Source organism: Burkholderia sp. DN3021, assembly GCF_049805555.1.
Lineage (GTDB): Bacteria > Pseudomonadota > Gammaproteobacteria > Burkholderiales > Burkholderiaceae > Burkholderia > Burkholderia pyrrocinia_C.
Genome location: NZ_JBNCAB010000007.1, coordinates 56351 through 112546 on the forward strand (window position 1 = coordinate 56351; position 56196 = coordinate 112546).

A 56196-nucleotide genomic window follows, 5' to 3' on the forward strand; every position below is an offset into this window, starting at 1 on the left:
TGCGAGCACAGCACGTTGTCGGCTGCCGGGCCGGCCAACTGGGCCAGCGAGTCGGTGCACACGCCGTCGCCGGACAGGATCTTCGCGCGCAGGCCGAGCTGCTTCGCCTGCTTCGCGAGCGGGCCGCCGGTGGCGTCCATGCCGCCGTACATGATCGCGTCGGGGTTCTCGCCCTTGATCTTCGTGAGAATCGCGCGGAAGTCGACCGCCTTGTCGTTGGTCGCATCGTGCGACAGCACCTTCAGGCCGAGCGCCTTCGCCTTCTTCTCGAACTCGTTCGCGAGGCCCTGGCCGTATGCGGTCGAATCGTCGATCACCGCCACGCTCTTCACGCCCTTCGACTGCGCGTAGCTTGCGAGCGCCGGGCCCTGCTGCGCGTCGGTCGCGACGACGCGGTAGGTCGTCTTGAAGCCTTGCTGCGTGTAGGTCGGGTTCGTGGCCGACGGCGAGATCTGCACGATGCCGGCATCGCTGTAGATCTTCGATGCCGGGATCGACGTGCCCGAGTTCAGGTGGCCGATGACGGCGACGACCTTGTCGTCGACGAGCTTTTGCGCGACCTGCGTCGCCTGGCGCGGGTCGGCCGCGTCATCCTGCGCGTCGAGTTGCAGCGTGACCTTCTTGCCGCCGATCGTCAGCCCTTTCGCGTTGATTTCCTCGACCGCGAGGCGCGCGCCGTTCTCGTTGTCCTTGCCGAGGTGCGAGATGCCACCCGTGGTCGGTTCGACGCTGCCGATCTTCACGACCTGATCGGCCATCGCGGTCGACGCGGCCGCGAATGCGGCGGCGGCCAGTGCAACGGTGATCAGGGGTTTGCAGCGCATGCCGACAATGCTTCGTTCCATCTGCCATCTCCGAATTGAATGTCTTTCTTCGACGTCTCGACCGGCCGGCGGCGGGCCGGGGCGATCGGACGAGTCTCCATACCCATCATGGGCTTCACTTGCATCGCGCCCGGCCGTGTGACGGGCCGCCCGGGCGAGCGGGCGGGCTATCGCCCGGCGCCATGCAATTCGTATGAATATATCCGAAGCCGATTTTGCGCGCTGCAGCGAACCGTGTGACGGGGCGGGCACGGCCCGATTCGGTGCCCGGATTTCGAAGGTTCCGGATGCCGGGAAATCGCGCGACGTGGCTGGCCAGGCTGCGGTTCGCTGTCGATGGCCTTACGGCCACATCCATTATTCGGCCGGTTGCAGGGGTGAAGCCATGGACACTGATACGCGGTCAGTCGGGAACTGTTCGGTCGATTTGTCTGCACAGTTTGGACGCTCGCCATCGCGCATCCGGGTTCATGGAAAAGTTTCATCGAGCGCGATACCTCTCATATGCAACTAACGGTCATGCCCGGCAGTGCCGACGAATTGGCGCGGGTCGACTGCCCGGACAATGCATCCGGCTTCGCAGATGTCGGGGGCTCGCCTGGACCGCCACGCTTTCGGATCGTCGGGCCGGCATTGCCATCCGGTGCAACCGCGATCCTACGAACGTCCGCGCAATGCGACGAAGACCACGCCTGCAATCGCCAGCAGGCCGCCGCATAGCGTTTCGATGCCCGGCCGCTCGCCCGTCAGCACCATCGACAGGGCTGTCGCGACCGCTGGCGTAAGATAGAGGAAGTTGGCGGCGCGCGCCGCACCGAAGTAGCCGAGTGCGAAGGTCCAGGTCGCGTAACCGAGTGCCGCGGGAAATACGCCGAGGATCAATACCGCCAGCGTCGTGTCGTGCGACGCGCCGCCGAGCGAGTGGAGCGCGCCGGGCAACCAGGGTGTGAGCAGCAGCGCGCCGGCCAGCAGCGTGTACGCGGCACAGGGCAGTGCGCCGTACACGGGAATCAGCCGCCGCTGCAATACGAAATAGCTGGCCGAACACAGGGCCGCGCCGAGAATCAGCGTGCTCCCCGAGCCGAGGACAAGCCCGCCCGGCTGCCCATGCGCGATCACCGCAATGCCGGCCAGGCTGACCAGCGAACCGAGCCATCCGCGGAGATTGAATCGTTCGCCGAGAAACACGGCGGCAAGCAGCGCCGTGAAGATCGGCAGCGTGTTCACGATGAAACTCGCCGCGCCGGCCGACACGGTTCGCTCGCCGGTATTGAGCAGTGCGTTATAGAGCGCGATGCCGAGGAAACCGCAGGCCAGGAAGCGCAACGCGTCGCGTTTCGCGGGCCTCGTAGGCCGCCGCCACGCAAGCCACGCGATCACGAGCAACGCGGCGGCGGCAAAGCGCGCCGCTGCGAGTTGCAGGGGCGCCAGGCCGTGCAGGCCGATCCGGATGAACGGGAATGCGGAGGCCCACGACACGATCGTGAAAGCGACCGCGCCTGCCGCGACCAGCGGTTGTCGCGCGCCGCGCGACGACGGTGAGGAAAGGGTATTCATGCGGCAATGGTGCGATGTTGCGAGATGTTAAGCTAGCGCACAGATCAACATCCGGATATGACCATGGCTCACAGCTCGGTTCGGCGGCGAGCCGATAGTCCGGCGCGTGTGCGTCAGGTTGCGGATGCACTGCCGGTTGCAGCGTCGGCGCCTGGCCCGCGGCCGCCGCTTGCCAGCCTGGAGACCGTCTGCACGGTGGCACGTCAGGGTTCGTTCCTGGCGGCCGCCGATGTTTCCGGCGTGACGCACGGCGCGATCAGCCGGCGGGTGGCCGCCGTGGAAAACTGGCTGGGCATGGCGCTGTTCGAACGTCATGCGCGTGGCGTGCGCCTGACGCCGGACGGGCAGCGCTTCGTCGGCCGGATCGAACAGGCGTTCGCGATCATCGACAGCGCGGCCGACCAGTGGCGCTCGCCGCGTACGCCGCGACTGGTCAGGATGAGCGTGGTGCCGGCATTCGCGCAGCTCTGGCTGTTCGAGCGGCAGCATGCGCTCGAGAGCGAGGCCCCCGCGTTGCGGATCGAACTCGGCATCGAGCTTCGCAACGTGGATATCGCCGGCGGCGAAGCGGATCTGTCGATCCGGTATGGGCGCGGCAACTGGCGTCAGCTCGAAACCCGCGCGTTCATGCCGGAGCGGCTTTATCCGGTCGCGCATCCGCGGCTCGCGGCGCAACTGGCGAAGGCGCGCCGCCGGCACGGCGATGCCGCGCTGCTCGAGATGCCGCTGCTGCACGATTCCGATGTGACCGGATGGCGCACCTGGTTCGACGCGCTGGGCATTCCGTTCAAGCCGCGTGCGCAGGATCGCCGCTTCGAGGATTACAACCTGGTGCTGGCGGCAGCCGAAGCAGGGCTCGGCGTGGCGCTGGCGCGGACGCCGCTCGCGGACGCGTATCTGAAGCGCAGCGAGCTCGTTCGGGTGAGCCGCCACGAGGTCGATTCGCTGCTCACGTACCACTTCGTGCATGCGAAGGGGGAGAGTCGGCCGGAGGTGCTCGCGTTGATGGAGCGGATGCGGGCGGCGTTGGCGGAGCAGGGTTAGGTGGTGGGGGCGAGGGGGCCTGCTTCGGCGGCGCGCTCGGGGCCCGTGCCTGGATACATGGAGATGGGCCGCGGGATCGTCGACAACGCGACCGCGGAAACGATGAGGTTGGAGAGATGAACGCAAATCGAGAAATTGTGCAGCCGTTCGGATGCACGGGAGGTACACGATGAACAGACCAGACAAGTCGTCGAAAGCGCGTGCGGCGCTTGATCAGTTGTTCTCGGGCCTTGCGCCCGCGGACGCGAAGAGTGCGTCACGTCCGGGCAATCCGTTCGAAGCGGCGGGAGACGAGGTGTCCACCGACGCCGACGGCCGGGTTGAAGTGACGCTGTCGACCAGAATCCAGTTGCGCGGCTATCCGGGCGCGGACGCGTTCATGAAGCGCATGGCCGAAGCGTGGGGCCTCGAGTGGGGGACGTATGACAGCGTTCAGGCCATCGCGAAGCTGCCTGCCGGATGGCGCTCGCGCCGGCTTCCGGAAGTCACGCAGATCGTCGACGGACACGATGTGCTGCGCGCGGAGAGCAGCCTGCAGGGCGGCGAGATGTCGTATCTGAAAGTGAACCCGCGGTACTACATCGACGCACGCAAGGGGTTCGGCTGGGGAAAGTCGTCGAAGGCGTCCGACGATCCGGATCTCGACGGTCCCGACTGGAACTGCTTCGTGATCGATCGGGAAAAGTCCATCGAAGTGCACGAATTGACGACCTCGTCGTTGAAAGCCGATATGGACAATGCCCGCGCGACATTGCTGAAATGGCTTGACGAACACTATCCCAAACATCGCGATCCGTTTGCGTACTGGACGGACTGCGAAGGGGCGTCCTGACTTTGCGTGGCAGCCCGGTTCGGTATCGCGGGCACACGCTGCGCGATCGGAATCGGAGCGAACGGCGCGCACGCCGCTTCGATGCATCGGCCGGTCGCGATGGGGGCGCCAATTGAAACAAACCAGTCCGGTCCCGGTTCTCTGGGCAGCGTTTGGCGCGGCTGTCGGGTCGACCGTCATCGAGCTGCTGCTCTGGTCGATCGCCGGCGATGACGCCGTTCGGAACCTGTTTCGCGACGCGCGCCTCACGGCAGCGATCGTGATGGGGCGCAGCGCGCTCGGGCCGTCCGCCGGCTTCGATCCGCTGGTCATGGGTGTCGCGACACTCGTGCATGCCGCTCTGTCGCTTGCGTACGCGGCCGTGCTGGCAAAGGTGGTCCGGAACATGTCGCTCGGGGCCGCGCTTCTCGCCGGCGGCGCGTTCGGGCTCATCCTGTACGGCGTCAACCTGCACGCCTTCACGGCGATTTTCCCGTGGTTCATCCCGGTTCGCGGAGCGATCACGCTGGTGGCCCATCTGGTATTCGGGGTTACGGCAGCGGCTATCTACCACGTCGTCAAACGCCCGGTTTGACGGTGACCGCCGCAACGATTGCCGACGGCTCCCGCTTCCGTCATTCGCATCCCGACCCCTGGAATAACCGGGCGTGCAGCTTCGTTTAGCCGTCAGGAGACCCGATACGAAGCGGTGGCCCGTTGCCGCCGCGCGATGAATCTTGCGCAAGCAATCCAGCGTGCCGGGCGCCGCCCGTGACGCCGGCGGTCAAGTGGTCGGGGCAACAATGCAGGAGCCGATCATGTGCAACATGTTTCGATTCGGGATAGGCATCGTCTGTCTTGGCCTTTCCGCGCCCGTCCTTGCGCAAATGGACGACGAATTACCGGACTACGGCACAAACTGCCGCGCGGTCGTCGCGCAAGCGAACATCGACGGCACGGAACAGCAAATCGTGGGGCGGGCGTGCCTGCAAAGCGATGGCACATGGCGGATCGTGCAAAGTGACGATGGCAGCGTGCTGTGGTACCCGGCGGCGGCCTATCCGTATCCCGACCCGTGGTATTGGGGGCCGCCGCTTTTCATCGGCGCGGGCGTGAGCTTCGTCTTCGTCGATCGGTTCCGTCATTTCCACCACTTCGATCACTTCAATCAGATGGATCATCGCCGCTTCGGCGTGCCGATGGGCGCAGGCTTTCACCGTGGCCCGTTCCTCGGCGGCGGCGGGCATGGGTTCGGCGGCATGCATCGGTTCGGTGGCATGAGCGGGGCTGGCGGAATGCGGCGCCATTAGGCCTGCGTTTCGACGTACGGCAACCGCGTTGCCCGGTTCAAACGCTAAGTTTAGCTGAACGTTTTGCACGGAAGCGCGAACAGAGTAAACGGCGCAGGCGCGCACCATGGTGCGCGCCTGTCTGGCTGTCGCGATCAGAACTTGTGGCGAATCCCGACGATCGCGAGTTCCTGCGTATCGGTGCCGGAGTTCACGCCGTACGAGCCGACCGACGCGGCGGCCTTCACGGTCGCGCCGCTCGCGTTGAGCGTGTTGCCGCTCGCCTTCTGATAGCCGAACAGCGCGTACAGGTCGGTGCGCTTCGACAGCGCGTAGTCCGCGCCGAGGTTGACCTGGTTGTAGTGCGCGGAAGCCGGGCCCGTCAGCGACGTGTAGTTGTAGCCGACGCCCGCGCGCAGCGCCGGCGAGAACTGCCAGTTGAAGAACGCCGAGCCGTTGTTGAACTTCGCGTTCTGGCTGAACGCCGACAGCGTGTCCGCGCCGTACTGCGTGTTCGAATACGCGAGGCCGAAGGTCGCCGGCCCGGCCACGTACTGGCCGGCCACGCGCACGATCCGGATCGACTTCGCGCTCGAAAAGCCCTGGTTGATCACGGTATTGAACAGCGTGTCCGAGCTGCTCGACCACGTGCGCACGCCGTTGGCGACCGTCGAGCCGCCGTTCGCGTAGAAGAAGCCGGCGCCGAGCGACAGCGGGCCGTTCGCGTAGCTCGCGCCGAAGCTGTACGTGCGGCCGTTGCCGGTGGCGCCCGCGACGCCGCCGAAGCCGTACAGCGCCGCGAACTGGAAGCCCGAGATCAGCGGGCTCGTGTATTTCACCGAGTTGCTGACGCGCAGGCTGTTGTCGTAGTTGTCGAGATCGCCCGGCGTCGCGAATACGCCGCCGAAGTAGTTGTCCTGCGTGAGGCCCTGCACGAGATCGACGACCGGATCGTACTGGCGGCCGAGCGTCACGGTGCCGTACGTGCTGCTCGCGAGCCCGACGACGGCCTTGCGGCCGAATTCGCGCTGGCCCTGGCCGAGCGCGCCGGTGCCGATGTTGAAGCCGTTCTCGAGCTGGAACAGCGCGGACAGCCCGCTGCCGAGATCCTCGATGCCGCGCAGCCCCCAGCGGCTGCCCGACAGGTTGCCGCTGCTGAACTTGACGAGGCTCGACGCGTTGCCGCCGCTCGCGTTCTGCGCGTTGTGCACGTATGCGATGCCCGCGTCGGCGATGCCGTACAGCGTGACGCTGCTTTGCGCATGCGCGCCGGCGGCGCAGAGCGCGGCCGGCAGCGCGAGCAGTGCGAATGAGCGGATTCGTTTCATGGTCGGATTCCCCCGTTGGTCGATGTGTCTGACGAGTCGATGAACGATACGGACAGCGCATCGTCGAGGGAACCAACAAATTGTCGAATCGTTATGAGGCGGCGCGACGCTCCGGTTGCCGCCGTATGGTTGTGCTGGCAACCGATGCGGCAGGGGCACGCCGTTTCAGGCGTCTGCGCTATTGGGCACGACGCCTGGCGTTTCGACACGGCGCCTACTGCTCCGCCCCCTCCGCTTCCGCCGTTTCGCCGAGGAACCCGCCGCTCTGGTGCGCCCACAGCGCCGCATAGATGCCGCCCGCCTGCAGCAGTTGCTGGTGCGTGCCTTCCTCGACGATGCGTCCTTCGTCGAGCACGATCAGCCGGTCCATCGCCGCGATCGTCGACAGCCGGTGCGCGATCGCGATCACCGTCTTGCCGCTCATCAGCGTGTCGAGGCTGCGCTGGATCGCGACTTCGACCTCGGAATCGAGCGCGCTGGTCGCTTCGTCGAGCACGAGGATCGGCGCGTCCTTGAGCATCACGCGCGCGATCGCGACACGCTGCCGCTGGCCGCCCGACAGCTTCACGCCGCGCTCGCCGACCTCGACGTCGTAGCCGCTGCGCCCGTGGCGATCGCGCAGCCGGTCGATGAACTCGGACGCCTCCGCGCGCGCGGCCGCGTCCTGCATTTCGCGCTCGGTTGCATCGGGTCGACCGTACAGCAGGTTCTCGCGCATCGTCCGGTGCAGCAGCGACGTATCCTGCGTGACCATCCCGATCGCGCTGCGCAGGCTGTCCTGCGTGACGTGCGCGATGTCCTGCCCGTCGATCCGGATCGTGCCGCCGCCCACGTCGTAGAAGCGCAGCAGCAGGTTCACGAGCGTCGACTTGCCGGCGCCCGAGCGACCGATCAGGCCGATCCGCTCGCCCGGCCGGATCGTCAGGTTCAGCCCGTCGAACACCGCGCGGTCGTTGTCCTCGTGCGCGAACTGCACGTTGTCGAACACGATCCCGCCGCGCTGCACCGCGAGCGGCTTCGCATCGGGCGCGTCGACCACGCTGCGCACCTTCGTCAGCGTGTTGATGCCGTCCTGGATCGTGCCGACGTTCTCGAACAGCTCGGTCATCTCCCACATGATCCAGTGCGAATAGCTCGACAGGCGCAGCGCCATCGCGATCACGGCCGCGACGACGCCCGCGCTCGCTTCGCCATGCATCCACAGATACAGCGCGAGGCCGGTCGAGCCGACCAGCAGCAGCGTCGACAGCAGGTGGTTGACGATCTCGAACGCGCTGACGAGCCGCATCTGCGCGTCGCCGGTCGCCTTGAACGCTTCCATCGCACGGCGTGCGTGGTCGGCTTCGCGCCGCGTATGCGAGAACAGCTTCACGGTCGTGATGTTCGAATATGCGTCGGTGATGCGGCCCGTCATCAGCGCGCGCGCGTCGGCCTGCCGGCTGCCGACGGCGCCGAGTCGCGGCACAAAAAACGCGCATGCCGCGCCATAGCCGAGCGCCCACAGCGCGAGCGGAATCATCAGCCGCCAGTCGAAGCTCGCTGCAAGCGCGAGGATGCCGATCAGGTAAGCAGCGACGCCGATCACGACGTCGACCGACATGAACAGCGCATCGCGCACGGCGAGCGCGGTCTGCATGATCTTGGTCGTCACGCGGCCGGCGAATTCGTTCGCATAGAACGACAGGCTCTGGTCGAGCATCAGCCGGTGAAACAGCCAGCGCAGCCGCATCGGGAAGTTGATCGCAAGCACCTGGTGCTTGACCATCGTATGCAGCGCGATCAGCAGCGCGCTGCCGACGAGGATCGCCGCGAAGCCGGCGAGCGTGCCGAAGTGGCGGCCGCCGAACTCCCCCGGCGTCGCCGCCGACGACAGCCAGTCGACCACGCGCCCCATCATCGCGAACAGTGCGGCTTCGTACGCGGCCAGCGCGGCCGACGTCAGCGCGATCAGCAGAATCCAGCCGCGTGCGCCTTTCGTGCACGCCCAGACGAACGAAAAGAATCCCTTCGGCGGCGTGACGGGATCTTCGAGCGGGAAAGTCGGCAGGCGCCGTTCAAACCACGAGTACATCGACTGTTCTCCTTATTCGGTCCGACGCAGCGGGCGGGCCGGTGATGCAGGTGCCGGGCGCGACGCGATGTCGGGGTGCTGGCGCGCACATCCGACCGACGATTGCGTCGTGGTCGCGTCGCCCGGCTGCGAGTGTCGCATCGATTCGATCGGGCTGCAGGCCGGTTGTAAGCAGCAGCGGCCGTGCGGGGCGGCGCGCGCCTGTACCGCAGGGCTTTCGGGACTTTTCATCCCGCCCCAAAAAAAGTCCTTGACTGTCTATCTATGAGTAGATAAAGTTCGATCCATGGAAACGAAACCGACCGTCCGCGAACAGATTCTCGACCACGCGATCACGCTGATGATGCTGCGCGGTTACAACGGCTTCAGCTATCGAGACCTGTCCGACCTGGTGGGCGTGAAGACGTCGAGCATCCACTATTACTTCCCGTCGAAGGACGATCTCGTGCTGGAAGCGGTAGCGGCCTACAGCGACGAAGTCCTCGCGGCCATGCGGGCGATCGATCCGGCGTTGCCGGCCGACGTGAAGCTGAGCCTGTACACGAAGCTGTTCGGCCGGACGCTCGGCGACGGCAACCAGATCTGCCTGTGCGGGATGCTCGCGGCCGACATCGAATCGTTGCCGGAGAACGTGCGGCAGGCCGTGCAGGCATTTTTCAAGGCCAACGAGAACTGGCTTGCGGAATTGCTGGCGCAGGGCGCGAAGGAAGGCACGTTGCAGTTCAGCGGCAAGCCCGAAACGGCGGCGCGCGCGTTGTACGCGGCGTTCCAGGGCAGCGTGCTGGCCAGCCGGCTGTTTCACACACGGGCGCGTCTCGAGGATGTCGAGGCCGTCTGGAAGACCCGGCCCTGACGGACGGGGCAAGCAGTCAGGCGGTTCGCCGCCTTTTGTCGGGTTTGGTTATCTATCTTTTAGTAGATAGATTTTTTGGAGCAGATGGAGTGACCATCTGCATTTTTTGGGGCGTTTATCTATCTATGAGTAGATAAACAAGCGTGACGCCGGCGGCAAGGCCTTCGGCGCCCGGTCCCGGGTTGGAAGGCTGTTTCACTCACTGATTGAAAAGGAGTCTGTCATGTCGATCGAAAAAGTGCTGTACCGCGCCCATGCAAAAGCCACCGGCGGCCGCGACGGCCGTGCCACGGTGCCCGAAAGCGGCCTGGACCTGAAGCTGACCACGCCGCGCGAACTCGGCGGCGCGGGCGGCGCAGGCGCGAATCCCGAGCAACTGTTCGCGGCCGGCTATAGCGCGTGCTTCATCGGCGCGATGAAGTTCGTCGCGGCCCGCGACAAGATCGCGATCCCCGCGGATGCCGCCATCGAAGGCAGCGTCGGCATCGGCGCGATCCCGAACGGCTTCGGCATCGAAGTCGAACTGAAGATTTCGCTGCCGGGCCTCGATCGCGACACCGCGCAGACGTTGATCGACCGTGCACACGTCGTCTGCCCGTACTCGAACGCGACGCGCGGCAACATCGACGTCACGCTCACGCTCGTCTGATCGCACGTACTACGAACCATTGATCGCCATTCACCGGTTAAGCCAAGGAGTTTCATCATGAAGATCGTCAAGCCGCTGCTGATCGCCGCCGCCGTCGCGGCCGCGTTGTCCACCGCGTCCGCCGCATTCGCCGCCGGCGCCGAAGCCGTCCGGCCCGATGCGGCGACGAGCGGGTTCCTCGCCGCGCTGAACGGCCAGAAGGGCCCCGGCCTCGAAACGTTGAGCCCCGCGAAGGCACGCCAGGTGCTGGTCGACGCGCAGAACGGCCCGAAGGTCGACCTGTCGGGCATCGACGTGTCGAACCGCACGATCGAGCAGGACGGCTTGGCGGTGCCGATCACGATCGTTCGCCCGCAAGGCGCGACGGGCACGCTGCCGGTGTTCATGTTCTTCCACGGCGGCGGCTGGATTCTCGGCGACTTCCCGACGCATGAACGCCTCGTGCGCGATCTCGTCGTGCAGTCGGGCGCCGTCGCGGTGTTCGTGAATTACACGCCGTCGCCGGAAGCGCATTACCCGGTCGCGATCAACCAGGCGTATGCGGCGACGAAGTGGGTGGCCGCGCACGGCGCGGAGATCGGCGTCGACGGCGGCCGCCTCGCGGTGGTCGGCAACAGCGTCGGCGGGAACATGGCGGCCGTGGTGTCGCTGATGGCGAAGGACAAGGGCGGCCCCGCGATCCGCTTCCAGGGCCTGATGTGGCCTGTCACGGACCACGACTTCAATACGGGCTCGTACAACGCGTATCAGCAGGGCCACTTCCTGACGCGGCCGATGATGAAGTGGTTCTGGGACGCCTACACGAAGAACGAAGCGCAACGCAACGACATCTACGCGTCGCCGCTGCGTGCGAGCACCGCGCAGTTGAAGGGCCTGCCGCCCGCGCTGATCCAGGTCGCGCAGTTCGACGTGCTGCGCGACGAAGGCGAAGCATACGGCCGCAAGCTCGACGCGGCCGGTGTCGACGCGACGACCACGCGCTACGACGGCACGATTCATGATTTCGGTCTGCTGAACGCGCTGGCGGCGGATGCGCCGACGAAGGCCGCGACGAAGGCGCTGGCGAATGAAATCGCGACTCGGCTGAAGTAACGTGGCGGGTGGCATTCGAATTCGAAAGAATGCATTCGAATGCGAAACACGAAGCGGCGGGCTCATGCCCGCCGTTTTTGCATACGGACGACAGGTGCGGTGAAAGACGACGCCACTCGCGTCCGGACCGTCGCGCGATCGCTCCTTCGTCTCGCCCGGTTCCGCCCGCTCTCTTGGCTGATCCGACCGGATTGAAACGGCCGAACCGGGATCGCGCGATCGTGCGATTGCGCCGTCGCGACCGCTCGCAGGCATTGTTGGTACGATCGCGCATATCGTTCACGCCGGCGCCGCAAGCCGCCGGCCCGGCGGCCGCGCGGACTCGCGGCCACCTTCTGGAGAAGCGGTTCATGCTGCAGGCGTTCGCGGTCTTGCTGGTCTTCCAGTGTCTAGGGGAAGGCGTGTCCCATCTGTTCGCCCTGCCGGTGCCGGGCCCGGTGATCGGCATGCTGCTGCTGTTCGGCTTCGTGATGCTGCGTCCGCAGGTGGCCGACGCGATCGAGCCGACCGCGCTCGAGCTGCTGCGCCACCTGTCGCTGCTGTTCGTGCCGGCCGGCGTCGGCATCATGGTGTCGGCCGACCGCGTGCGCGGCGATGCGGTGGCGGTCGTCGTCGCGCTGGCGGTGAGCACCACGCTCGCGATCGCCGTGACGGCGCTCGTCACGCGTGCGCTGCTGCGGCGCCAGCGCCGCGCGGACGGCACCGCGGAGCGCACGCAATGACGGCCTTCCCGAAACTCGGCGCGATCTGGGTCTATCTCGCGGCGACCCCGCTGCTGGGCCTGACCATCACGTTGATCGCATATCTGTTCGCGCAGGCCGTTTATGCACGGGCGCGCTTCAACCCGCTCGCGAACCCCGTGCTGATCGCGGTCGCGCTGATCGTCGTGCTGCTGACGATCACGCATACGCCGTATCCGACCTATTTCGAAGGCGCGCAGTTCGTCCATTTCCTGCTCGGCCCCGCGACCGTCGCGCTCGCGCTGCCGCTGTACCGGCAGTGGTCGAAGCTGCGGCGCAGCGCGCTGCCGCTGCTCGTCGGCCTGCTCGCGGGCTCGCTGACCGCGATCGTGTCGGCGGTCGGCATCGCCGCGCTGTTCGGCGCATCGCACCAGACGATCGCGTCGCTCGCGCCGAAATCGGCGACGACGCCGATCGCGATGGCCGTCGCCGCGGAGATCGGCGGCATTCCGTCGCTGACCGCCGTGCTCGTGATCTCGACCGGGATCTTCGGCGCCGTGTGCGCACGCGGGATCCTCAACGCGCTGCGGATCGACGAGCCGGCCGTGCGCGGCTTCGCGCTCGGCGTCGCGTCGCACGGGATCGGCACCGCGCGCGCGTTCCAGGTCAGCGAGGAGGCCGGCGCGTTCGCCGGGCTCGGAATGGGGCTGAACGGCGTGCTGACGGCGTTCGTCGTGCCGATCCTGCTGCCGGTGCTGTCGCGCTGGGTCTGAGCGCAGGGTGCCCCGGGTTATCGGTTTCCCTGATGGGCGCGGACGGCATGGCGACACGACGGCGTGCCCGGTGCGCATGTATCGCTGTCGTTATCAGGAAAATTCAGGAACGCACACGGACATTTGCACAGCGATCGGCTAACGTTGCATCGGCGCCGTTGTCGCAAGCCGTCGCGTGCGCGCTGATATTCGACCCACAACCAATGATCGACAAGGAGATCCGGCCATGAAGAAGTCTCGCGTGGTTTCGGTGGCAGTAGCAGTAACGGCGTCGTTCGGTCTGCTGTTGACCGCCGCGCCGGCGGCATACGCGCAGGATCCGGCGTCCGCGCCGACGCAGAAGCAGCTCGACAAGGCGCAGAAGAAGGCGGCGCGCAAGGCGGCACGGGCACGCCACGCGTCGGACCTGAAGGCGATCGGCACCGGCAGCGGTTACCGGCTGACCAACGACCAGAGCAATTATCCGCAGAACGCCGTGCAGAAGGCGCCCGCGACGAAGGCGGCGCCCGCCGCGCCGGCTTCGGGGCAGTAATGGCCGGCAAACACGCATGAACGGACGGCGCCGGGTTGCCCCGGCGCCGTCCGTTCGTGTGCGGTTTTCCGGGAATGCCGGACCGTGTGCGGCCGGCGGATTCCCGGATGGCGCGGCGCGTTACGACGCGAGCTTGCTCGCGAGTTCCGCGACGTGCTTGCCCTGGTAGCGCGCGATTTCGAGTTCGTTCGCGCTCGGCTGGCGGCTGCCGTCCGCGCCTGCGAGCGTCGTCGCGCCGTACGGCGTGCCGCCGGTGATTTCGTTCATGTTGACGAGCCCGCTGCACGCATACGGCACGCCCACGATCACCATCCCCTGGTGCAGCAGCGTGGTGTGGAACGACGTGATCGTCGTTTCCTGGCCGCCGTGCTGCGTGCCGGTCGACGCGAACACGCTGCCGATCTTGCCGACGAGTGCGCCCTTCATCCACAGGCCGCCGGTCTGGTCGAGGAACGTGCGCATCTGGCCGGCCATGTTGCCGAAGCGGGTCGGCGTGCCGAAGATGATCGCGTCGTAATCGGGGAGTTCGTCCACCGTGGCGACCGGTGCGGCCTGGTCGACCTTCACGCCGATCGCCCTGGCTTGATCGACGGGGATCGTTTCCGGCACGCGCTTGAGCGCGACTTCGACGCCGGGCACCGATTTCGCGCCTTCCGCGACGTGTTTCGCCATCGTTTCGACGTGCCCGTAGGACGAGTAGTAAAGAACGAGTACCTTGGCCATGATGCGAATCTCCGATTAAAAAGGCCCCGCGTCCGGCGGGGCCTGGTTTCCCGAGCGGGCGTTATGCCCACTCGGCCGTCACTTCGACCGGGCGCAGGTCGAACACCAGCACTTCGGCATCGTTGCCGTCGGCGAGCGTCAGCGCCTGTTCGCCGCGGATGCGCGCGCCGTCGCCTTCGCCGAGCGTCATGCCGTTGACCGTCACGCTGCCGCGTGCAACGTGCACGTAAGCGAAGCGGTCCGGTGCCAGTTCCAGCGTCGCGCGCTCATCGCCGTCGAACAGGCCCGCGTAGATCCGCGTGTCCTGCCGGATCTTCAGCGAACCGGCGTCGCCGTTCGGCGACACGACCAGCGTGAGCTTGCCGCGCTTGTCGTCGGCCGCGACGTTCGTCTGCTGATAACGCGGCTCGGCACCCTTTTCGGCCGGTCCGACCCAGATCTGCAGGAAGTGGACTGGCGTTTCCGGCGAGTGGTTGAACTCGCTGTGGCGCACGCCCGTGCCCGCGCTCATCAGTTGCACGTCGCCCGGCACGATCACCGACCCGGTGCCCATCGAGTCCTTGTGTTCCAGCGCGCCGTCGAGCACGTACGACAGGATCTCCATGTCGCGGTGCGGGTGCGTGCCGAAGCCGCGGCCCGGTGCGACGCGGTCGTCGTTGATCACGAGCAGGTCGGAGAAGCCGACTTGCTTCGGATCGTAGTAATTCGCGAACGAAAACGTATGACGGGAGCTGAGCCAGCCATGCTCCGCACGGCCACGTTGGTTTGCTGCACGGATTTCGATCATGATTTCTGTCCTTGAAGTCGCCGGGCCTCGGAAGTGGGTCCGGCCGTTCGTTGAGATGAATCTTAGGTCAATCGATTTGACAAATAAATGGCTGCAGAGATAATGACTGTCGCTATGGAGTGGACAATATGGAACTCAACGACTTGCGGATCTTTGTCGCGACGGTCGACGCGGGCAGCTTCACGGCGGCGGCCGACCAGCTGATGCTGTCCAAGCAGTTCGTCAGCCGGCGCACGATGGCGCTGGAGGCGTCGCTCGGCGTGCGGCTTCTGCACCGCAACACGCGCAATCTCGCGGTGACCGAATCGGGGCAGGAGTTTTATGTACGAGCGCAGCGGATCCTTGCCGAGATCGCCGACGCCGAGCAGGCAATGTCGGTGCGCAGCACCGAGCTGCACGGTTCGCTGAAGATCAGCGCGCCGCTGTCGTTCGGGATCACGCATGTGTCGCCGCTGATCGCCGAATTCCTGTCCGCGCACCCGGCCGTGCGGCTGAATCTCGACCTGACCGACCGGCGCGTCGACCTGATCGGCGAGGGCTTCGATCTCGTGCTGCGGATCGGCTCGCTCGAGGATTCGACGTTGATCGCGCGCCCGCTCGGCGCGTGGCGGATGATCGCGTGCGCGAGCCCTGCCTATCTGAAGCGGCAGGGCACGCCCGAAACACCGGCCGATCTCGCCGGCCATACGTGCCTGCTGTACGGGCGCGAGCGGCGCGTCGGCTGGGAATTCCGCGTCGATGGCGCGGCGCGCACGTTCGACGTGCAGGGGCCGCTCGTCGCGAACAACGGCGAAGTGGTGCGCGACGCGGCGATCGCGGGGCTCGGCATCGTGCTGCTGCCGCACTTCATCGTCGGCGCGGCGCTCGACAGCGGCGCGCTGGTGCCGGTGCTCGATGCGTATGCGCCGTCGCCGATCACGCTCAATGCGGTGTTTCCGCAGCACCGCGAAGGATTCGTCACGCTGCGCACGTTCATCGGGTTTCTCGCGGAGCGGCTTGGCGAGACTGCGCCGGCGACGAAGGGCGGGGCGGGCAGGCGGCGGTAGCGGGCGATGTGCGGTGAATAGCGGCGTTATTCTCCGCAGAAATTGCGGAGAATATTGAGCCATGCGGTGAATCGGTGGGATAATCTCCGCATCATGAGCGGAGATTACACCTTCATCTGGGAGGCGGCCGACTGGCCCGCGTGGCGCTTCGACCTCCCGGCACTTGCCACCTCACTCGCCGACGTCAGCCGTGCGCAAGGCATGCTGGCCGGGCGGCTGGCGGATATCGGCCTGGCGCTGCGCGATGAGGCCAGCCTGGTCGCGCTGACGGAGGACGTCGTCAAGACCAGCGCCATCGAGGGCGAAAACCTGAGCGTCGCATCGGTCCGATCGTCGATTGCACGCCGGCTCGGGGTCGATATCGGCGCACTGGCGCCGGTCGATCGCCACGTCGAGGGCGTGGTCGACATGGTGCTGGATGCGACGACCCATTCGGCGACGCCGGTCACCGAAAGCCGTCTGTTCGGATGGCATGCAGCCCTTTTCCCGACCGGCTATTCCGGGATGTCGCGGATCGCGGTCGGCGCATGGCGTACGGATGCGAGCGGGCCGATGCAGGTCGTGTCCGGGCCGATCGGTCGACAGCGCGTGCATTTCGAAGCACCGCCCGCCGCGCGTCTTGCGAACGAGGTCGGGCGCTTTCTCGCGTGGCTCAATGCCGCGCCGGTCGAGCCTTTACTGATCCGGGCCGGCCTGGCCCATCTGTGGTTCGTCACGCTTCACCCGTTCGACGACGGCAACGGCCGTATCGCGCGAGCGCTCGGGGATCTGGTCCTGGCGCGCGCCGATCGGAGTCCGCAGCGCTTCTATAGCCTGTCGGCGCAAATCCAGCGCGAGCGTAACGCGTATTACGACGTGCTGGAGCGTACGCAGCGCGGTTCGCTCGACGTCACCGAATGGCTCGCGTGGTTTTTGAATGCGCTCGGCAGGGCCGTCGATCACGCTCACACGACGCTCGACGCGGTCCTGGTCAAGGCGCGCTTCTGGCAGCGATGTGCGGGCTTCGTGATGAACGAGCGTCAGGTCAAGGTCATGAATCGCTTGCTCGACGGCTTCGAAGGGAAGCTGACGACCACCAAGTGGGCGGCTCTCGCAAAGTGTTCGCAAGACACGGCGCTGCGCGACATCACGGAACTCGTCGAGCACGGTGTGCTGCTTCGCTCGTCGTCCGGCGGGCGGAGTACGAGTTACGAGCTGGTTCCGTTCGACGGCTGACGGCTGCTCGCACCGTAACCGGCTTCGACGTTGGATGTCGCGCAGGCGCCGCCTACCGCACCCGCGCACGAACGCGATGGCGTTGGGGTTCATCGGGATCATCGATGCTGTCGTGCAATGCAGCGTGGCCGCCGGAACGGTTGCGCCGACATCGAACGTCGATTGATCGGCGTCGCGCATTCGGGTTACGCTGCGGCGGGCGACGGCATGCGTCGCATGCCGGGCCGGGCGTTTTACCTTGAATGTCGCGTGCAGGTAGCTTCTACAGGCGCGCGACCCAGCGACGAGCCAAGCCGATGACCATCCAGAACCTATCGAACGCGCGCAGGCAAGCCGCGATTCCCGCATGTGATACGCGGCACATGCGCGTGCGATCCATCGCGGCGGCCGCGCTGCTGACGCTGTTGCCGATCGCCGCGCATGCGGCCGGATTCGACTGCGCGAAGGCCGCGTCGCCGACCGAGAAGACGATCTGCGCGGACGCCGCGCTGTCGAAGCTCGACGGCGACCTTGCAGCGGCATGGAAGAAGGCGCTCGCGAAAGGCGGGGATACGGCCGCGCTGAAGGCCGCGCAGTTGAAGTGGCTCAAGCAGCGCGACCAGTGCGGCACCGAGGCGCCGTGCCTCGGCGACCGCTATCGCGAACGGCTCGCGAGCCTGAACGGTACGCCGCTTGCGGCCGACCGCTGGCAGCAGACGTGGTACCTGACGCGCGACAACCCGTCGTCCGGTGGCGTGCTGACGTTCACCGGCACCGCACCTCGGCTGCATTTCGAACTGGGCGCCAACAACGGCGCGAATACCGGCGGGCTCGACGGCGACATCGTGCTGCACGGCGACAGCGGCACCTACCGCAAGGACACATGCCGGCTCGATTTCGACCGGAAGGGTGGGCGCATCCGCGTCACGCAACAGGGTGGGGATTTCGATTGCGGCGCCGGCGCGGGCGTCGTCTACGCGGGCGACTACGTGACCGCGTCGCAGTTCCAGGCCAAACCGCAGGCCGACCTGCTGAGCCTCAAGGTCGTGACCGACGCGACGCAGAACGCGGCCGCGCACAAGCTGCTTGGCGCCGACTACCCGACGCTCGTCGACCTGGTCAATGACAGCGCCGACGAAAAGGATCTCGACGGGCTGAATGCGCGCGTGAAGTCGTATTGGGTGCGCGGTATCGCGACGACGAACGCGGCGATCGTGATGAGCCGCGGTACCGATCTGTGGATCGGGCTGCTCGTGTTCGATGCGCAGAACAAGGTCCGGATGCGTTATTACTCGAACGCGCAGGCGTGGAAGAAAACCGTGCCGAAGACCATCCAGGCGTGGCACGACAATCTCGACAGGACGCTGCCGATCGACGTGATGCAGTGAGCGCGCGGGGCGGCCGGAGCCGCTCGACGCGTCTTCATTCTTTGCGCGATGCGCGAGCCCGCGCCGGCGGCGCGGCCGATTCCCGTATGCGCAACTCCGGCATGACGGCTCGACCGGGTCCCGTTGCGCCGTTCTCGAGCGCGTCGAGCAACGCATGCGCGGCCTGCCGCCCGATCGCATCGGTGTCGACCCACATCGTCGTCAGCGGCGGCCGGATCTCGCGCGCGAGCGCGATGTCGTCGAACCCGGTGATCGACAATTGCGCGGGCACGTCGATGCCGAGCGCCTGCGCCTCGAGCAACGCGCCGAGCGCAAGCGCGTCGTTGCCGCAGATCACGGCCGTCGGCCGCGTCGCCGCGTCGCTGTCGGCGATCGTGCGCAGGCTCGCCCGCCCGAACGCGATCGTGGCCGCGCCTTCGTGCTGATGCACGGGGCGCACCGCGAGCCCGTGCGCGGCAAGCGTGTCGTGAATGCCGCCCAGGCGAGCCTGCACACGGTCGTTGTCGGCCGACGGCTGCATGATGATCGCGAAATCGCGGTGCCCGAGGTCGAGCAGGTGCGTGGTGAGCCGCGCGAACGCCGCGCGGTTGTCGAAGCCGATGCAGCAGTGCGGGCTGTCGTCGCGATAGGCGTACGTGACGACGTACGGCACGCCGTGCATCGAAAGCAGTTCGAACAATTCCGGCGGATACGCTTCGCCGACCAGCGATACGGCTTCGACGCCGCGCGACAGCATCGCGCGCACCTGCGCCAGCGCCTGCGCGGGATCGTAGTTCGAGCAGCCGAGAAACAGCGTGATGCCGTGCTCGGCCATGACCGTCTGCATGCCCGCGACCTGCGACGCGAACACCTGGTCGTCGAGCGTCGGAATGATCGCGCCGGTGATGTGGGTGCGCGTGGACGCGAGCGCACGGCCGGCCGCATTCGGAATCCAGTTCAGTGCGCGCGCCGCGTCGCGCACGCGCTGCTGCACGTCGGCCGACACCTTGCCGGGATCGTTGTACACGCGCGAGACGGTCGCGGTCGACACGCCGGCCAGCTTCGCGACATCGCCGAGCACCGAGCGGCCGCTGCCGCGGCGCGCACGGGACGCGCCGCCGCGGGACGGGGGCGTGCTCATCGGCCGTCTCCCTGCGTGGCGGTGTTGCCGACGCCGCGCGCTGTCAAAAGCGTCATTGTTTACCCTCGATTCATGGTGGTCCCGCTTGCATCCCGATTCGATCCTGTGAGAATGTAAGCGCTATCTTGATGGTGCTCCGTATTATGTCAGACACATATTCCATCCGCATCGCGAAATTTTCATCGACGACGGCCTTCCCGGCCGTTTTGTCCACCTCAAATGTAAGCGGTTACATCGAGAAATGAACAGCGCCCGTTCACCGTATATCGCTGTCGTCGGCAGCGTGAACATCGACCTCGTCACGCGTGCGCCGCGCCTGCCGGTGCCGGGCGAGACGCTGCTCGGCACTGAATTCCAGACCGTTCACGGCGGCAAGGGGGCGAACCAGGCGGTTGCGGCCGCGCGTCTGGGGGCGTCGGTCGCGATGATCGGCTGCGTCGGCGACGACGCGTTCGGCGCGCGCCTGCACGGCGCGCTGGCGGCGGAACGGATCGACGTGACGCACCTGCATCGCATCGGCGGCACGTCGACCGGCGTTGCCGCGATCACGGTCGACGACGGCGGCGCGAACAGCATCGTCGTCGTGCCCGGCGCGAATGCGTGCCTCGGCGCCGGCCGGATCGACGCGGCGCGCGAAACGATCGCCGGGGCGGCGCTGCTGGTATGCCAGCTCGAAGTGCCGATCGCGACCGTGGCGCGCGCGATTGCCTGCGCGAGCGCGCACCACACGCCGGTGCTGCTCAATCCCGCGCCTGCGCAGCCGCTGTTCGACGCGTTGCTGGCGCGAGTCGACTACCTCGTCGTCAACGAAACCGAAGCCGAGTCGCTGACCGGCATCGCCGTCGGCGACGATGCGTCGGCCGTGCGCGCCGCCGATGCGCTGTGCGCGAAGGGCGTCGGCAACGTGCTGGTCACGCTCGGCGCGCGCGGCGTGTGCTGGCGCGGCAGCGCAGGGAACGGCCGCCATCGTGCGATGTCGGTGACGGCCGTCGATACGACCGCGGCCGGCGACACGTTCGTCGGCGGGTTCGCGGCCGCCCGCGCAGGCGGCGCGTCGATGGACGACGCGATCGGCTTCGGTCAGCGTGCGGCCGCGATCAGCGTCACGCGCTACGGCGCGCAGACCTCGATCCCGACGCGCGAGGAAGTGACACGTATGGATACCTGAATTCCGCAAGCGACGGAATGGCCGGAACCGGCCGATACCCGAGACATGGAGACAAACGTAATGAGCGAACACCAGACTGTTCCGCACGCGCCGCCGCGTATCCGGCGCGGGCAACGCATCGCGCTCGCGCTGTTGATGGCGAGCGGGATCGTCAATTATCTCGATCGCGGCACGCTGGCTGTCGCGAGCTCGGCGATCCGGGGCGATCTCGGCTTGTCGCTCGCGCAGATGGGGCTGCTGCTGTCGGCGTTCTCGTGGAGCTATGCGCTGTGCCAGTTTCCGGTCGGCGGGCTCGTCGACCGTATCGGTCCGCGCCGGCTGCTCGGCATCGGGCTGATCGTCTGGTCGTTCGCGCAGGCGGCCGGCGGCATCGTGTCCACCTTCGGCTGGTTCATCGTCGCGCGCATCGTGCTCGGCATCGGCGAGGCGCCGCAGTTCCCGTCGGCCGAGCGGGTCGTGAGCAACTGGTTTCCGCTGCGTGCGCGCGGCACGCCGACCGGGATCTTCAACGCCGCGTCGCCGCTCGGCACCGCGCTCGCGCCGTTGCTGCTGTCGATCCTCGTCGCAGCGTTCGACTGGCGCTGGGCGTTCATTGCGACGGGCGCAGCGGGTCTTGTCGTCGCCGTCGTCTGGTTTGCGCTGTACCGCGATCCGGTGCGCGCGCAACTGACGGTGGACGAGCGCAGCTATCTCGATGCCGATGCGCAGAGCGTCGTCGCGGCGCCGAAACTGACTTTCGGCGAATGGCGCAGCCTGTTCTCGCACGGCACGACCTGGGGGATGCTGATCGGTTTTTTCGGTTCCGTGTACCTGAACTGGGTCTACCTGACCTGGCTGCCCGGGTACCTGACGATGGAGCGGCACATGAGCCTGATCCGCACCGGGTTTGCCGCGTCGGTGCCGTTCCTGTGCGGGTTCGTCGGCTCGCTGGTCGCCGGCTGGCTGTCGGACGTGGTCACGCGTCGCAGCCGTTCGCCGGTCGTGAGCCGGCGCAATGCGGTGGTGGTCGCGATGCTCGGGATGGTCGCGTTCACGATCCCGGCCGCGCTCGTGCAGAGCAACGCGGTCGCGCTCGCATGCATTTCGGTCGTGATCTTTCTCGCCAACGCGGCGTCGGCCTCTTCGTGGGCGCTCGCGACGGCGGCCGCGCCGCCGAGCCGTGTCGCGTCACTCGGCGCGATCCAGAATTTCGGCGGTTTCATCGGCGGCGCGCTTGCGCCGATCCTGACGGGCATCATTGCGCAGAAGTGGTCGTTCGTGCCTGCGCTGCTGACCGCCGCGGCGATCGCGTTCGCCGGTGCGATGGCTTACCTGCTGCTGGTGCGCAAGCCGATTCCCGAGCAGGCGGCGAATGCCGCGCACGGACCATTGCCGGCCTGAGCACGCAGCTTGTACACGCATTCACTGAAGGAAGGAGAAACAGATGCAACACCAGCAGCAAGCGAACGTGACCATCGAGGGGATCGTACCGGTGATGCTGACGCCGTTCGACGATGCCGGCGCGATCGACTACGCGGGGCTCGAGCGGCTCATCGAATGGTATCTGGCGCACGGCGCGGATGCGTTGTTCGCGGTCGCGCAATCGAGCGAGATGCAGTTCCTGAGTCTTGCCGAACGTGCGGAACTGGCGCGCTTCGTGGTCGAGCGGGTGGCCGGGCGCGTGCCCGTCGTCGCATCGGGGCACGTCAGCGACGATCTCGACGCGCAGGTCGCCGAACTGTGCGCGGCGGCCGAATCGGGTGCGCAGGGCGTCGTGCTCGTGACCAACCGGCTCGATCCGCAGCGCAAGGGCAGCGCCGCGCTGCTCGACCATCTTCACAGGCTGCTCGCGCGACTGCCGTCGGATCTGCCGCTCGGCCTGTATGAGTGTCCGGCGCCTTACCGGCGGCTTCTTTCGGATGACGAACTGCGCGCGTGCATCGACACGGGCCGGTTCGTGATGCTCAAGGACGTGAGCTGCGACCTCGAGACGGTGAAGCGGCGGGTCGCGCTCGCCGCGGGATCGCCGCTGAAGATCCTGAACGCGAACGCCGCGATTGCGTGGGACGCGATGAAGGCGGGGTCCGCGGGCTTCAACGGCGTGTTCACCAACTTCCATCCGGATCTCTACCGATGGTTGCGCACACAAGGAGACGCGAACCCGGCGCTGGCCGACGAACTGTCGACGTTCCTGGTCGTGTCGGCGGTGTCGGAAGCGCTGGGCTACCCGGCGCTGGCGAAGATCTACCATCAGCGGATCGGCACCTTCGGGTCGATCAAATGCCGCGCGATCGATTACGACGTGCGCGAACGATTCTGGGCGCTCGATGCGGTGCTCGACAAGATCGTGGCCGGTACCGAGCATTTTCGCCGGCGGATCGCCGCGCAATAGCGGATGCGGCGCGCCGTGTGGTGCTGACGGCGTGCCTGTAACGTCCCGGATGGTATAAGCCCGGCGCCGTGTTCGTGCCGGGTGCGCAACGCAACGGAAACCATCGGGATTCCCGATTACATGGGTGGCGGCAATGCCGCCTGCCGCGACCACACCACCACGGTAGTCGGCCGGGACGGGCACGATGCCCGTTGTCACGAACGGCGGTGCACCGCAGACACGCCGTCCGGCCTTCATCCACCGCATCACAAAATCGAACCGCCCGCGCTCCGCGAGCGCGGCGCCGACGCGCGTCCCACTACTGCGCTGCGTACTGCTTCGGTGGCGTCCGGTGACCTGTCCGGCACGCTCCGTCACCGCACGACAAAAGCATACAAATCTGCTCAATCCGTCTATCGGTTCTTGTAATGGTTCGTAATATTATGCCTCGGAGCGTTTTTTACCGATGAACCGTTGAATCCGTATTCGCCTCCGATGCAACCAGTGACGACGACTAGCCAGCCACCGATCCTGGCGGCGCCGGTAGATGCCAGGCTGCACGCCGTGATCGACGAGGTCGTCCATCGGAGCGTGTCGGAAGCGACGACGCGTGGCGGCTACATGCGGTGCGCCGACTACGCGATCGTCGGCGCGCAGGTGCTGACGCTGCTGACCGGCAAGGCTTACCGGCCGTTCGCGGGCGGCGAAGTGATGGATTTCGGCGACGGCAACCTGTACGCGCTGTGCACGACGCGCGAGCGGCGCCGCACCGCGCGGCATCTGTCGCACCTCGCGCGGTATCACTGCTGGATCGAGGCGCGCCACGACGATGTCGGCGGCCGCGTGCGCAAGGAGATCGTCGACTTCACGCTGCGCCACGACGAGACCGTCGCGAACAATCTGGGGATGCCGTTCGCCCGCGCGTACCAGGCGTATTTCTGGGGCTGGGAGGACGAGCACGCGGTGCCGGCGGCGTTGCACGATCATCCCGTATTCGCGAAGCAGGGCCCGGTCTGGCGCTGGGCCGAGCGCGAATGCACGACGTTGCTGCGCGCATACGAGCGCGAACGGCCAGGCTATTTCGGGCGTCAGGTGTCGCGTGCGATCGATTTGTTCGCCGACCGCGTCGAGGGGCTCGGCTGACGGCTCGACCCGCTCGAACCATTGATTGCGCGGGAACCGCTGAAGCGGTCACCGCGGGGTCCGGCCGTTCATCTTTTCGCCAGCGTGCCGTTGCTGTTTGCGCCGCCGAACAACCGCGTCAGGTACTGCGAGTTCGAGTTCATCCTGGCCATCAGCGTGTTGAGTGCCGTGAACTGCGCTTGATACTGCTTGGTCAATTGCGCAGCGTAGTCGGACAGATCGGACTGCTGCTGCGTGATGCGCTTCAGATCGGCGTTCAGTGCGGTCGTGCGCACGTCGATCATTCCGTTCTTCTTCGTAAATTGCGTGATCTGCTCGGTCAGGCGCGTGCCGATCCCGTTCGTCGGGTTGAACAGGCGCGCGACCACCGTCGGGTTGGCGGACAGCGTGTCGCCGAGCTTCGCGCTGTCGACGCTCAGCGTGCCGTCCCGCTCGAGCTTGATGCCGATCGACAGCAGGTTCGCGTGCCCGCTGCCCTTCTCGGTGCCGCCGCTGTCGACGCCGCGCGCGACGCTCGATGCGAGCGCGTTGCGGATCGTGTTCAGTGTCGAATCGCCGATCAGCGCGCCTTGTGCGTTCGCGCCTTCCGTGTAGCTCGTCAGCGCGCCCATCGTCTTGACGACCGTGTTGTACAGGCTCACGAAATTCGTGATCGTCGCCGCCTGCGATTTCGTGTCGGTGCTGACCGTCAGCGTCTGCGTATCGGTCGCGCTGACCGCGGCCGCCGACAGGTTCAGCGTGATGCCCGTCAGCACACCCGACACCGCGTTGCTCGCGCTGGTCGACGCGATCCCGTTGATCGTGAACTTCGCATCCTGTGCAACCGCGCTTTGCCGCCACGCGGCCGCGCTGTTCGCCGATTCGATCTTCGACGCGCCGCCGGCCGTGTCGGCCGTCGACGTGACGCCGAGGCTCGACAGCCCGTTGTCGTTGGCCACGTTGCCGACCGCGACGCTGATCGCGTTCGCCGCGCCCGTCTTCGACGATGCGAGCACGAGGTGCGCGCCGTCGGTGCCGTTGATGACCGTCGCGCTGATCCCCGGGTTGTTCGACGCCGCGTTGATCGCGGCCGCGATGCCCGACAGCGTGTTGTTCGTGCTGCCGACCTCGACCTTGAACGACTGGCTGCCGAGCGACAGCGTCAGCGTGCCGGTGCCGAGTGCCCTGGTCCCGTTGAAACCGGCCGACGACAGCGCCTGCGCGGTCGCGATCTGCGTGACGCCGATCGTGTAGGTGCCGGCGACCGCGCCCGCACCCGCCGTCGCGGTCAGGCCCTTGCCGCTCGCGATGGCGTTGAACGTCGACTGCAGCCCGCCGTTCGTCAGCGATGTGAGGCCCGCCTGGAGCGCGCCCAGCGCCGACGACAGTGCGCCGAATGCGGAAATCCGCGTGCTGCCGGTCGCTTGCGACGCGGCAAGCGTCGCGGCACGGCCGGCCGTCTTCGCGTTCACCAGCGTCTTGACCAGCGTGCCGACGTCCATCGACGGATTGCCGGTCGAGCCGTTGATGATCGATTGCGCCGCCTGTTGCATCAGGCTGTTTGCGTTCGCGCTGTTATTCACGGGCGTGTTCGTTGGCATGGGTGGGCTCCGGTTGAAAGGCGATCCTGCGACGAACGGCTGTCGAGTCCGCTCGCAGTGATCCGGGCGGCCTCGTCGCGATTCGCCTGCATGCTGCCTCCCGCGCGACGCATGCCGGGGTTCACCGGAGGCGTCGGGGAAACGTAAGAACGAATCGGTGCGCCATCGTATATTTAAACCGGTATTAATTGGTCATTTTTTGTAATGTTTGTTGAGGAAATTGTAGATGGTGGGTGGGCAGATGGATGCGAGATGGTGGCTTGCGATTTTTTATCGTAAGCGCATGATTTAAATTGTACTTATTGGGGGATTTTTGCTGGAGTTCAAAACTTGCTGAAAGCGTGAATGTTTGATGAGGAATTTTTCGTTCATGCCGCTAAACGTCGGGCGGAGCGGCTGCGTGGAGCAGGCGCCATGCTTGGTCAGTATCGAGCCGCAAACCTTGTCAGGTAGGCGATATCACGCTACGTGAGATGTCGGGCCACGCGTACGTGAAACGTTTTCGGTTACCAATTTGTATTCCCGGTCCGTGTGTCTTTGATCTAAAAAAGATCACTAACTGACTGTAAAGACGATCGAATTGCTACGCCGAATCAATGGCGAATGAGGCATGCGTAGAACGTGTCGCAAAATAACTGTCGAGACGAGTTGTTGTGACCGGCATGTGTCAATTGGCGCAAACAATATCAATTGAATAAGGCGGCCAGGAAGAAGGGGAACAGTTTTCCTGATCTGGAAACACGAGAACGGAGCGATTTGCGCGGGGCCGAGAGTCGTTTGCGCTGCCCCGTCATCCGCTGTGTAGCGGCCTTGTTGCGTCCGATTGTCTACTTAATTGAGACAGCGAATCGCTTTATGGAGGATTGATGATTCCTGGTGAGACAGTAGACTGCACTCGTGCTTCGCCAGAACCGATCCGGAGCGCGCCAGGAACGGCGCAACCGGACGGATTCTTCGGCGGCGGGCCGTCCGGTCCGCTGTCCGATTGCGCGAGGAGTGGTCCGTTGCCGACCTGGCGTGCCGATTCGGCGCGCATCGGCGCCGGATGCATCGAACCGTCAATTCAAGGGTGATTGCTATGCGTTACGTTTCGCTGGAGTCGAAGAAGGACGAGCTGCTGCTGGCGGCTCGCGTGCTGCTGATGATCCTGTTCATGCTGTTCGGCTGGCAGAAGCTGAACGGCTTCTCGGGCACGGTCGCATACATGGCGTCGACGGGGAACCCGGCGCCGGAGCTGGCGGCCGTGATCGCGGTGGCGGTCGAACTGGCCGGCGGCCTGCTGATCGCGATCGGCTTCTATACGCGTCCGCTCGCGCTGGTGTTCGCCGCCTATACGCTCGCGACCGCGCTGATCGGCCATCGCTACTGGGCGCTGCAGGGCATGGACCAGTACATGGCGATGATCAACTTCTACAAGAACGTCAGCATCATCGGCGGGTTGCTGTTGCTCGCGCTGACCGGGCCGGGGCGGTATTCGCTCGACCGGAAGTAAAGCGGCGCGAAGTTTCAGTGCAGTGTGGCAGGCCCGGTGCGCGCAAGTGTGCCGGGCTTTGTCTTTTGGGTGGCGGGCGAATCGCCGGTGGCTCCGGAGATTGCGTGCGCCGGGTGGCGATTCCGCATGGTACGGTTCGAGGGTCGTTGGTCGTTGATCGGTTGCGCACCTTTTCCGCTATCCTCCGGACGACCGCAGCTCGAACGCCGAACGCGACCTCGCGCCTCCCTACGTCACCCGAATCGCCGCCCATGCCAAGCCCAACTTCGTCGACCGAACTCCCGACCATCCTCGTCATCGGCGCCTCCGGCCTGCTCGGCCGCGCGGTTGCCGCGTCGCTGGCCCGCGAATCGTCGCTGACGCTGCTCGCGACCATCCGGAACCCGCAAAGCGCAGGCGCAAAACTTCTCGCGCTGCCCCCGGAAAACATCGCCCGACTCGACGCGCTCGACCAGCCGGCCCTCGAACACCTGTTCGAAACCCGCAAACCGGCCGCCGTCATCCTCTGCGCAGCCGAACGCCGCCCCGACGTCTGCGAACGCGACCCGGCCGCCGCGCGCGCCATCAACGTCACAGCGCCGGCCCGCATCGGCGCGCTCGCCGCGCGATATGGCGCATGGACGCTGGGCATCTCCACCGACTACGTATTCGACGGCAAGGCGGCCCCGTACCGTGAAGACGCCACGCCGAACCCGCTGAACATCTACGGCCGCACGAAGCTGGAAGGCGAAGCTGCGCTCCTCGCCGCATCGCCGCTGTCGTGCGTGCTGCGCCTGCCGTTGCTTTACGGCCCGGTCGCCGACTGGAGCGAATCGGCCGTCACGAGCCTCGTCCCCGCGATCGTCGCTTCCGCGCGCCCGGGTGCCGACGCGGTCGGCATGGATGCATGGGCGATCCGCTATCCGACCTACACGCCGGACGTCGCGCAAGTCATCCGCGACCTGACGCTGCGTCATCTCGCGGGCGCGTCCATCACGGGTATCCGTCATTGGTCGGGCGAGGAGCCGATGACGAAGTACGACATCGCGCAGCGGATCGCGGCAGCGCTAGGCATCGACGCATCGCTCGCGCCGATCGAGCAGCCGACCGATGCGACGCCGCGCCCGTACGACTGCCATCTGGACGCGTCGCGCGTGCGCGAACTCGGGATCGATTACGCGACGCCGTTCGATATCGCGTTGCGCACGGTGCTGCGCGATGCGCCGCAGGTGCCGTAGGATCGGGCGCCATCCGAGGCCTGCGGCGCACGCCCGACGCTGGCCTGCCGATTCGCTGCAGGGCGAATCGCAAACACCGCGCAGCACCTCACCGCGCATCCAGGCGCCAAGCCATGCAACTGAAATGGCTCGAAGACTTCGTCGGATTCGCGCGCGCAGCGGCGGCGCGGGTCTGCCCGCCGGGTTTGACATCCCGCCTTCCCGGCCTTTAAAGTCCCGACGCGGGGCGGTGGGTCAAGCACACGCCCGGAACAGGCAGCCGATGTTCCAGGACTACGGGGCTACCCCGTGGATCAGATCGACACCCCGATGCGTCGCAAGGGGATCCGTTGCGCGTCGCGCAACGCAGCCCCTCGCAGTACCGGTCACGTTGACTCATCGTCCCGCCCATCTCTGGCTATGCACTCATTCCTGCGCGAAACCGTCCGCGTGATTGCCGAAGCGATGCTGGCCGGTTCGCCCGAACGCGGCGGCATCGTTGCCCGGATGGCGGCCGTGCTCGGCGATGCGCCGCCGTGGGCGCACGAAACCGCGGATGCCGCGCTCGCGCGCTTCGGCCCGAAGTGGGCCGACGCCGACATCGATGCGCTTGCGGCGGACCTGGCCGATGCGCCAGGATTCGTGCGCGCGTGGTACGGCGACGACCGCCCGGCCGTGATCCGCGTCGTGCGGCGGCCGCCGGTCCAGCGGCCGTTGCCGGCGCCGCTTGCCGGCTGCGACGTGCCGCAATGGGCGACGCCCGGCGATCTCGCCGGCTGGCTCGGCGTGAGCGTGCCGGAACTCGACTGGCTGTCCGACCACTGGCGCGTCGACGCACGCGGCGGCACGACGCCGCTGCATCACTACACGTACGTTGCGATCGACAAGCGCAGCGGCGGGTGCCGCGTGGTCGAGATCCCGAAGGGACGGCTGCGCGAAGCGCAGCGCCGCATCCTGCACGGGCTGCTCGATCGCATTGCGCCGCACGGCGCGGTACACGGCTTTCGCAAGGGGCACGGGATCGTGTCGTTTGCGGCGCCGCACGCGGATCGCGACGTCGTCGTCCGTTTCGATCTCGCGGATTTCTTCGTGTCGGTGCGCGCCGCGCGGGTCCATGCGCTGTTCGTCGCGCTCGGGTATCCGGCCGAAGTCGCGCGCACGCTCACCGGGCTGTGCACCAACCGCGTGCCGTCGGCGCGGCTGCTCGCGCCGGACCTGCGCGACCGGCTCGACTGGATCGGCCGTCAGCGCTACCGCAACCGGCATCTGCCGCAGGGCGCGCCGACGTCGCCGGCGCTGGCGAACCTGGGCGCATTCCGGTTCGACATGCGGCTCGCCGCGCTCGCGCGTTCGCTCGATGCGACCTACACGCGCTATGCCGACGATCTCGCGTTTTCGGGCGGCGGCACGCTCGCGCGCGAAGTCGAGCGGCTGCAGGTCAGGGTTGCTGCGATCGCGCTCGAGGAGGGCTTCGCGCTGCAACTGCGCAAGACCCGCGTAATGCGGCGCGGCACGCGGCAGCAACTGGCCGGCGTGGTCGTCAATCGTCATCCGAATCTGGCGCGCGATGAGTTCGATCTCCTGAAGGCCATCCTGACCAACTGCATCCGGCGCGGACCGGCGTCGCAGAATCGCGACGCACACCCGGATTTTCGCGCGCATCTTGCCGGACGCGTCGCGCATGCGGCTGCGCTGAACGCGGCGCGCGGCGCGAAGCTGCGCGCGCTGTTCGACCGGATCGCGTGGGATGCTGACGGCGTCGGCCGGTAAGGCGTCCTGGCAGGCATCGGCTTCGGCCGGCAAACGGCACGTCGTCACCCGCATCACTCAGCGGGGCCTCGCAACGTCGAACGGAACCTGAACGCATCGATGGCCGAGCGCACCGGTGCTGCCCGGCCCGATGACATCCGCGTCCTGCGACGTTATCGGGAAAGGGGGCGGGCGTAGAATCCATCGATCTCGCGGAAGCGATCGCGTTGTCACAGGACCCGATATGGAAATCAAGTGGATTGAGGACTTCATCGCCCTCTCGCAGTATCAGAGCTTCTCGCGGGCGGCGCAATTTCGGAACGTCACCCAGTCGGGGTTCAGCAGGCGCATTCAGTCGCTCGAGCAGTGGGTTGGCGCGGATCTCATCGACCGCAGCAGCTTCCCCCCGACGCTGACGCCTGCCGGACAACTGTTTCGGGAAGCAGCGGTAGACATACTGGGAAAGCTGTTTGATACGCGAGCCATCATTCGCAATGACCAACGCATGGCGGGTAAGGGCTTGCGGATTGCGGCAGGTCATACGATCGCGCTAGGCTTCTTGCCCGGCTGGTTGAAAGCGCTCACTGGCCGTTTTGGGGATGTACGTGCCCGGGTGATCCCCACCAATGTCCACGACTCGATCCTGATGCTCGTGAACGGCAACTGTGAGCTGATGTTTGCCTATCATCACCCGGAGCTTCCCCTCCATCTCGACCCGACCAGGTACGAGCATCTCGCCGTTGGCGTCGATGTACTGATGCCTGTCTGCCGGCCAAATCCGCGTGGTGCGCCCGCATTCCGGTTGCCAGGAACGGCGACCCATGCGTTGCCGTTGATTTCGTATACGGAAACCAGCTATTTCGGCCGCTGCCTCGCACTCCTGTTGAGTCGAGTCGATACGAGCCCGGCCTTGCGACTGCATTACGAGTCCGACATGGCGGAGGTTGTCAAGAAACTGGTGCTGGAAGGCGAAGGCGTCGCGTGGCTTCCGAAGAGTTCGATCGTCGCCGAGCTCGACGCGAGCGAACTGGTTCCGGCGGGGCGGGACGCATGGAATCTCGAAATCGAACTTCGCGTCTACCGCGATGCATCGAATCGCAATGAGTTTTTGGACACGCTTTGGCGCCATCTTCGTGCCGCATCGCCGGTCGCCGATTAGGGGTTATCCCGCGTTATGTGAGGTTCGCATATCCCCATGCAGGACCCGCATCGAGCTTCTTTTTATCGTCTCTATCATCCGTCCCATACACAGAAGCGTCGCCCGCTGACGACGTTTTTGCCTCCTGCCAGCGTACAGCGGTCACGTCGGATCTTGTGCGCGTTCCTCGGACTGATGGAAATGAAAAATCGCCTGACTTTATATATTGTGGCTGGCATGGTGCTCGGCGTCGTCGTCGGTTACGTGTGCCATCGGAGTGTCGCCGGTGCTGCAGAAGCCAAGATAATCGCAGGGTACTTCTCGATCATCACGGATATCTTCCTGCGCCTTGTGAAGATGATTATCGCGCCGCTCGTCTTCGCCACTCTGGTGTCCGGGCTCGCCGGCATGGAAGGAACGAGCGACGTGCGCAGAATCGGGTTCAGGTCGGTGGGATGGTTCGTGTGTGCGTCGCTTTTCTCGCTCGCGCTTGGCCTCGTCCTTGCGAATGCGCTGCAGCCCGGCGCGGGGCTGCATATGACGCAGACCAGTTCCGATGTGGCAACCGGTCTCAACACCGCGGGCCTGAATTTCAAGGACTTCGTCACGCATGCGTTTCCTTCCAGCATCATCGATGCGATGGCTCGAAATGACATCCTGCAAATCCTCGTCTTTTCTGTCCTGTTCGGCATCGTTCTGAGTGCCATCAAAAAGGACCCGCGTGTCACACCGCTGATCGCCGGCATCGATGCGCTCGTCCCTGCAATGCTGAAGCTCACCGACTTTGTGATGCGGCTCGCTCCCGTCGGTGTATTCGGCGCCCTCGCATCCGCGATCACGGTGAACGGCCTGGATGTGCTGACCACGTACGGCAAGCTCGTCGGCAGCTTCTACCTAGGCCTCGTCCTGCTGTGGGTCGCCCTCGTCGCCGTCGGTCACGTCTTTTTGGGAAAACCGATCTGGAAGTTGCTGCGAGCTGTCCGTGAACCCGCGATGCTCGCCTTTTCGACCGCGAGCAGCGAAGCCGCTTATCCGCGTCTGACCGAGAAGCTTGAGGCGTTCGGTATCGACAAGAAGGTCGTCGGTTTTACGTTGCCGCTCGGCTACGCGTTCAATCTCGACGGATCGATGATGTACCAGGCGTTTGCCGCGATTTTTATCGCGCAGGCATTCGGCATCGACATGCCGATCGGCACGCAAATCATGATGTTGCTCGTCCTGATGTTGAGCAGCAAGGGAATGGCCGGCGTCGCAAGAGGTTCCGTGGTGGTGGTCGCCGCAGTTGCACCGATGTTTCATCTGCCGCCGTCCGGCGTGGTGCTGATTCTCGCCATCGATCAGATTCTCGATATGGGGCGAACTGCCACGAACGTGATTGGCAACAGTATCTCGACGGCCGTCATTGCCAAGTGGGAGTTGAAGCGGCTCGCCGGGCAGAACGATGCAGAGAACAGCGTTGCATTGGGCCAATTGCAGGGCGAAGCGAAATGATCGGCGCAAGCGTGCTGAGCGGGAAAAAGTTCGGCGTGGTGGGCGGCCTGGGCCCACTGGCAAGCGCGGATGTCTTTTTCAAGCTCGTCAAATCGACGCCTGCATCGAGCGATGTGGAACACGTCGACGTCATTTTCGAGCAGCATCCCTTTCGAGGGGCGGCCAGTGGTGGCGAAGCGACGACTCAACGGAAGCTGTACATTTTCGACATGATCCGCGGCTTCGAGAAGCGCGGCGTGACGACCGTGGTGCTCCCGTGCTTCATCAGTCACACGTTTATCGATGAGCTGAAGGCCAACTCGCCGTTGCAGATCGTCGATATGGTGGAAGCCGTTCGCAGCCATGTTCGAAGGAAGTTTCCGGCTGCCCGGCGAATCGGCGTGTTGACCTCGGATTACTCCCGTCGAAAAGGGCTCTTTGAAAAATATTTCGCGGCGCCGGAATTCGAGGTTATTTACCCCCGCCCACGTGACGGTATCGATCTCGTCACCGAAGCTGTCTACGGCGCCGACGGCGTCAAGAGCGGCAACCTGTGTGGCCGGCCTGTCGCGCTGCTGCGCGACGCGTGCGAGGACCTCATCGAGCAAGGCGCAAATATCATTGTGCCGGGCCTGACGGAAATTGCGCTCGTGGCAGAGGAAATGGGTCCGTTTCGCGTGCCGTTGGTCGATTCGAATCTTGCGTATGCGCAGTACGTGATAGCGGGCAATTACGGCTTGCCCGAATCCATTTTCAAAGTGGGCGTAGTCGGTGGCGTCGGGCCGGCGGCGACGGTGGACTTCATGCAGAAGATCGTACGCAACACGCCGGCCAATCGCGACCAGGACCATATCAGGCTTCTGATCGAACAGAATCCCCAGATTCCCGACCGCACGGAAAACCTTGTCGGTGACGGACCCGACCCGACCATTTCGCTTTACGCGACCTGCAAGAAGCTCGAGTCGGGCGACGCGGACATCATCGCCATTCCATGTAATACCGCCCATGCATTTGTCGAACGCATTCAACCGTATCTGGGCATCCCGATCGTCAATATGCTGACCGTTACGGTTCGCCATCTCCGGGAGAGGTTTCCGCTGATTTCCTGTGTTGGCGTGCTGGCAACCTCGGGGACGATCGCAAGCGGCGTCTACGAGAAAGCCCTGGCATCGGAGGGGTTGCGGCAAATCGTGCCCGGCGCGGAATTGCAGGCCCGGGTGATGGAGGCGATCTACGGCATGGAAGGGGCGAAAGCGGGATTTACCGCCGGACGTTGCGTCGACGATATCTCCGCCGCCGTTGACGGGCTCATTGCGGAAGGCGTCGAAGTCATCGTATTGGGATGTACCGAATTGCCGCTGTTACTGCCGCAGAGCAGCTTCGTGGGAAGGACGGGCACACGCGTCAGTCTTGTCGATCCGACCGATGTTCTTGCACGGCAATGCGTCGCCCTGGCGACCGCGGCAGCGGAGCGGCCGGTTACCCGGTCAGCAGGCCGCGACCCGATCAGTCTCGCTGACTGACGCGGCATACACAACGGACGTAGGGTAGGGATGTCCGGCGGTCGTATTGGACAGCCACTGGGTCAAGCGACCTTCGCCGAACATATCGAATGGAACGTGGACCCGGCATAAAAGTAGTACTGCGTAATGAAATTGACAGGCGACGTCATCGCGGCATCTTTTAAAATGCGAGGTAGTCTTGTGCCTGGTTTTAAGCCCAGGCAAATCGTGAAAAGCATCGAAGTTCTGTCCAAGCGGCCGGGACGCGTATCTGTGCGTCTTGGGAGCAAGGAAACTGTAAGGTGGAGTTCGTAGGCGAAGCGGGTTGCCCGGGGTGATTCTTGCCCCGATTTACTGGCTTCGAGGCACCGAAATATCGCAACCTTTGTTCAATCCATATGTAAGCCCGCAGATTTTCTGATGGATGATCATATAGTCGATTGATTATAAGGAAAATATTCTTTTGGCCACCTTGTGCTTTATTTCGTGCCGTTTGGCCAAACCATGCTTTTTCGCATCAAGGACAAACCGCCGGCAGCCTTGGCCTGACGGATAGGTCATGCGTTATTTTCAGGATACTTCGTGCTTGACGGCACGACGTCGCAGAGCCGCGTCGCACATACGGCCGCGCCGAACGCGACGCGCGCTGTTCGACCGGATCGCGTGGGACGCCCGCGGCGTCGACCGGTAAGCCGCCGGGCCGGCGTTGACCTCGGCCGGCAAACGTCGCGCCGGTCAGGCTCCGGCCTGCAACTCCTGCAACGCGATGCCGAGCACTGCTATCATTCGCGCCATGCCGCGCCCGTGCCATGATGCGGCGCATAACTTGCCGCAGCCGTTCGCCGTGCATTCGCATGCGGCGTGCCGCGCGTTGCCGGCCCGTTCCGTGTCTGTTTTTGACGCGCGACGTCGTTTAGTGCGCGTCGCGCAAACCATGCCGGCTCGGGCAGACGATTCACCAATATGACAGCACCGATCGGCGGAACTTCGTGGTAGGTTCGGCCATCGGAGTTTTTTGCAAAAACATGCCCAAAGAGGATGAATACATGACCCAGGCCCTGCAGGAACTCGAAGCACAACTTCGGGACCTGAACATCAAGCTGTCGGACGCAAAGCAGAAGGAGAAGCAGGCCGCGCTCGCGGCCTTCAAGGAACAGGTCGAGCTTTTGGGAATCACGCAGCAGGAAGTGCTGAGCGCGCTCGGCTATATCGTCCAGCGAAAACGCAAGGCGCCTGCCAAGTACTACGATCCGACGACCGGCCGCTCGTGGTCGGGCCGCGGCCCGCGGCCGAAATGGCTCGACGGCAAGGATCTCGACATGCTCGTCGTCGACCGCGAGGCCAAGACCTGGTGGCCCGGGGACGATCAGGGCTGAAGCCCGCCGCGGCGCCGTCCGGTTCGCGCATGCTGGCCGGCCGGCACCACCCGGCCAGCACGATGTCGTTCGTTCGGTGTCCGGCCTGATCGCGACATCGCCGGCCTCGCCGCCGACACCGGATCGCCGCTTTCCCGTTCATTGCCCGCCGATTCCCGCTCTCCGTCCCGGAAAGCGGGCGCGCGGCGCATCCTGAATCGTCGCCGACCATGCGCGCATGACGGACGGGAGCGGGGGGGGACGCGCGCCCGCACCGCCGCGCATCGGCACGTTCGCCGGCCCGTCATGCGCGGGCACAGGCCTTAGAATGTCGCCGGACTTTCGTGGCAGGACACCATGGCAGCAAACATCAAATCCCCGGCGCTCGACGGCTCGTCGGCCCCGCGCGCGGAGCAGGTCGGCCCCTACGCGTGGAAAGCGCTGGCCGGATCGGCGATCGGCTACGCGATGGACGGCTTCGACCTGCTGATCCTCGGCTTCATGCTGCCCGCGATCACGGCGGCGCTGCAACTGACGCCCGGGCAGGGCGGCGCGCTGGTCACGTGGACGCTGATCGGCGCGGTCGCGGGCGGCATCGTGTTCGGCGCACTGAGCGACCGCTACGGGCGCGTGCGCGTGCTGACCTGGACGATCCTGCTGTTCGCGGTCTTTACCGGCCTGTGCGCGTTCGCGCGCGGCTTCTCGGATCTGCTCGTCTACCGCACCATCGCGGGCATCGGGCTGGGCGGCGAGTTCGGGATCGGCATGGCGCTCGCGGCCGAAGCATGGCCGGCGAGCAAGCGTGCACGCGTGTCGTGCTACGTCGCGCTCGGCTGGCAGGCCGGCGTGCTGCTGGCCGCGCTGCTGACGCCGTTCCTGCTGCTCCACATCGGCTGGCGCGGCATGTTCGTGGTCGGCGTGCTGCCCGCGCTGCTCGCGTGGGTCATGCGCAACGAGCTGCACGAGCCGGAAGCGTTCGTGCAGCGCGCGGCGCAGCCGAAGTCCAACGCGTTCCGCATGCTCGTCGCCAACGGCCGCACCGCGCGCACGAGCCTCGGCATCGTGATCCTGTGTTCGGTCCAGAACTTCGGCTACTACGGGATCATGATCTGGCTGCCGACCTTCCTGTCGAAGCAGATGGGCTTCTCGCTGACGAAGTCGGGGCTGTGGACGGCCGCAACCGTCGTCGGGATGATGATCGGCGTCTGGGTGTTCGGGCAACTGGCCGACCGGATCGGGCGCAAGCCGACGTTCCTGCTGTACCAGCTCGGCTCGGTCGCGACGGTCATCGCGTATGCGCGGCTGTCGGACCCGACGGCGATGCTGTGGGCCGGCGCGCTGATGGGGATGTTCGTCAACGGGATGGTCGGCGGCTACGGGACGCTGATGTCCGAAGGCTATCCGACGGCCGCACGCGCGACCGCGCAGAACGTGCTGTGGAATATCGGCCGCGCGGTCGGCGGCTTCGGGCCGGTCGCGGTCGGCGCACTGGCCGCGCACTACTCGTTCCAGACGGCCATCGCGTTGCTCGCCGGCCTCTATGTGCTCGACATGGTCGCGACGCTGTTCCTGATTCCCGAGCTCAAGGGCGTCGAGCTCGAATGAGCGCGGCGGGCGCGGGCCCGCTTGCGGTCGGAACCCGATGCGATCGCACACATCGCAACGACATCACCGGAAACCACGATGCAACCAAGGAACAAAACGATCGGCGTGATGGGCTCGGGCAAGGAACCGTGGCTCGCGTTTTCGGAACCGCTCGGCGCGTGGCTCGCGCAGGCCGGCTTCAACCTGCTGACGGGCGGCGGGCAGGGCGTGATGCTGGCGGTCGCGCGCGCGTTCGCCGGCGTGCCGGGGCGGGCCGGGCGATCGATCGGCATCCTGCCGACGCAGGCCGATCCGCTCGCGGGTTTCGTGCCGCTCGACGGCTATCCGCATCCGTTCGTCGACATCCCGATCCTCACGCCGCTGCCGCGCCGCGAGCCGGGCGCCGATCCGCGGACGATCAACCGCAACTACGTGAACGTGCTGAGCAGCGACCTGATCGTCGCGCTGCCGGGCGGGCACGGCACGGCCGAGGAGATTTCGCTCGCGCGGCGCTGGGGCAAGCCGCTCGTCTGCTTCGGGCCGGATGGCGCGTTTCGGGAGCTGGCTGCCGGCGCCGCATGCACGTCGTCGCTCGACGACGTGATCCGCTTCGTGGAAGACGCGTTTGCGCCGGAGCAGGTGCAGGTGGCGCATGCTCCGCGAAATGTTGGTGCGCTGGACGACGTCGTCGATCGACAGGCTGTCGATCCCGGTTGAACCTCAGCAGCCGGACGGCCATGGCCGGCTGAAACGCTGCTCGACCACCTCGGTTCCCCATTGCGTGCCCGCGGATTCGCCGGTCAGCGTAAAGCCGAACGACTCGTACAGATGGCGCGCGGAATCGAGGCCCTTGAACGTCCACAGGCAGGTTTCGCGAAACCGCTGCTCGTCGACGAAGCGCATGGCTTGCGTCATCAGCTGGCGCCCGATGCCCGATCCGCGCAACGCGTCGTTCACGATGAACCATCGCAGATGCGCGACGCCGGTCGCCGGGTTGCCGTCGATCGCGAGCGACGCGAGCGTCCGCCCGTCCTCCTGGCAGAGCCAGAGCGCCTTGCCTTCGGCCGGCAACGCGCCCGCGAACTCGGCAAGCTCGGTCGCCACGCGCTTTTCGAAAAAGGCGCCGAATCCCCAGTGCTCCGAATAGAAACGCGCGTGCAGGCTCGCGATATCGCCGATGCAGCCCGGCTGGTAGCCTTCGCGGATCTGCGGCGCGTCGGGTGTCGCGGCGGGCGACTTGGCGGCGTTGTCCTGCGCGAGCGCATCGGTATACAGCGCGAGCGAACGCAGCAGCGCCTGCTGGTCGGCCGGAATCATGCGGCGCAGCGCATTCGACACCTGGTCCGTCGCGAACTGGTCGATTCTTTTCCGGAGCTTTTTTCCTTCGGCGGTGAGGGTCAGCTCGGTCGCGCGCGCATCTTCGCTCGACACACGGCGCTCCACGATACCGGCGGCTTCGAGCCGCGCGAGTTGCCGGCTCGTGTTCGATTTGTCCAGGCGCAGGATGTTGCCGAGATCCCGGGCGTTGATGCCGGGCGCCATCCCGATCTCGAGGATCGCGTGAACGGCCGAAGGCGCCCAGTCGCTGTCGGCCAGCGTCGCGCGCATGAAGCCGAGCTCGCGAACCAGTTTGCGGGAGAAGTCGCGAAGCTCGAGGATGGTCGCTTCGCGAGGCTTGGCGGGAGCGTCGATGAGATCCATGGTCTGCCCGAAAAGGTTGCGTGTCGCAATCGATAATAGTTGCGGGTCGCAACTTGATCAAGGTGGATTTTCGGCGAAGCGGTGGCCCCCTTTGGTCGCCGTCGGGGGAGCGGCGTTGAAGTCGATCAAGGAGCCCGAACGAGCCGGCAGTTGTGGGCCGTGAATGGTATCGGCGCGGATGGCGGAGTGTCGTGACGTGGATGCATACTCGACGCATCTCGTCGACCTGCGGGCAGGAGTGCCGACCGATCGTCGATCCGGTCGCGCGATCGCGGGCCATCATCCGGACATGATGCATCGTCGTCGATCCAGGTCCACGGACCACGGAGATCACCATGAACAAGCTGTTGCCGATGACGATTGCGTTGCTTGCCGGATGCGGTATCAGCGCGGAAACGCTCCACGCTGCCGGCAGTATGGATGCGCCACCCTGTAGCGCGGCGCATGCGGCGGATCAGGACGGGAACGCCCCGATGTCGGGCACGTCGGTCCGCAGCTTTTCGACCGCCGGTTGCTCGGGCGCGGTGCTGCAGGGCGAACGGGCCATCGCGACGGTCGACGGCGACCGGGTCGAACTGCGGGACGGCACCGTCTATGTGAACGGCCGGTCGTACGGCGCCGTCACGCCCGCGCAGACGGTCGAATACGAGGCCGCGCACGACAGGCGCATATTGAAGGTCGACGGGAAAGTCCGCACGCCGCAGCGCTGAGTGCCGATTCCGGCCCCGTCAGCCGCGACGGGTCACGTCGTCTTCGGATCGCTGACTTTCATTCCCGCGCGCACGTCCTGCTGGATGCCGTACTGCGCGAACGGATAGCGCAGCCCGTTCCGCGACAGCGCGTCCATCCCCGCAATCGCCTGTTCCAGTGCATCCGGCGCCGGCCCCTTCAACACGCCGGCAGGCGGCGCGCCGCGCTTATTCGAGCAGCGTCAGCCGGCCGTCGCTGAGCCGCACTTCGCGCCCGACCCATGCCGCGTCGACGTCCGGCTCGGCGCGCGGCGTCTTGCCGGTCCAGCGCCGGTAAGCATGACGGAAGCTGCGCGGCTCGCTGTAGCCGAGACGTTCCGCGATCGCCGCGACCGTCAGCGTGTGGTCGTCGAGCATCCGCACCGCTTCGTCGTGACGCACTTCGTCGAGCAGCGACTGAAACGTGATGCCGTCCTTGTCGAGCCGCCTGCGCAGCGTGCGCTCAGTCAGATGCAGCGCATCCGCGAGCGACGTCATCGACTTGAAGCGCGGCAGGTCGCGCGCCATCAGTTCCTTCGCGCGATCGGCGAAGCGCGTGCCGACCGACGCGGCCCACTGACGTTCGAGCGCCTCGCACTGGTAGTGCAGCGCGTTGAAGCTGACTTCGTTCGCGAGGCGCGGCGTTTCCGTGCCGTTCACGGACGTGAACACGAGACGGTTGTTGCCCGCATTGAACGCGACCTTGCAGCCGAAGTGGCGCGTGTAGTCGGCCGCGTTGCGCGGCGTGCGGCGCGCGAGCTGCAGCTGCTCGGGCCAGACCGGCTTGCCGACGAGATCGGACACGATCAGGCGCAGGCTGGACAGGCACATGTCGACCTGAAACACCTCGAGATCGGGCTCGCCGTTGTAGCGGCCGATCGTCACGCTCATGCCTTCCGCGTGCGCATCGATACGCACATCGAAATACAGCCCCATGAACAGCGGAAACTGGCTCATGCACCGGAACGCCTGCATCACGGAGCCGCTGATCAGCATCGCGTAGCCGGCGAGGCCGAGCGTCGACACGTGCAGCCGCGCGCCGATCGACAGCCCGATCGACGGCACGCCGCTGCAGCGCAGCAGGTTGCGGAAACAGCGCTGCTCCTGGCCGCGATTCACGTGCAGGTTCGGCGACGCGACTTCGTCCGCGCCGAGCCCGGTGCCTTCGAGCAGCGCGGCGCCGTCGATGCGCCGCACGCGGCACTCGTCCAGCGCGACCGCGATCGCGTGGACGGTGGCGGGAATGTCTTCCTGGCGTCCGGCCGGACGCGCGAGGCCGAGCGACGAACGCAGGCTGCGCTCGGCCCTGCTCTGGTTTCGATGGGAGCGGCTGTCCATGGTGCGGATGCGGCGACGGGATCGCGTAGAACATAGCCGGAATGTCCGCAAAACGCCAGTGCGGCACAGCACCATTCATGACTGGCCGGCGCGACGCGCGGCGATGTGTCCGCAAATATCCCTCGATTACGTCCGCTTTTCTCATTCGTCGTCGATTTTTTGGCGCACCACACTCGTTTCCGAATCGTGCAATGCACGCGTTGCCGACGAAACGGGTGTTGACGTCATGAACGCAATCCACGTGAGGACAGCATGAACAACGACAGGCCAGGTCGGTCCGCATCGGTCGCTTCGACGAATGACCCGGAGCCGCGCGCGCATCGATGCGACGCAAACGGACGACGCAACGCGCATCCGCTCGGACTGTTCACGCTGGTGATCTTCGGCCTCGCGTACATGCTGCCGATGACGGTGTTCACGACCTACGGGATCGTCACGAGCGAGACGAACGGGCATCTGACGGCCGCGTATGCGGTCACGCTGGTCGCGATGCTGTTCACCGCGCGCAGCTACGGCCACATGGCGCGGCTGATGCCGAGCGCCGGGTCGGCCTATACGTTCGCGAGCCGCAACTTCGGCACGTCGGCCGGCTTCATGGTCGGCTGGGCGCTGCTGATGGACTACCTGTTCATCCCGATGATCAGCTACCTCGCGATCGGCATCTACATGAAGCAGCTATTCCCGGCCGTGCCGGCCAGCGTGTGGATCGTCGCGAGCATCGCGCTGGTCACCGGGCTGAACATCGTCGGCATCCGGCTCGTCAATCGCGTGAACCTGATCCTGATCGCGAGCCAGCTCGTGTTCATCGCGATCTTCGTCGTCGCGTCGGCGCGGGTTGCGAGCGGCGAAGGCCTGTCGATGGCCGTCGCGTTGCCGTCGTCGGGCGATGCGCGCGCGATCTTCGCCGGGTCCGCGATCCTGTGCCTGTCGTTTCTCGGCTTCGATGCGGTCACCACGCTGTCGGAGGAAACGCGCGAGCCGCGGCGCACGGTCCCGCGCGCGATCCTGCTCTGCACGCTCGCGAGCGGCCTGCTGTTCATGCTGATCGCATACATCGGGCAAGTGGTGTTTCCCGACTGGCACGCGTTCAAGGATCTCGATTCGGCCAGCCTCGACCTGATGCGGCGTATCGGCGGCGGCACGTTGTCGGCGCTATTCGTCGCGGTGTATGTGGCCGGCTGCTTCGCAAGCGCGATGGCCGGGCAGGCGAGCGTGACGCGCGTGCTGTTCGCGATGGGCCGCGACCGGGTGCTGCCCGAGCGCGTGTTCGGCCACCTGCATGCGCGGCTGCGCACGCCGGTGCGCGCGACGCTCGCGGTCGGCGTCGTGTCGCTGTCCGCGCTGTTCGTCACGCTCGATCTCGCGTCGACGATGATCAGCTTCGGCGCGCTCGTCGCATTCGCGATCGTGAACCTGTGCGTGATGCGCAGCTATCTGTGGTGGCCCGAGCACCGCCATGCCGCGGGCTGGATCGCGTTCGGCGCGATGCCGGCGATCGGCTTCGCGATGAACGTGTGGCTCTGGTCGGGGCTGTCGCGCCAGACGTTCTACGTCGGCATCGGCTGGCTCGCGCTCGGGCTCTGCCAGCTCGTGTGGCTGACGCGCGGCTTCACGCGCCCGGCGCCGACGCTGTCGATGAATTAACGACCGGTCGCCGGATACCGGTTTTGAAACCCTGAAGGAGGAGTGATCCATGAACGCCGTTGACGTCAATCCCGATGCGGACCTGCAGGCGCTCGGCAAGCGCCACCTGCTGATGCACTTCACGCACGCCGATGCGTATCGCGACCACGCGCTGACCGTGTTCGACCGCGGCGAAGGCTGCTGGCTCGTCGACCGCAACGGCAAGCGCTACTTCGATGCGCTGGCCGGGCTGTACTGCGTGCAGGTCGGCTACAGCCACGGCGCGGAGATCGGCGACGCGATCCGCGAGCAGATGGTGCGGCTGCCGTTCGCAACCAACTGGGGCTATGGCCACGAACCGGCGATCCGACTCGCGCACAAGCTCGCGGCGCTCGCGCCGGACGGCCTGAATCGCGTGTTCTTCACGTCGAGCGGGTCGGAGTCGAACGAGTCGGCGATCAAGCTGGTGCGCCAGTATCACCAGTCGCGCGGGGAGCCGCAGCGGCGCAAGTTCATCGCGCGGCGCGTCGCGTATCACGGCACGTCGTTCGGCGCGCTCGCGCTGAACGGAATGACGAACTTCCGCAAGCATTTCGAGCCGCTGATGTCGGGCGTGCGGCATGTGGGCAACACGAAGCGCTATGGCCGCCCGACGGGCGAGACGGAAGCTCAGTTTACGCGCCACCTGCTCGACGAGATCGAATCGCTGATCGTGCAGGAAGGGCCGGACACGGTCGCCGCGATCGTCGTCGAGCCGCTGCAGAACGCGGGCGGCAGCCTGACGCCGCCGGCCGGCTACGCGGCCGGGCTGCGCGACATCTGCGACCGGCACGGCGTGCTGCTCGTCGCGGACGAAGTCATCTGCGGGTTCGGACGGCTCGGCGAATATTTCGGGTCGGCGCGCTACGGGCTGAAGCCGGACGTCATCACGTTCGCGAAAGGCATCGCGTCGGGCTACGTGCCGCTCGGCGGCGTGATCGCGAGCGACGCGGTCGTCGACACCGTGCTCGACGGGCCGCAGCAGATGTTCCTGCACGGCGCGACGTACGGCGGCCATCCGGTCGCATGCACGGCCGCGCTCGCGAACCTCGCGATCATGGAACGCGAAGGCGTGCTTGCGAACGTCCGCGCCAACGAAGCGGTGTTCCGCCAGACGCTCGACGGCCTGCTCGAACTGCCGTGCGTCGGCGACGTGCGCGGCGACGGCTACCACTACTCGCTCGAACTCGTGACCGACAAGGCCGCGCGTCGCTGGTCGGCCGGCATCGGCGCGCAGGCGTTCGTGTCGACGCTGCTCGCGCCCGCGATCTTCGACGCGGGGCTGCTGTGCCGTGCGGGTGTCGATCATGAGGGCACGCCGATCGTGCAGTTCTCGCCGCCGCTCGTGATGTCGCGCGACGAGATCGTGTGGTTCGTCGCGCAAATCCGCGACATCCTCGTCGACGCCTATGCACGCGCGACGCGCTGAGCCGGCATCCGTCACAACAGGAGCATTCGATGCGAACGTCACAACAGTCCTATATCGGCGGCCAGTGGCTCGACCCGGCCGATGCACGGTCGATCGACGTGATCGACCCGGCCACCGCGCGGCCGTATGCGCAGCTCGGGATCGGCGGCGCGGCCGACGTCGACCGCGCGGTCGGCACGGCGAAGCAGGCGTTCGACACGTACTCGCGCTGGTCCGTGGACGAGCGCGTCGCGCTGCTGCGGCGCGTGCTAGACATTTACCGGCGCCGCTACGATGAGGTCGCGCAAACGATCAGCCAGGAGATGGGCGCACCGATCGCATTCGCGCGCGCGATGCAGGCCGCGGTCGGCACTGCGCATCTCGAACAGACGATCCGCGCGCTGCAGTCATTCCGCTTCAGCACGCAGACCGATTCGCTGCTGGTGTCGCACGAGCCGATCGGCGTGTGCGCGCTGATCACGCCGTGGAACTGGCCGATCAACCAGATCGTGTGCAAGGTCGCGCCGGCGCTCGCGGCCGGTTGCACGATGGTGCTCAAGCCGAGCGAGATCGCACCGTTCAGCGCGATCCTGTTTGCCGAAATTTTGCACGAAGCCGGCGTGCCGCCCGGCGTGTTCAACCTCGTGCACGGTTACGGGCATGAAGCGGGCGATGCGCTGTCGCGGCACCCGGATGTCGACATGGTGTCGTTCACGGGTTCGACGCGTGCGGGCGTCGAGGTCGCGAAGGCCGCCGCCGATACCGTGAAGCGCGTGCACCAGGAGCTCGGCAGCAAGAGCCCGAACCTGATCCTGCCCGACGCCGATATCGACGATGCGGTCACGCGCGGCGTGCGCAGCTGCTTCAGCAACAGCGGCCAGTCGTGCAACGCACCGACGCGCATGCTCGTGCATGCCGATCATCTGGTGCTGGCCGAGCAGGCTGCGCGCCGCGAGGCGGAACGCACCGTCGTCGGCGATCCTCGTTCGCCGGAAACGGGCATCGGGCCGGTGGTCAGCCGCACGCAGTTCGACCGCATCCAGCATTTCATCCGGCTCGGGATCGACGAAGGCGCGACGCTCGTCGCCGGCGGCCCCGGGCGGCCGGCCGGGCTCGGCGACGGCTTCTACGTGCGGCCGACGGTGTTCTCGAACGTCACGTCGGGCATGACGATCGCGACCGAGGAAATCTTCGGGCCGGTGCTGTCGATCATGACCTACCGCACGGAGGACGAGGCCGTCGCGCTCGCGAACGATTCGGTCTACGGGCTCGCGGCCTACGTGCAGTCGAAGGATCTCGAACGCGCGCGCCGGATCGCCGCACGGCTGCGGGTCGGCAACGTCCACATCAACTATCCGGCATGGAACCCGGCCGCGCCGTTCGGCGGCTACAAGCGCTCGGGCAACGGGCGCGAGTATGCGGAATTCGGCCTCGTCGAGTATCTGGAGACGAAGGGCACGACGGGGTACACGGAAGGCGGCGCGCGATAAAGTCTGCGTTTGCCGACGATCAGCCCTCTTCGGGATCCGTTGCGGCCGCATCGGATCCCGCAACGGGAGCGGCGGCCCGCCTGCGGATCTCGGAGTCGAGGATCAGACGCCCGCGCAGCTTGCCTTTCATCCGCTTCACATGCTTGGGCGCCTCGGTCATGTGCTCGACCATCAGCGCACGGACGCGCTCGGCATCGCGCTCGCGTGCGGCCTGCAGGATCGCCTTGTGGATCGACACGTTCGCTGCGCCGAAGCGCTTGTGCTCGACGAGCGGCGTATCGTTCCGGAACTCGATCAACTGCCGGATCATCTCGTTGATCAGCTCGCAGCTGAATCGCAGGAACGGGTTCGGGTTCGCGGCCGCGAGGATGTCGTGGAACGTCGTGTCCTCCTGTCGCTGGCGCAGCATGTGGCCGCGGTCGTGCACGCCCGACGCGCCGTCGCAACACGCGATGTTCGACTCCAGCGCGGCGAAGTCGCGCTCGCTCAGGTGCGGCACGGCGCCCGCCGCCAGTTCGGGTTCGAGCAGCTGCCGCACCGTATAGATGTCGTCGATCGTCACGTCCTTGAAGAACAGGTAGTTCTGCAGGAGCTGCAGCGTGCGGTCGAGCGGCACCTCGACGACCATCCCGCCGCCCGACGGCCCCGTCGTGACCTTGATGAGCCCCTGCACCTCGAGCGACTTCAGCGCCTCGCGGATCGTGCTCTTGCTGACGGCATAGAGCTGCTGCAGCTCGGCTTCGCGCGGCAGGCGGTCGCCCGGCTTCAGGTCCTTCTCGGTGATCAGCCGCTTGATCTCCTCGGCGACGAGGTCGGCCCGCTTCGGCTGCTTGATTTCGACCGCGAGGCCCGCCCTGGCTCGGTCCATGACCATCTTCACGACTCCTTTGTCTGACTGCGCGCCGCATCATCGTCGACGATCCGTTCCGGCGCAGGGTACGGAATTTTGCCTGATTGACACCAATTTTGATCAACTCTAGCATCAGGTTCATTCTATTTATCATGATAAATAGGATCAACCGGCGGCGCGCATCCTGCAGGGCGTGGGCACGGTTTGGCAGTCGGTCGCATCGCGTGTGTCCCCCTTTATCAGGAGCGTCAACTTGAATCGCCGAGAACTGTTGAAACTGGCCGCACTGTCGGCCGTGCCGGGTGCGCTCGGCAGCATGTCGTCCCGTGCCGCGTTCGCGCAGGGGTCGACCATCCAGCTTGCGTGCCCGGTGCCGATGTCGGGGCCGTTCGCCGCCAACGGCAAGTACGCCGATCTCGGCATGCAGCTCGCCGTCAAGCAATACGGCAAGGTGCTCGGCGCGCCGCTTGCCTATACGGCGCTCGATACCGAGGGCAAACCCGCGACCGCCGTGCGGCGCGTGCAGGAGATCGCGCAGCAGAAGGGCGTGCGCTTCTTCGCGGGCGGCATCCTGTCGTCCGAATCGCTGGCGATGGGCAAGGAAGTCCAGAAGGCGGACGGCGTGTTCATCACGACGGCCGGCGCGGACGAAATCACCGGCAAGGATTGCAACGCCGCGACGTTCCGCTGGTCGGTGCCGACCTTCGGCGCGATCGAGCAGACGGTGCGCCCGTTGATCCAGATGCTGCCGAAGGCGAAGCGCTGGTACACGATCACGCCGCAATACGTGTTCGGCGACGGCCTGCTGTCGGCCGCGAAAGCGATCTTCAAGGAGAAGGGCATCGAGCATGTCGGCAACAGCTACCACTCGCTCGCCGAGAAGGAGTTCAGCGGCTACCTGACGAACGCGGCGGCCGCGCAGCCGGACGTGCTGCTGATCCTGAACTTCGGCTCGCAGTCGTCGGACACGCTGCGCCAGGCCGTCAGCTTCGGGATGAAGCGCAACTGCACGATCCTGCTCGCGTGGGCATCGGGCCTCGAGCAGTTCGAGGCGCTCGGGCCCGACATCTGCGACGGCGTGTATTTCGGCGCGCAGTACTGGCACGGCATCGATTCGCCGCTGAACCGCGACCTGGTGAAGCGCACGAACGCCGTGTTCAAGGCGAACCCGAACTACAGCCTCGCGGGTTCGTACATCTGCTCGAAGATCCTGCTCGACGCGATGGTGAAGGCCGGCAGCGCCGATCCGAAGAAGGTCGTCGCGGCGATGGAGGGCATGAAGTACGACGGCCTCACGGGCCCGGAGGAAATCCGCAAGGCCGACCACCAGGTGCTGAAGAACTACTACCTGCTGAAGGGCAAGCCGAAGGGCCGGATGAAGAGCGCGGACGACTATGCCGACATCGTCAGCTCGGGCCAGTCGTTCCTGCCGGTCGACAAGACGGGCTGCAAGCTCGCGTGACGCCGTGCATGCGTCCGCGGCCATCGTGCGCCGCGGACGTCCGTTACCTTCCTTTCCGACACGGAAGCCATGAACGTCTATCTGCTGCAGATCGTCAACGGCATCGGCGTGGGCATGCTGTATTTCCTGCTCGCCGTCGGCCTGTCGATCGTATTCGGCCTGCTGCGCTTCGTGAATTTCGCTCACGGCGCGTTCTACCTGCTCGGTGCGTATCTCTGCTACCAGGCGCTGCAATGGTCGGCGAATTTCTGGGTCGCGCTCGCGGTCGTGCCGCTCGTCGTCGGCGCGTTCGCATGGGGCGTCGAAAAACTCGTGCTGCGTCATGTGTACGCGCAGCAGCATGAATTCCACATCCTGGCGACGGTCGGGCTCGCGCTCGTGCTGCAGGAGTGCGCGATCCTCGCATGGGGCCCGCTCGGCGACAACGTGCCGCCGCCCGACGCGCTGAACGGCGTCGTGATCTGGGGCGGCTTCGTCTACCCGAAATACCGGCTGTTCGTGATCGCGTTCACGGCCGTGCTCGCCGCCTTGCTGTGGTGGGTGCTCGAAGGCACGCGGCTCGGCAGCACGGTGCGCGCGGGCAGCGAATCGACGGAGATGGTCTCGCTGCTCGGCATCAACGTGACGCGCGTGTTCAGCCTCGTGTTCGCGCTCGGCGCGGCGACGGCGGCACTCGCGGGCGTGCTCGCCGCGCCGATCCGCGGCGTCGATCCGTTCATGGGCATCGAGGCGCTCGGCGTCGCGTTCGTCGTGGTCGTCGTCGGCGGGATGGGGAATTTTCTCGGCGCGCTCGTCGGCGGGCTGCTGGTCGGCATCGTGCAGAGCCTGATGAGCACGCTGTGGCCGGAAGGCGCGCGATTGATGATCTACGTCGCGATGGCGGCCGTGCTGCTGCTGCGTCCGAACGGATTGCTGGGGAGGGCCGCATGATCGAATCGTCGAAACCGCTGCCGCCGGGGGCGGCGGCCTCGCAGCGCGCGCCGGCATGGCGCGCCGCGTTGCAACGCCCGGAAGGCTGGCTCGCGGTGGCCGTGGCCTGCGTCCTGCCGCTCGTGTTGAGTTCGGGCTCGCTCGCCACCGAAGTGCTGGTGTTCGCGCTCGCCGCGCTCGGCTGCAACCTGCTGCTCGGCTACACGGGGCTGTTGTCGTTCGGGCAGGGCATCTTCTTCGGGCTCGGCAGCTATGCGGCGGGGCTCGTGCTGACGCGCGGCGTCGCGTCGGTGAGCGTTGCGCTGCTCTCTGCCGCCGCGCTCGGCGCCGTCGCGGCAGCGCTCGTCGGCTGGTTCTCGATCCGGCAGCGCGGCACCTATTTCGTGATGCTGACGCTCGCGTTCGGGCAGCTGTTCTACTTTCTCGCCTATACGACGCCGGACGTCACGGGCGGCGACAACGGGCTGCTCGACATCCCGCGCCCCGCGCTCGCCGCGTTCGGGCATCCGCTCGTTTCGCTCGACTCGCCATGGCGCTACTACGGCTTCGTCGCGGTGCTGTTCGTCGCGGTGTTCTGGCTGCTGCTGCGCGTGTCGCGCTCGGTGTTCGGCCGTACGCTGCTCGCGATCCGCGACAACGAGGCGCGCGCGGCGGCGGCCGGCTACGACGTGAAGCGCTTCAAGCTCGCGGCGTTCGTGATCTCGGGTGCGGTCACGGGCCTCGCGGGTGCGCTGCACGCGTTGATGACGGGCATCGCGCCGCTGTCGAACATCGACTATCACACGAGCGAGATGATCCTCGTGATGACGGTGATCGGCGGCACCGGCAACCTGTTCGCGTCGGTGCTCGGCGCGGCGTTCTACGTGCTGTTCGCGGACTGGCTGGCGACGCTGTGGCCGCGCTGGCTGCTGCTGCTCGGCCTCGTGCTGATCGCGGTCAGCCTGTTCATGCAGCGCGGGTTGTGGGGGCTGGGCGAACGCGTCGCGGCGTCGCTTCGGCGCACCGGACGCACGGCGGCTACGGCCAGGGAGCAGCAATGAGCGAAGCGATTCTCGAGGCGCGCGGCGTGGTCAAGCGCTACGGCAAGTTCACGGCGCTGGGCGGCGTCGACCTGCGGATCATGCCGCGCACCGTGCATTCGGTGATCGGCCCGAACGGCGCGGGCAAGACGACGCTGTTCCATACGCTGACGGGCACGCTGCCGATCACGTCGGGCTCGATCCTGTTCGACGGTCACGACGTGTCGCGCGAACCCGATCACAAACGCGTGCGGCGCGGCATCGCACGCTCGTTCCAGGTGACGAGCCTGTTTCCGAACCTGAGCGTGCGCGAGAACCTGCGGGTTGCCGCACAGGGCGTCGAATCGCGGCGCGCGCTGAATCCGTGGACGCCGCCGCGCGGTGCGCTCGCGCACGACGGCATCGTCGACGACGTGCTCGAGCGGCTCGGCCTGCAGCGCTTCGCCGACACGGCGGCCGGCGTGCTGTCGCACGGCCAGCAGCGCCGGCTCGAGGTCGGGATGGCGCTGGCGGCGCGGCCGCGCGCGATCTTTCTCGACGAACCGACGTCGGGCATGGGGATCGACGATCTCGACGACATGAAGGCGCTGATCCGTGGCCTGCGCGACGACTACACGGTCGTGCTGATCGAACACAACATGGGAATCGTGATGGACATCTCCGACACGATCACGGTGATGCAGCAGGGCCGCGTGCTGGTCGAAGGCAAGCCCGACGCGATTCGCGGCGACGAGCGCGTGCGCAGTGCGTATCTCGGCAACATGATCACGGGAGGCCGCGCATGATGCTCGACGTGAAGGAGGTCCATGCGTGCTACGGCAAGAGCCACGTCCTGCAGGGCATGACGCTGAACGTGAACGAAGGCGAGACGGTGACGCTGCTCGGCCGCAACGGCGCGGGCAAGTCGACGACGCTCAAGACGATCGCGGGCGTCGTCGCGCCGACCGGCGGCGCGGTGACGTTCGCGGGCCGGCCGATCGCCGGGCAGCCCGCGCACCGAATCGCCGCGCGCGGCCTGTGCTTCGTGCCCGAGCATCGCGGGATTTTCCGGCTGCTGTCGGTCGAGGAAAACCTGCGGCTCGGCGCGCGCCGCGATTCGCCGTGGCAGCTCGACGACATCTACCGGATCTTTCCGCGCCTGAAGGAGCGCCGCCGCAACGGCGGCGCGCAGCTGTCGGGCGGCGAGCAGCAGATGCTCGCGATCGGCCGCGCGCTGATGAACCACCCGCGGCTGCTGATGCTCGACGAGCCGGTCGAGGGGCTCGCACCGGTGATCGTCGAGGAGATCGTCGAGCAGTTGAAGCGGATCAAGGCGGCCGGCGTCGCGATCCTGCTCGTCGAACAGAACCTCGAAGTGTGCACCCGGCTTGCGGACCGCCACTTCGTGATCGAACAGGGCGTGATCGTCTACGAAGGCAGCAACGCGGCGTTCGCCGCCGATCACGAGGTGAAGGACCGTTACCTGGGCGTCGGCGTCGCGTAAGCGCCGTGCCCTTTCATTGCGAGGAATTCCATCGATGCAAGTTCAGGATTCGACACCGGGCGTCGCGGCGTCCGGCTTGCGCGTCGACGGCGCGCGGCTGTGGGACAGCCTGATGCGCCTCGCGCGGATCGGCGCGACCGACAAAGGGGGCGTGTGCCGCCTCGCGCTCACCGAACTCGATCGCGAGGCGCGCGACCTGTTCGTCGCATGGGCGAAGGAAACCGGCTGCACGGTGCGTGTCGACGCGATCGGCAACATCTTCGCGCGGCGTGCGGGCGAACGCGACGACCTGCCGCCCGTGACGACGGGCAGCCATATCGACACGCAGCCGACCGGCGGCAAGTTCGACGGCAACTATGGCGTGCTCGCGGGCCTCGAAGTGCTGCGCACACTCGACGACGTGGGCGTGCGCACGCGTGCGCCGCTCGAGGTCGCCGTCTGGACCAACGAGGAAGGCTCGCGCTTCGTGCCCGTGATGATGGGCTCCGGCGTGTTCGCGGGCGCGTTCACGCTCGACCACGCGCTCGCGCAGTGCGATCGCGACGGCGTGTCGGTGCGCGACGCGCTGGTCGCGATCGGTTATGCGGGCGATGTGGACGATGTGGACGATGGGCGCGACGCGCATCCGGTCGGTGCGTATTTCGAAGCGCATATCGAGCAGGGGCCGGTGCTGGAGGCGCACGACACGACGATCGGCGTGGTCGAGGGCGCGCTCGGGCAGCGCTGGTATGACGTCACCGTGCACGGGATGGAGGCGCACGCGGGCCCGACGCCGATGGAGCTGCGGCGCGACGCGCTGCTGGTCGCGGCCGATCTCGTGCGCGCGGTGAACGGCATCGCGCGCGCGCATCCGCCTCACGGACGCGGCACGGTCGGCTGGGTCGACGTGTACCCGAATTCGCGCAACGTGATTCCTGGCCGCGTGACGCTGACCGTCGACCTGCGCGCGGCCGACGACGCGACGCTCGCGGCGATGGATGCGCAACTGCGCGCGACGTGCGCCGACCTGCGCGCATCGGCCGGCATGCGGATCGACGTCGAGCAGGTCGTGTACTTCGCGCCGCAGCCGTTCGACGCGACGCTGGTCGAGCGGGTTCGGGCCGGCGCGAGCGCGCTCGGGCTGTCGTCGATGAACGTGATCAGCGGCGCGGGCCACGACGCCGTGTATCTCGCGCGCGTTGCGCCGACCGCGATGATCTTCGTGCCGTGCAAGGACGGGATCAGCCACAACGAGATCGAGGACGCCGATCCGGTGCATCTGGAAGCCGGCTGCAACGTGCTGCTGCAGGCGATGCTGGGCGCTGCCGGGATTGCGGAAGGTGGCGCACGATGAAGATCCTGATCGCCCGGATGAACCACGAGACCAACACGTTCTCGCCGGTGCCGACGCCGCTCGCCGCGTTCGGCCGCAACGGCCCCGACTGGGGCGACGACGCGTATCGCGCGAACCACGGGATGCGCACCGCGATGGCCGCGTTCATCGATGCGGCCGCGCGTGAAGGCGCTGAAATCGTGACGCCGGTGTCGGCGGCCGCGAACCCGAGCGGGCCCGTTGCGGCCGATGCGTATGCGGCGATCTGCGACGCGATCGTCGCGGCCGCGCCCGGCTGCGACGCGGTGATGCTCGACCTGCACGGCGCGATGGTCGCCGAGCAGAGCGCGGACGGCGAGGGCGACCTGCTCGCGCGCGTGCGCGCGGCGCTGCCCGACGCGCCGATCGCGGTCGCGCTCGATCTGCACGCGAACGTCACGCAGAAGATGATCGACCACGCGGACGTGATCGTCAGCTTCAAGACCTATCCGCATGTCGACATGTATGAGACGGGCGAGCATGCGGCGCGCGTGCTGCTCGACCGGCTTCATGGTCGCGCACGGCCGGTGCTTGCGTGGCGGCAACCGCCGCTGATGACGTCGACGCTGCGCAGCGCGAGCGCCGAAGGCGCGATGCGGCGCGCGGTGGAGGCCGCGCACGCGGCCGAGGCCGAGGTCGGTGGCGTGCTCGCCGTGTCGGTGCTTTCGGGTTTCTCGCTCGCGGACATTCCCGCGCCGTGCATCAGTGTCGTCGTGGTCGGCGACGGTGATCGCGCGGTGGCCGATGCCGTCGCCGAACGTATTGCGCGGCAGATCTGGGACGCACGCGACGAATTCGTCTACCGCAGCGCGCCGCTCGCGGAGTCGGTCGCGCAGGCCGCGGCGCTCGCGCGCGGCGCGGACCGCCCGGTGCTGATGCTCGATCACGGCGACAACTGCATGTCGGGCGGCCCGTGCGACACGATGGACCTGCTCGAAGAAGCGCTTGCGCAGGGGCTCGACGGGATCGTCAGCGGGCCGCTGTGCGACCCGCAAGCCGTCGCGGCGCTGATCGATGCGGGTGTTGGCGCGACCGTCACGGTGCCGGTCGGCAACCGGCTGCCGTCGCACGGCGGCGTGCGGCGCGAGCCGTTTCGCGCGACGGGTGTCGTGCGCGCCATTACCGACGGCGAATACGTGATCACGGGGCCGACCTATACGGGCCAGCGCGCGTACATGGGCCGCACGGCCGTGCTCGACATCGGCGCGGCGACGCTCGTCGTCACCGAGCGCACGCAGGAGCCATGGGATCTCGGCGTGTTCGAGAGCGTCGGCGTCGATCCGCGCCGTGCGCGCTTCCTGCTGCTGAAATCGCGGATGTATTGCCGGCCGGTGTTCGTGCCGATCGCGGCCGCGCTGGTCGAATGCGACAGCCGCGGCGTGACGGGCTCGGACTACGGGCTGTTTCGCTACGAGCGGCTTGCGCGGCCCGTGTATCCGCTCGACAACGTCGATCGGTGGGGGGCGGGCGCGTCACCGGCGGCCTGACGGAGCGGGGCGCGAGACGCCGGATTTGCACGCTTTCGGGCATCATGCGATGGCAGCGGCCCGTCGAGCAGCAGGGTCGTGCAATCCATTGCGTCCGCAACCGATCCGGAGAATCGACCGCCATGCATTCGAATCCTTTCCGCCTGCGCAGCGCGCGCCTGCTCGCCGCGCTGACCCTCGCCACGACGGCCGTCGCCGTGCACGCCGCCGACTGGATCGTGTCCGGCAACGACGGCAAGTACCAGCGCGTCGAGGGCCGCGACACCTTCCTCGCCTCACCTCCCGCCGACACGCTGACGCTGCTCGACGCCAGCACGTTCCCGCCGAAAGTCGCATTGCAGGTCGACGTCGAGAACGGCATTCAGGGGCCGCCGCAGGCCGTCGCGATCACGCCCGACGCGAAGCTCGCGCTCGTCGGCGCGCCGACGCGCTACGACGCGGCCGCGAAGCAGCTCCTGTTCGACACGTTCCTGCAGGTCGTGAATCTCGACGCCGCTCCGCCCGCAATCACGCGCATCGAGCTCGGCACGCATCCGCAAGGGATCGCGATCGACCGTTCGGGCCGGCTCGCGCTTGTCGCCAATGTCGACGGCAGCGTATCGATCCTGCGCATCGACGGCACGCGCGTGACGCTCGACGGCAACCTGAAGATCGGCAAGAAGCGGCTCGCAGGGATCAGCTTCACGCACGACGGCAAGCATGCGCTCGTGTCGCTGCGCGACGAGCAGGGCGTCGCGGTGCTGAACGTCGACGACGGCAAGGTGACCGACAGCGGCACGCGCCTGAGCACGGGCGTCGCGCCTTACACGATCGACGTGTCGAGCGACAACCGCTGGGCGGTCGTCAGCAACGTCGGGCTCGCGGGGCTGCCGGGCTATACGGGCACGCTCGCGGGCGACGCCGATACGGTCGCGCTGATCGACGTGTCGCGCGTGCCGTTCCGGACGGTCCAGTACCTGACGGTGCCGTCGCTGCCGGAAGGCGTCGCGATTTCGCCGAACGGGAAATGGATCGCCGTGCAGGCGATGGACGGCTCGAACCTGACGCCCGACAATCCGGGCCGCCGCAAGCTCGGCAAGGTGCTGCTGTTCGAGATCCGCGACGGGCAGGCCGTGCAGACCAGCGAGTTGCCCGGCGGCGAAGCCGCGCAGGGCATCGTGTTTACCGCCGACAACCGGCACGTGATCGTGCAGTTCAACGTCGAACGGCAACTGGCGCTCTATGCGGTGGAAGGCGGCAAGCTGCGCGATACGGGCAAGCGTATTGCGTTGACCGGTGGGCCGTCTTCGTTGAGGACGTTGCCGCGCTGACGCGTGGGGCGCCGGTTCGTTCACCTCCGTGCATTCATGCGGCGCCCGGATTTTCCAGGCGCCTGTCGATGCGCGTTACGGCCGCAGCAGATCGAACCCGCCGAATACGACGACACCGCTGAGCGCGATCATCGCAACGGAATGCTGGCCGAAGTAGAGAATCGCGGCGGCAAGCCACGTCGTGATGCAGAAGGCGCCGATGCGGGCCATCGTGTGTTCCTCGAATGCGTAATGAAGTGGGCGCCGCCCGGCGGGCCCGGCGCGCCGGGGCGCGGGGGCCACGAAGGCGGACGGAGAGGGCGACCCGCGAAGCCGCGACGGCGGCGCGGCACGCGCACGTGCCACGCCCGGAAGGGCGGGAGTCGAACCCGGCGGCGTTGCGCGACCGTGCCCGCAGGCCGTCGACGCGCGGATCCGCCCGGCAAAGCGGCAATTTTACCAGCGCCGTTTCGCTGCCAATCTGGCCCTTTCGCGACTTGAGTGCCGCGA

At 66.5% G+C, this 56196-nt stretch carries 50 protein-coding genes (1 of these 50 running past the window's edge); 38 read left to right on the top strand and 12 right to left on the bottom strand.

The genetic code is table 11. The features are described from left to right. Together ACPUER_RS06140 and ACPUER_RS06145 are read right to left on the bottom strand one after the other, a co-directional pair. On the bottom strand, nt 1-845 hold the 5' portion of the coding sequence (locus tag ACPUER_RS06140; protein ID WP_175963936.1) for a branched-chain amino acid ABC transporter substrate-binding protein. Its footprint begins 310 nt before the window's first position; the window shows 845 of its 1155 coding nt (coding positions 1-845); its start codon is at nt 843-845; its stop codon lies beyond the left edge, outside the window. A 636-nt stretch (nt 846-1481) separates the two neighbouring features. Then, nucleotides 1482-2381, bottom strand: a complete 900-nt coding sequence (locus ACPUER_RS06145; RefSeq protein ID WP_310135983.1) for a DMT family transporter — start codon at nt 2379-2381, stop codon at nt 1482-1484. Nucleotides 2382-2438: 57 nt separating this feature from the next. Here ACPUER_RS06145 and ACPUER_RS06150 point away from each other — a divergent pair, with 57 nt between their 5' ends. From ACPUER_RS06150 to ACPUER_RS06165, 4 genes are all read left to right on the top strand, one after another. Continuing rightward, nucleotides 2439-3425, top strand: coding sequence for a LysR substrate-binding domain-containing protein (locus tag ACPUER_RS06150; RefSeq protein WP_425130621.1), 987 nt, complete (start codon nt 2439-2441; stop codon nt 3423-3425). 169 nt (nt 3426-3594) lie between these two features. Further along, nucleotides 3595-4257, top strand: coding sequence for a nitroreductase (locus ACPUER_RS06155; protein ID WP_310135985.1), 663 nt, complete (start codon nt 3595-3597; stop codon nt 4255-4257). Between the two features lie 112 nt (nt 4258-4369). Next, the gene (locus tag ACPUER_RS06160) at nt 4370-4831 is read left to right on the top strand and encodes a sodium:proline symporter (protein WP_425130622.1); all 462 of its coding nucleotides are present in this window, start codon (nt 4370-4372) and stop codon (nt 4829-4831) included. 223 nt (nt 4832-5054) lie between these two features. Next, the gene (locus tag ACPUER_RS06165) at nt 5055-5546 is read left to right on the top strand and encodes a hypothetical protein (RefSeq protein WP_175963979.1); all 492 of its coding nucleotides are present in this window, start codon (nt 5055-5057) and stop codon (nt 5544-5546) included. A gap of 134 nt (nt 5547-5680) precedes the next feature. On the opposite strand, the gene ACPUER_RS06170 is transcribed toward ACPUER_RS06165, so the two are convergent. Beyond that, nucleotides 5681-6853 (bottom strand): porin, encoded by a 1173-nt coding sequence (locus tag ACPUER_RS06170; protein WP_425130623.1) that lies wholly within the window; start codon nt 6851-6853, stop codon nt 5681-5683. 214 nt (nt 6854-7067) lie between these two features. Beyond that, the gene (locus tag ACPUER_RS06175; protein ID WP_425130624.1) at nt 7068-8924 is read right to left on the bottom strand and encodes an ABC transporter ATP-binding protein; all 1857 of its coding nucleotides are present in this window, start codon (nt 8922-8924) and stop codon (nt 7068-7070) included. A gap of 286 nt (nt 8925-9210) precedes the next feature. Between ACPUER_RS06175 and ACPUER_RS06180 the strand changes: the two genes are divergently transcribed. From ACPUER_RS06180 to ACPUER_RS06205, 6 genes are all read left to right on the top strand, one after another. Continuing rightward, entirely contained in the window at nt 9211-9777 is a 567-nt protein-coding gene (locus tag ACPUER_RS06180) for a TetR/AcrR family transcriptional regulator (protein WP_425130625.1), read from the top strand. Nucleotides 9778-10000: 223 nt separating this feature from the next. Continuing rightward, the gene (locus tag ACPUER_RS06185) at nt 10001-10426 is read left to right on the top strand and encodes an organic hydroperoxide resistance protein (protein ID WP_034182523.1); all 426 of its coding nucleotides are present in this window, start codon (nt 10001-10003) and stop codon (nt 10424-10426) included. A gap of 57 nt (nt 10427-10483) precedes the next feature. Beyond that, on the top strand, nt 10484-11518 hold the full coding sequence (locus ACPUER_RS06190) for an alpha/beta hydrolase (protein ID WP_425130626.1): 1035 nt from the start codon (nt 10484-10486) through the stop codon (nt 11516-11518). Between the two features lie 350 nt (nt 11519-11868). Continuing rightward, nucleotides 11869-12240 carry a CidA/LrgA family protein gene (locus ACPUER_RS06195; RefSeq protein WP_425130627.1) on the top strand — a complete coding sequence of 124 codons (372 nt, stop codon included), beginning with the start codon at nt 11869-11871 and terminating at the stop codon, nt 12238-12240. Continuing rightward, nucleotides 12237-12971: an LrgB family protein gene (locus ACPUER_RS06200; protein ID WP_034182521.1), complete on the top strand. Its 735-nt coding sequence runs from the start codon at nt 12237-12239 to the stop codon at nt 12969-12971. The genes ACPUER_RS06195 and ACPUER_RS06200 overlap by 4 nt, the downstream gene beginning before the upstream one ends. Nucleotides 12972-13197: 226 nt before the next feature. Next, nucleotides 13198-13503, top strand: coding sequence for a hypothetical protein (locus ACPUER_RS06205; RefSeq protein ID WP_310136019.1), 306 nt, complete (start codon nt 13198-13200; stop codon nt 13501-13503). 120 nt (nt 13504-13623) lie between these two features. Here ACPUER_RS06205 and wrbA read toward each other — a convergent pair whose 3' ends face one another. Both wrbA and ACPUER_RS06215 read right to left on the bottom strand, forming a co-directional pair. Further along, complete coding sequence (gene wrbA / locus ACPUER_RS06210; RefSeq protein WP_425130628.1) at nt 13624-14226, bottom strand: NAD(P)H:quinone oxidoreductase; 603 nt, start codon at nt 14224-14226, stop codon at nt 13624-13626. A 61-nt stretch (nt 14227-14287) separates the two neighbouring features. Next, complete coding sequence (locus ACPUER_RS06215) at nt 14288-15013, bottom strand: pirin family protein (protein WP_175963925.1); 726 nt, start codon at nt 15011-15013, stop codon at nt 14288-14290. A 128-nt stretch (nt 15014-15141) separates the two neighbouring features. Between ACPUER_RS06215 and ACPUER_RS06220 the strand changes: the two genes are divergently transcribed. The 3 genes from ACPUER_RS06220 to ACPUER_RS06230 all read left to right on the top strand — a co-directional run bounded on the left by ACPUER_RS06220 (nt 15142) and on the right by ACPUER_RS06230 (nt 18641). After that, nucleotides 15142-16059, top strand: coding sequence for a LysR substrate-binding domain-containing protein (locus tag ACPUER_RS06220; RefSeq protein WP_425130629.1), 918 nt, complete (start codon nt 15142-15144; stop codon nt 16057-16059). A 93-nt stretch (nt 16060-16152) separates the two neighbouring features. Then, a complete protein-coding gene (locus ACPUER_RS06225; protein ID WP_425130674.1) occupies nt 16153-17274 on the top strand; it encodes a Fic family protein in 1122 nt (373 codons plus the stop codon). Nucleotides 17275-17570: 296 nt separating this feature from the next. After that, on the top strand, nt 17571-18641 hold the full coding sequence (locus ACPUER_RS06230) for a lysozyme inhibitor LprI family protein (protein WP_425130630.1): 1071 nt from the start codon (nt 17571-17573) through the stop codon (nt 18639-18641). Between the two features lie 34 nt (nt 18642-18675). On the opposite strand, the gene ACPUER_RS06235 is transcribed toward ACPUER_RS06230, so the two are convergent. Beyond that, nucleotides 18676-19761: a LacI family DNA-binding transcriptional regulator gene (locus ACPUER_RS06235; protein ID WP_425130631.1), complete on the bottom strand. Its 1086-nt coding sequence runs from the start codon at nt 19759-19761 to the stop codon at nt 18676-18678. A gap of 241 nt (nt 19762-20002) precedes the next feature. Here ACPUER_RS06235 and rbsK point away from each other — a divergent pair, with 241 nt between their 5' ends. The 4 genes from rbsK (at nt 20003) to ACPUER_RS06255 (ending at nt 24422) form a co-directional block, all read left to right on the top strand. Beyond that, nucleotides 20003-20929: a ribokinase gene (gene rbsK / locus ACPUER_RS06240; RefSeq protein WP_425130632.1), complete on the top strand. Its 927-nt coding sequence runs from the start codon at nt 20003-20005 to the stop codon at nt 20927-20929. Nucleotides 20930-20989: 60 nt separating this feature from the next. Continuing rightward, nucleotides 20990-22309: an MFS transporter gene (locus ACPUER_RS06245; protein WP_425130633.1), complete on the top strand. Its 1320-nt coding sequence runs from the start codon at nt 20990-20992 to the stop codon at nt 22307-22309. 43 nt (nt 22310-22352) lie between these two features. Further along, nucleotides 22353-23300: a dihydrodipicolinate synthase family protein gene (locus tag ACPUER_RS06250; RefSeq protein ID WP_204420979.1), complete on the top strand. Its 948-nt coding sequence runs from the start codon at nt 22353-22355 to the stop codon at nt 23298-23300. A gap of 474 nt (nt 23301-23774) precedes the next feature. Then, on the top strand, nt 23775-24422 hold the full coding sequence (locus tag ACPUER_RS06255) for a hypothetical protein (RefSeq protein ID WP_175963917.1): 648 nt from the start codon (nt 23775-23777) through the stop codon (nt 24420-24422). A 68-nt stretch (nt 24423-24490) separates the two neighbouring features. Here the strand turns inward: ACPUER_RS06255 and fliD are convergent, their stop codons facing one another. Beyond that, nucleotides 24491-26002 (bottom strand): flagellar filament capping protein FliD, encoded by a 1512-nt coding sequence (gene fliD / locus ACPUER_RS06260; RefSeq protein WP_425130634.1) that lies wholly within the window; start codon nt 26000-26002, stop codon nt 24491-24493. A 1078-nt stretch (nt 26003-27080) separates the two neighbouring features. On the opposite strand from fliD, the gene ACPUER_RS06265 reads away from it, so the two are divergent. The 9 genes from ACPUER_RS06265 (at nt 27081) to ACPUER_RS06305 (ending at nt 38205) form a co-directional block, all read left to right on the top strand. Beyond that, nucleotides 27081-27494 carry a DoxX family protein gene (locus tag ACPUER_RS06265; protein ID WP_425130635.1) on the top strand — a complete coding sequence of 138 codons (414 nt, stop codon included), beginning with the start codon at nt 27081-27083 and terminating at the stop codon, nt 27492-27494. A gap of 251 nt (nt 27495-27745) precedes the next feature. Further along, on the top strand, nt 27746-28711 hold the full coding sequence (locus ACPUER_RS06270; protein WP_425130636.1) for a dTDP-4-dehydrorhamnose reductase family protein: 966 nt from the start codon (nt 27746-27748) through the stop codon (nt 28709-28711). A 399-nt stretch (nt 28712-29110) separates the two neighbouring features. Beyond that, nucleotides 29111-30460, top strand: a complete 1350-nt coding sequence (locus ACPUER_RS06275) for a reverse transcriptase family protein (protein ID WP_425130637.1) — start codon at nt 29111-29113, stop codon at nt 30458-30460. A 223-nt stretch (nt 30461-30683) separates the two neighbouring features. Beyond that, the gene (locus ACPUER_RS06280; RefSeq protein ID WP_175963913.1) at nt 30684-31598 is read left to right on the top strand and encodes a LysR substrate-binding domain-containing protein; all 915 of its coding nucleotides are present in this window, start codon (nt 30684-30686) and stop codon (nt 31596-31598) included. A 180-nt stretch (nt 31599-31778) separates the two neighbouring features. Beyond that, nucleotides 31779-33068 carry a dicarboxylate/amino acid:cation symporter gene (locus tag ACPUER_RS06285; RefSeq protein WP_175963912.1) on the top strand — a complete coding sequence of 430 codons (1290 nt, stop codon included), beginning with the start codon at nt 31779-31781 and terminating at the stop codon, nt 33066-33068. Continuing rightward, complete coding sequence (locus tag ACPUER_RS06290) at nt 33065-34570, top strand: aspartate/glutamate racemase family protein (protein ID WP_425130638.1); 1506 nt, start codon at nt 33065-33067, stop codon at nt 34568-34570. The genes ACPUER_RS06285 and ACPUER_RS06290 overlap by 4 nt, the downstream gene beginning before the upstream one ends. 1025 nt (nt 34571-35595) lie before the next feature. Beyond that, a complete protein-coding gene (locus tag ACPUER_RS06295) occupies nt 35596-35925 on the top strand; it encodes an H-NS family nucleoid-associated regulatory protein (RefSeq protein WP_425130639.1) in 330 nt (109 codons plus the stop codon). Between the two features lie 336 nt (nt 35926-36261). Further along, the gene (locus ACPUER_RS06300) at nt 36262-37509 is read left to right on the top strand and encodes an MFS transporter (protein ID WP_425130640.1); all 1248 of its coding nucleotides are present in this window, start codon (nt 36262-36264) and stop codon (nt 37507-37509) included. Between the two features lie 78 nt (nt 37510-37587). Next, nucleotides 37588-38205, top strand: a complete 618-nt coding sequence (locus ACPUER_RS06305) for a DNA-binding protein (protein WP_310136066.1) — start codon at nt 37588-37590, stop codon at nt 38203-38205. Nucleotides 38206-38208: 3 nt separating this feature from the next. Here ACPUER_RS06305 and ACPUER_RS06310 read toward each other — a convergent pair whose 3' ends face one another. After that, nucleotides 38209-39189, bottom strand: a complete 981-nt coding sequence (locus ACPUER_RS06310) for a bifunctional helix-turn-helix transcriptional regulator/GNAT family N-acetyltransferase (RefSeq protein ID WP_175963379.1) — start codon at nt 39187-39189, stop codon at nt 38209-38211. Nucleotides 39190-39524: 335 nt separating this feature from the next. On the opposite strand from ACPUER_RS06310, the gene ACPUER_RS06315 reads away from it, so the two are divergent. Then, entirely contained in the window at nt 39525-39899 is a 375-nt protein-coding gene (locus ACPUER_RS06315; protein WP_175963380.1) for a sugar ABC transporter ATPase, read from the top strand. A 207-nt stretch (nt 39900-40106) separates the two neighbouring features. On the opposite strand, the gene ACPUER_RS06320 is transcribed toward ACPUER_RS06315, so the two are convergent. After that, the gene (locus tag ACPUER_RS06320) at nt 40107-41255 is read right to left on the bottom strand and encodes an AraC family transcriptional regulator ligand-binding domain-containing protein (protein WP_425130641.1); all 1149 of its coding nucleotides are present in this window, start codon (nt 41253-41255) and stop codon (nt 40107-40109) included. Nucleotides 41256-41507: 252 nt separating this feature from the next. Between ACPUER_RS06320 and ACPUER_RS06325 the strand changes: the two genes are divergently transcribed. From ACPUER_RS06325 to ACPUER_RS06335, 3 genes are read left to right on the top strand one after another with little or no spacing between them, the layout of a single operon-like run. Then, nucleotides 41508-42899 (top strand): APC family permease, encoded by a 1392-nt coding sequence (locus ACPUER_RS06325; RefSeq protein ID WP_425130642.1) that lies wholly within the window; start codon nt 41508-41510, stop codon nt 42897-42899. Nucleotides 42900-42948: 49 nt separating this feature from the next. Next, entirely contained in the window at nt 42949-44346 is a 1398-nt protein-coding gene (locus ACPUER_RS06330) for an aspartate aminotransferase family protein (RefSeq protein ID WP_175963383.1), read from the top strand. Nucleotides 44347-44375: 29 nt separating this feature from the next. Next, a complete protein-coding gene (locus ACPUER_RS06335; RefSeq protein WP_175963384.1) occupies nt 44376-45815 on the top strand; it encodes an aldehyde dehydrogenase family protein in 1440 nt (479 codons plus the stop codon). A 19-nt stretch (nt 45816-45834) separates the two neighbouring features. On the opposite strand, the gene ACPUER_RS06340 is transcribed toward ACPUER_RS06335, so the two are convergent. Next, the gene (locus tag ACPUER_RS06340; RefSeq protein WP_425130643.1) at nt 45835-46689 is read right to left on the bottom strand and encodes a FadR/GntR family transcriptional regulator; all 855 of its coding nucleotides are present in this window, start codon (nt 46687-46689) and stop codon (nt 45835-45837) included. A 229-nt stretch (nt 46690-46918) separates the two neighbouring features. Here ACPUER_RS06340 and ACPUER_RS06345 point away from each other — a divergent pair, with 229 nt between their 5' ends. The 8 genes from ACPUER_RS06345 (at nt 46919) to ACPUER_RS06380 (ending at nt 55707) form a co-directional block, all read left to right on the top strand. Then, nucleotides 46919-48127, top strand: coding sequence for an ABC transporter substrate-binding protein (locus ACPUER_RS06345; RefSeq protein WP_034182498.1), 1209 nt, complete (start codon nt 46919-46921; stop codon nt 48125-48127). Nucleotides 48128-48196: 69 nt separating this feature from the next. Next, nucleotides 48197-49057 carry a branched-chain amino acid ABC transporter permease gene (locus ACPUER_RS06350; RefSeq protein ID WP_072440443.1) on the top strand — a complete coding sequence of 287 codons (861 nt, stop codon included), beginning with the start codon at nt 48197-48199 and terminating at the stop codon, nt 49055-49057. Beyond that, entirely contained in the window at nt 49054-50097 is a 1044-nt protein-coding gene (locus ACPUER_RS06355) for a branched-chain amino acid ABC transporter permease (protein ID WP_425130644.1), read from the top strand. The genes ACPUER_RS06350 and ACPUER_RS06355 overlap by 4 nt, the downstream gene beginning before the upstream one ends. Next, nucleotides 50094-50861, top strand: coding sequence for an ABC transporter ATP-binding protein (locus ACPUER_RS06360; protein ID WP_072440446.1), 768 nt, complete (start codon nt 50094-50096; stop codon nt 50859-50861). The genes ACPUER_RS06355 and ACPUER_RS06360 overlap by 4 nt, the downstream gene beginning before the upstream one ends. Next, complete coding sequence (locus ACPUER_RS06365; RefSeq protein ID WP_425130645.1) at nt 50858-51559, top strand: ABC transporter ATP-binding protein; 702 nt, start codon at nt 50858-50860, stop codon at nt 51557-51559. The genes ACPUER_RS06360 and ACPUER_RS06365 overlap by 4 nt, the downstream gene beginning before the upstream one ends. A 34-nt stretch (nt 51560-51593) precedes the next feature. Beyond that, nucleotides 51594-52892, top strand: a complete 1299-nt coding sequence (locus ACPUER_RS06370) for a Zn-dependent hydrolase (protein WP_425130646.1) — start codon at nt 51594-51596, stop codon at nt 52890-52892. Then, nucleotides 52889-54397 carry a M81 family metallopeptidase gene (locus tag ACPUER_RS06375; protein WP_425130647.1) on the top strand — a complete coding sequence of 503 codons (1509 nt, stop codon included), beginning with the start codon at nt 52889-52891 and terminating at the stop codon, nt 54395-54397. Before ACPUER_RS06370 ends, ACPUER_RS06375 begins: the two co-directional genes overlap by 4 nt. Before the next feature lie 122 nt (nt 54398-54519). Further along, entirely contained in the window at nt 54520-55707 is a 1188-nt protein-coding gene (locus ACPUER_RS06380; protein ID WP_425130648.1) for a YncE family protein, read from the top strand. 75 nt (nt 55708-55782) lie between these two features. On the opposite strand, the gene ACPUER_RS06385 is transcribed toward ACPUER_RS06380, so the two are convergent. After that, a complete protein-coding gene (locus ACPUER_RS06385; protein ID WP_006405345.1) occupies nt 55783-55917 on the bottom strand; it encodes a hypothetical protein in 135 nt (44 codons plus the stop codon). Between the last annotated feature and the right edge of the window lie 279 nt (nt 55918-56196).

What these genes read in the sequence shown, in the direction of transcription:
- ACPUER_RS06145 (WP_310135983.1), bottom strand. Translation starts at nt 2,381, where the DNA reads ATGAATACCCTTTCCTCACCGTCGTCGCGCGGCGCGCGACAACCGCTG.
- ACPUER_RS06150 (WP_425130621.1), top strand. Translation starts at nt 2,439, where the DNA reads ATGACCATGGCTCACAGCTCGGTTCGGCGGCGAGCCGATAGTCCGGCG.
- ACPUER_RS06155 (WP_310135985.1), top strand. Translation starts at nt 3,595, where the DNA reads ATGAACAGACCAGACAAGTCGTCGAAAGCGCGTGCGGCGCTTGATCAG.
- ACPUER_RS06165 (WP_175963979.1), top strand. Translation starts at nt 5,055, where the DNA reads ATGTGCAACATGTTTCGATTCGGGATAGGCATCGTCTGTCTTGGCCTT.
- ACPUER_RS06170 (WP_425130623.1), bottom strand. Translation starts at nt 6,853, where the DNA reads ATGAAACGAATCCGCTCATTCGCACTGCTCGCGCTGCCGGCCGCGCTC.
- ACPUER_RS06175 (WP_425130624.1), bottom strand. Translation starts at nt 8,924, where the DNA reads ATGTACTCGTGGTTTGAACGGCGCCTGCCGACTTTCCCGCTCGAAGAT.
- ACPUER_RS06180 (WP_425130625.1), top strand. Translation starts at nt 9,211, where the DNA reads ATGGAAACGAAACCGACCGTCCGCGAACAGATTCTCGACCACGCGATC.
- ACPUER_RS06185 (WP_034182523.1), top strand. Translation starts at nt 10,001, where the DNA reads ATGTCGATCGAAAAAGTGCTGTACCGCGCCCATGCAAAAGCCACCGGC.
- ACPUER_RS06190 (WP_425130626.1), top strand. Translation starts at nt 10,484, where the DNA reads ATGAAGATCGTCAAGCCGCTGCTGATCGCCGCCGCCGTCGCGGCCGCG.
- ACPUER_RS06195 (WP_425130627.1), top strand. Translation starts at nt 11,869, where the DNA reads ATGCTGCAGGCGTTCGCGGTCTTGCTGGTCTTCCAGTGTCTAGGGGAA.
- ACPUER_RS06200 (WP_034182521.1), top strand. Translation starts at nt 12,237, where the DNA reads ATGACGGCCTTCCCGAAACTCGGCGCGATCTGGGTCTATCTCGCGGCG.
- ACPUER_RS06205 (WP_310136019.1), top strand. Translation starts at nt 13,198, where the DNA reads ATGAAGAAGTCTCGCGTGGTTTCGGTGGCAGTAGCAGTAACGGCGTCG.
- wrbA (WP_425130628.1), bottom strand. Translation starts at nt 14,226, where the DNA reads ATGGCCAAGGTACTCGTTCTTTACTACTCGTCCTACGGGCACGTCGAA.
- ACPUER_RS06215 (WP_175963925.1), bottom strand. Translation starts at nt 15,013, where the DNA reads ATGATCGAAATCCGTGCAGCAAACCAACGTGGCCGTGCGGAGCATGGC.
- ACPUER_RS06220 (WP_425130629.1), top strand. Translation starts at nt 15,142, where the DNA reads ATGGAACTCAACGACTTGCGGATCTTTGTCGCGACGGTCGACGCGGGC.
- ACPUER_RS06225 (WP_425130674.1), top strand. Translation starts at nt 16,153, where the DNA reads ATGAGCGGAGATTACACCTTCATCTGGGAGGCGGCCGACTGGCCCGCG.
- ACPUER_RS06230 (WP_425130630.1), top strand. Translation starts at nt 17,571, where the DNA reads ATGACCATCCAGAACCTATCGAACGCGCGCAGGCAAGCCGCGATTCCC.
- ACPUER_RS06235 (WP_425130631.1), bottom strand. Translation starts at nt 19,761, where the DNA reads ATGAGCACGCCCCCGTCCCGCGGCGGCGCGTCCCGTGCGCGCCGCGGC.
- rbsK (WP_425130632.1), top strand. Translation starts at nt 20,003, where the DNA reads ATGAACAGCGCCCGTTCACCGTATATCGCTGTCGTCGGCAGCGTGAAC.
- ACPUER_RS06245 (WP_425130633.1), top strand. Translation starts at nt 20,990, where the DNA reads ATGAGCGAACACCAGACTGTTCCGCACGCGCCGCCGCGTATCCGGCGC.
- ACPUER_RS06250 (WP_204420979.1), top strand. Translation starts at nt 22,353, where the DNA reads ATGCAACACCAGCAGCAAGCGAACGTGACCATCGAGGGGATCGTACCG.
- ACPUER_RS06255 (WP_175963917.1), top strand. Translation starts at nt 23,775, where the DNA reads ATGCAACCAGTGACGACGACTAGCCAGCCACCGATCCTGGCGGCGCCG.
- fliD (WP_425130634.1), bottom strand. Translation starts at nt 26,002, where the DNA reads ATGCCAACGAACACGCCCGTGAATAACAGCGCGAACGCAAACAGCCTG.
- ACPUER_RS06265 (WP_425130635.1), top strand. Translation starts at nt 27,081, where the DNA reads ATGCGTTACGTTTCGCTGGAGTCGAAGAAGGACGAGCTGCTGCTGGCG.
- ACPUER_RS06270 (WP_425130636.1), top strand. Translation starts at nt 27,746, where the DNA reads ATGCCAAGCCCAACTTCGTCGACCGAACTCCCGACCATCCTCGTCATC.
- ACPUER_RS06275 (WP_425130637.1), top strand. Translation starts at nt 29,111, where the DNA reads ATGCACTCATTCCTGCGCGAAACCGTCCGCGTGATTGCCGAAGCGATG.
- ACPUER_RS06280 (WP_175963913.1), top strand. Translation starts at nt 30,684, where the DNA reads ATGGAAATCAAGTGGATTGAGGACTTCATCGCCCTCTCGCAGTATCAG.
- ACPUER_RS06285 (WP_175963912.1), top strand. Translation starts at nt 31,779, where the DNA reads ATGAAAAATCGCCTGACTTTATATATTGTGGCTGGCATGGTGCTCGGC.
- ACPUER_RS06290 (WP_425130638.1), top strand. Translation starts at nt 33,065, where the DNA reads ATGATCGGCGCAAGCGTGCTGAGCGGGAAAAAGTTCGGCGTGGTGGGC.
- ACPUER_RS06295 (WP_425130639.1), top strand. Translation starts at nt 35,596, where the DNA reads ATGACCCAGGCCCTGCAGGAACTCGAAGCACAACTTCGGGACCTGAAC.
- ACPUER_RS06300 (WP_425130640.1), top strand. Translation starts at nt 36,262, where the DNA reads ATGGCAGCAAACATCAAATCCCCGGCGCTCGACGGCTCGTCGGCCCCG.
- ACPUER_RS06305 (WP_310136066.1), top strand. Translation starts at nt 37,588, where the DNA reads ATGCAACCAAGGAACAAAACGATCGGCGTGATGGGCTCGGGCAAGGAA.
- ACPUER_RS06310 (WP_175963379.1), bottom strand. Translation starts at nt 39,189, where the DNA reads ATGGATCTCATCGACGCTCCCGCCAAGCCTCGCGAAGCGACCATCCTC.
- ACPUER_RS06315 (WP_175963380.1), top strand. Translation starts at nt 39,525, where the DNA reads ATGAACAAGCTGTTGCCGATGACGATTGCGTTGCTTGCCGGATGCGGT.
- ACPUER_RS06320 (WP_425130641.1), bottom strand. Translation starts at nt 41,255, where the DNA reads ATGGACAGCCGCTCCCATCGAAACCAGAGCAGGGCCGAGCGCAGCCTG.
- ACPUER_RS06325 (WP_425130642.1), top strand. Translation starts at nt 41,508, where the DNA reads ATGAACAACGACAGGCCAGGTCGGTCCGCATCGGTCGCTTCGACGAAT.
- ACPUER_RS06330 (WP_175963383.1), top strand. Translation starts at nt 42,949, where the DNA reads ATGAACGCCGTTGACGTCAATCCCGATGCGGACCTGCAGGCGCTCGGC.
- ACPUER_RS06335 (WP_175963384.1), top strand. Translation starts at nt 44,376, where the DNA reads ATGCGAACGTCACAACAGTCCTATATCGGCGGCCAGTGGCTCGACCCG.
- ACPUER_RS06340 (WP_425130643.1), bottom strand. Translation starts at nt 46,689, where the DNA reads ATGGTCATGGACCGAGCCAGGGCGGGCCTCGCGGTCGAAATCAAGCAG.
- ACPUER_RS06350 (WP_072440443.1), top strand. Translation starts at nt 48,197, where the DNA reads ATGAACGTCTATCTGCTGCAGATCGTCAACGGCATCGGCGTGGGCATG.
- ACPUER_RS06355 (WP_425130644.1), top strand. Translation starts at nt 49,054, where the DNA reads ATGATCGAATCGTCGAAACCGCTGCCGCCGGGGGCGGCGGCCTCGCAG.
- ACPUER_RS06360 (WP_072440446.1), top strand. Translation starts at nt 50,094, where the DNA reads ATGAGCGAAGCGATTCTCGAGGCGCGCGGCGTGGTCAAGCGCTACGGC.
- ACPUER_RS06365 (WP_425130645.1), top strand. Translation starts at nt 50,858, where the DNA reads ATGATGCTCGACGTGAAGGAGGTCCATGCGTGCTACGGCAAGAGCCAC.
- ACPUER_RS06370 (WP_425130646.1), top strand. Translation starts at nt 51,594, where the DNA reads ATGCAAGTTCAGGATTCGACACCGGGCGTCGCGGCGTCCGGCTTGCGC.
- ACPUER_RS06375 (WP_425130647.1), top strand. Translation starts at nt 52,889, where the DNA reads ATGAAGATCCTGATCGCCCGGATGAACCACGAGACCAACACGTTCTCG.
- ACPUER_RS06380 (WP_425130648.1), top strand. Translation starts at nt 54,520, where the DNA reads ATGCATTCGAATCCTTTCCGCCTGCGCAGCGCGCGCCTGCTCGCCGCG.
- ACPUER_RS06385 (WP_006405345.1), bottom strand. Translation starts at nt 55,917, where the DNA reads ATGGCCCGCATCGGCGCCTTCTGCATCACGACGTGGCTTGCCGCCGCG.